The following is a 57,671-nucleotide window of genomic DNA, read 5'->3' on the forward strand; positions in this document are numbered from 1 at the left end:
TCCTTACCCCATTTCCAAGGATCGCTATCGCCCCATTCACAAATACTAAATACAATAGGTCTTCCCGTTGCATACAAGGCATCCCGCATGGTCATATAAGCACCTTCAGCCTTTAACTTTTCAGTATTACACCAGTCATACTTAAGAAAATCCACTCCCCAATCCGCATAGGTTTGAGCATCAATATATTCATAACCTCTACTACCAGGATAGCCTGCGCATGTTTTAAAACCTGCACAATTATAAATTCCGAATTTCAACCCTTTTGAATGAATATAATCTCCTAAAGCTTTCATTCCACTAGGAAACTTAACAGGGTCTCCGTATAACCTGCCATTTTCATCACGTTCCATGGCCATCCATCCATCATCCAGTACGAGGTATTCATATCCTGCATCTCGTAAACCGTTATCTACCATAGCATCTGCAATTCCTTTAATCAATTCTTCATTGATATCACAACCAAAAGTATTCCAGCTATTCCATCCCATTGGAGGGGTTAAAGCTAAATTTTCTGATTTTTGACTCTCCGCAATAGAAATACTTAGAACCAAAAGACTTAAAACCAATAATTTCTTCATTGTTTTTTATTTTAATTTATATATATATATAACCCATCTCGCATAACGCCTCATGTATAGTAGCATGTATTACTATTACATTGTGACAACCACAAATCATACAGTTTTCAATACCATTTACGATTACACTTGGCAAGTATGCTCTGAAAAATAACCACAAATAGTTATTCCTATTCCATAATTAATTCGATTATTATTTTAAATCAGGCATTTCATCCCGTGTGATGACATAGTCTGAACTTACGGCATTCATCCACCAATCAGCATTGGCGTGTTCATGATCAGGAGATATAAAAGTATTTGAATGGACATCACTTGTTCTGTCATAGTCATACCAAGGCATAAAATATGACCATTTAGCACCACTTGACCACTGACTTGTAATGGCCGATACATTACCCATTTCACTCAATGTTACCATCTTAGTTGGATATTGATTTTGTATTAAATCAAATTGCTCAACAAAATAACCTGTCGTATTATTTCCATAAATATCTCGTCCGATGATATCTACATAATCATCACCGGGGTAAAAGTCATTATCTTTTGTTTGTGTAGTCCAAACCCAAATCAGGTTGTTTAATCCTTGTATTTCAAAGTATTCAAACATATAAACCCACAAATCTTTATATACTTCAGCATTGGCATCGCCCCACCAAAACCATGCAGACCCACCACTATACTCGTATATATTGCCGGCAGCCTCATGCAGAGGGCGCCAAATAACAGGTATATTTTTATCTTTTAATAGCTTGAGATAACTTGCCATTTTTGCAAGGTCGGCATTGGCGATATCATTTTCCCAGGTACCTTCTGTTGTAATATTTGAAGCTTTAAAGGTGGTTTCATTAGGTTTATAAGTATATACTGATGAACCTTCAAATGTTGGCACCACCCAATGCCATGATGCACCTATTAAACCATTGTTTCTCCACCATTCTTCAACAAAATCTGTTTTAGAATAATCTATCCAGTTAGCAGGTGAATATGGCAAGTGACCATAATCAAAATTAGTAATTGCCGGATATTTACTGGTATGATATTTTACCCATTCAGCCTCATTCAGATTCCATGCTCCACTAGCCTGTGTTGATGAAATACAATTTACTCCATAATTTTCTTTAAGAAAATTATACACATTAACAGCTTCTACAGATGGATTTTCTACCACTAAATTGGAAGTAATTTCAGTTTCCACTATATCCTCTGTTGTAAATACAATTTGTACTTCTTCTTCAAGGGGAACATTAATAGTATTAACCAAAGAGCCTGCTGGAACAATTATTGTATAGGTGGTGCTTTCTGTTAATTCAGTCGTAAAAAGTAATTTTGTAAACGAAGTTTCTACTTCAACATCATTATCATTTATGGTTATTCCATGGTTGGGTATGAGTGATATCACCTCATCAAAAACAATTTCTATAGAAGTTGTAACAGCTACATCTGTAGCATTATTATCTGGAATACTTGATTTAAAATTTGGAGCTAACCTTTCAACCTCTTCACTTTTTGTGCAAGCTATTAGATACACTAATAGCAAACAGCTAAATATCATTCTACTCATAACTAATCATTTATTCTTTCCCTTATTCACCTGATTTATTAATGAATATACCTATAACAATAAGGCATCCTTAGAGCGTATTTTCAACAGAGTTGTTTTGGCAAACAACTCTGTTGATTCATTTCAATTATTAAGTATTACTTAGGGTCAAAACGAAGATTATCTACACTAATCCCGCCAGGAATAGGCCCTCCATACATACCATTTGTTCCGCTTGAAAGATCAAGCGTACCTGATAAATTAAGTTGTGCAGGATCAACCGAAACAGTTATCCAATTACCGCTTGTTGTTGCCGGGAATAGTCCGGTTCCATACCAGTTCCAAGAATCGCCTAATACAAACTGCATGGCAGCATTTTCGGCACCACTTACACCCTCTTCAATGCGAATATCTAATTTAATCATGTAATTTTCAACATTGTTAATTACCGGTGCTGGAGCACCGCTAGATTGATGGTTACAATTCATAAGCCACCCATCCCCAATAGTGGCATCAACATGAAGGAAGGTATTTCCTCCCTCTTCAACAACAGTAGTGTTCCCACTCCAGGAATTATCCCAAGAGCCATTATGATCGCCATGTTGCTCGTAATCCATAACCATTATTGTTTCTGATGTAATCGGATCTGTACCTCCTATAAATATTTCAGGTAACAAACCTTCTTCACCTTCGTAGGTTATCATTTTTATCTGACCAAACCCTGTTGTAACATCAAATGGCACATAAACCTCAACCTGAGTATCTGTCTTTATACCATACTCTGTTGCTGAAATTTCACCTGGAAATACTAGCTCTTTAATTAAACCTAGGTTAGTTCCTATAATCGTAAGGACTTCGCCTGGGGTAGCCTTGTTTTCACCATAAGATTGAAAGTTTGGCAAGTTTTGTTGTATCTCTATCTCACTACTTGAAACAACTTCCTCTCCATTTATTGCAATTAAAGTGATTACTCCTGTTATTGCTCCAACCGGAATAGTAACATTTAACTGGGATTGCAATTGCTGTGTTATTACTCCTTCAATACCTCCTGTAAACATTACTTTATCCACCACATCCAGATTATCTCCAGTAATGACAATATCAGTATTAGGTTTTGCTGATGCAAGAGTAAATCCCGTAAGAAATGGAGATACTATGGTAATATTTCCTCCTGAAACAGATTTAGCTGATGTGGTAACAAATATAACCTCTCCCGTAATAGCCGCACGTGGCACTTCAACGGTTATCTGTGTCGCAGAACCACCATCGATAATTGTTCCTTCAACACCTTCTGCGAAAATAACATTATCAATCAGGTCTAGGTCGTCCCCTGTAACAGTTATTGTTTCTCCATTTTTAATTACCGAGGGCGAAACACTAAGAGTCGGTACTATCATCGTAAGATCTTCCATTGAACTAATTGTGACACCAGATGCAAGCCCAAGTTCCAGTTTCCCATCTTGTGCATTTATTGGAACAACAACACTTATGGAAGTACCGTTTGCTTCTGAAAACTCATTCACAACAACACCACCACCAAATGTAATACTTGTAACAAGGTCTAAATTAGTCCCCGAAAAAGTCAACCCGGTTCCTGGCTTAACAGGATTTGGTGTTAAACCACTAAACGTTGGTGTAACAACTTGTAGCTCTGAATCAGCATAAATAATTATAGGCTCTATGGCTCCGTTAGAAATTGCTATTTTGCCCGTTTTTGCTTCCTCTGGCACAGTCAGCGTAATTTCTTTACGTGATTTAGTGATAAACATAGTACTATCCACAGCCACACGATCTGTAAAAATTACCTCTCCTACCAGGTTTAGGTAATCTCCGTTTAACCTCAGCACATCACCTGGCTTGATTGAAACTGGTGAAAATGATTCAATTGAGATCGGCTCATAGTATCCAATCGGTGTTTTTGTTGTAATTACACTTTCACCCGCAAACAATTGTACATATCCTACCTCTGCATCCTGTGGCACTGTTAATTTAATTTCAGTTGAGGTTTGTGTTACAAATTCAGAACTTGTAATTTCAATGTCTCCAGGTATCATAATGGCATCCACCTGATCCAGGTTTTTACCAATAAAGCGCAATTCTGCTCCCCTGGCTATAGGCATAGGTCCATAACTACTCAATATTACTTCATCAATACCGTTATTATCATCTTTTTCACATGACGACAATACTGTACACAGTGCTGTAACAGCAAACAAAAATGATAGTAATGTTGTTTTTATATATTCTCTTAATTGCATATCTAATTGTTTTAAATATTACTACATTGCTACGATACGAATGTTATCAATACATATATGTACCCTACAATCTTCTCCATCAACGCCACCATGGTATACGAAAAAGGTTAATCCGCCAAGCATATCGTTTGTTAAATTAGCTCCAGCATCTTTACCATCTTGATAATAATGAAACTCAGACATTGGAATTGAAACTGTTACCCAACCATCGGTTTGATAACTCCCTGTCAACACCCAAGGATTCCATAATCCACGCATAGTAACATTGTCAGCAATAAAGGCGTTTGTTCCACTAACTTCATAAGGTGTAAAAATCATTTGAAGTGCAGAAGCTTTCCACTCTTCTACAACATAGCACTCAAACTTTAATACTGCGCTGTTAAGATCCCCTTCATAAAAAGGCTCATCAGATCTACCATTGGAGGCGTTCCATAAATTAAAACTGAAGTTATCTTCGTTCCATGTACTTCCAATTTCACCAGCCATATCACCTTCAAAACGTACATAATTTCCATTTATGCCAGCTGGTTCGGTATTGGCAATATTCCCTGCACGCCAACCTCCTGCAGCATCTAATCCGTCCCAATCCAAAATATAATTGCGATCATCTCGAAAATAAAAAGTAGAAAGACCTGAACCATAAATTGTTTTAACAGTAACAGGGCCAACACTCGTTCCCAAAGGAACCGTTACGGTAACCTCATCATAGTTCTCACTAACATTTAGAACCTCTCCTTCCAGGTTTCCGGGAAAAAAAACCTGAAGAGGAACATTTTCATCGTTAATAAAATAATTCCCTTTAATAACGGCCTGCTCTCCATCTGCAATAAATTCACATACCATTGATCTAGGAGCCGGAGGAGGTACAACAACATTAAAATCATATATTACCGTATCCTTACCTGCCACCATATATATTTTATTGGATACTTCTTCCGGAATTTCATTAGGAATGGTAACAAACATTGAATTTGATGTAATAAAACTCGTATTCAAATAAGCCTGTTTGTCATTGAACCAAATCTCGCGTATGCTCGTCAAATTCTCCCCTATTAAGGTAATGGTAGAGTTTAAGGAAGCACTTACAATCAAAGAATCTGATTTATCAGGGTTTGCAACCCTGATATAGTCGATACTAGGCACCTCTTCAGTTATTTCATATTCATGAGGATACTCCTCGCAGGCATTAAATAACAACCCGGCTACAGTAACCATTAACATGAGGTATAAACTATTTTTCTTATTTCTATTATATGTCATCATATTGAAGTTCTTTAAGGTAATTAATTATAACCGATTGAACCAAAGTCGAAACTTATTGGATCATCCATTAAACCAGGATTTAACGACAAGTCTACTTCTGGGAAAGGAATGGTAAAATCTTCATCTGTTAAGCCTGTAACCTTATGACTTTGAATGTCAAGCCCAGAATTATCATTATGCAAGTAAAAATTATCCAATCCTAACCAGGTTCCTCTTTCCTGAACTACAATAATACTTTTTGCCATTTCAGGTTTGTAATAATGTAATCTCACCAGGTCATACCATCTATCTCCTTCAAAAGCAAATTCCAAACGTCTTTCGTCATATATATCATCAAAAGAAACACTTGTCACATCTTTATGGTTCCCTTTTTGAGCACGGGCACGTACAGCATTAAATGCCAATAAAGCTGATGCATCGTTTGTTGCCGACTCATTCCCTAAAACAGCTTCTGCATAGATTAAATACACGTCAGATAATCTCAGTAAATGTGTACTTAATGGTGTATGCATCCCATCCAGCGTTTCATAGCCCTGAGCCTTGGCATCTGCTAAGCGACCAACAATATGTTTAGCACAATTTGCTCCTGTACCGCTAACAAAGCTTATAGATCCACCATAAATTCCATCAGATGAGCTATCCCAATTATAGGTAAAGCCCCCCTTATCAGTCCAGAAATAGTCATAGGTGTCACCAACCATCATCATGCTAGCCTTTCTGCGCACATCATAATAGTTTCTGGTTAGTTTATCAGCACTTTCACCAAAAGCAGCTTGCAAATCAATTGTTGGATAGACATAATTTCCCCATGACCCTACTGCATCTGAGAAATTTGATAAAGATAAATCTGACTGAAGTGAATTCTGACTAGTCCATTGTTCACCAACTGTCCAATGCCATGCCAGCAAGCTCTCATCTAAAAAATTACCTTTAAGTTGGAATATCTCTTCATAAACAGGATGTAAATTCCTTCCACTTTTTTCAATAACTATTTTTGCATATTTAGCTGCCTCTGATAAGTCACTCTCATTACGGGTACCGCTCATTCCATACCCTGATTTTGTTAGATATACCTTAGCTAATAATCCATATGCAGAATACTTATCGATTCGACCTGTCATATTATCCTCGGGCAACAATTTAATTGCATCTTTGAGAATTAGAGTGATGTATTTATATACATCCTCAATTTTATTACGTTTTAGTGTTGCCGAAGCATTGTTGGCTATTGTTGTTGCATTATCATGAATAATGGGAACAGCACCAAAACAGCGAACTAAATAAAAATAACTCATTGCCTTCCAAACCATTGCTTCCCCTTTGACTGTGTTTTTTGCCTTACGAGTTACCGAAGCTCCAGATTTCAGATCTACATTTTGAATTACTCCATTACAGTAAGCATTGACTGCCCATAACGAAGCAGAGACATTAGCAATTTGTTCATCAGAACTATTCAGAGTAAAATTAGTATAACCATCTGCACCATCAAAGACCAGATTTCCTGCCATAACTTCTCCAATTCTCATAAATCCTCGTTGAAAATCATACCAGGGAGAATTATAAATTGGATTGACTGACTGAAACAGTTGATCATCATTCTGATAAAAACTGTCAATTGTATATGTATCCTCCGTAGGACGATCAAGGAAATCATCACATGAGACAAATCCTATTGCAACGAGGAAAACCATTACTATATTTTTTATTCCTTCTATTTTCATTATATACAATTATTAAAATGAAACATTTAACCCGAACGTAAACACTTGTGGAGATGGATAGCGACCGTTGTCCAACCCAAACACATTAGCACTTTGAGTACTAGCTCCTACTTCTGGATCGAAACCGCTATATTTTGTAAATGTGGCCAGATTCTCAATACTAGTGTAAGCCCTTACATTACCAAGATGAATTCTTTTTGTAAGACTTTTAGGTAAAGTATATCCAAGTGTGATATTTTTTATACGGATGAACGAACCATCCTCAACATAACGATCTGAAATTCTATCATTATCATTAGGATCCGTCACTACAGCTCTAGGAATATTCGTATTAGAATTTGCAACTCGTACATTATTAACATCTTCCCACCAGTTTTCACCGTAAACACCATCTATGGGCTCTAATCTTGCCCTATCTCTTACTACACCTAGCTGGTTATTCCAAATACTCTTCATGTTCGATAAATTAATGGATGTATAGTTCATTACGTCATTACCGTACATACCATTAATGAACACACTCAGATCAAAATTTTTATAAGAGAAAGTATTATTGAAACCAAAGGTAAAATCAGGCATCGGAGACCCAATACTAGTACGGTCATAAGCATTGATAATTCCGTCCGGCTTTCCATCAGGCCCGCTAATATCCTTGTATTTTATGTCTCCGACATACGTAGTGTTACCAAATATAAAAGACTCACCATCAGTCGGGTATCCTTCTGGACGAGGACTGCTTTGAAGATCTTCCAAATCCTGATAAACACCTTCAGTAACATAACCGTAGAAATTAAATAACGGATCGCCAACTTCTGTTAACGATACAACATCGTTCCACTGACCATACCCTTCAATATGTGCGGATGGAGATCCATCCAGCGAAATCAACTTATTACGGTTAAAGGATATTTGAAAATCTGTATCCCAAACAAAACTCCCCTTAAAATTGTGAGTCGTAACCGATATTTCAAGTCCTTTATTATTGATCTCCCCAAAGTTACCCCAAGGTGATTTCATCGCACTTGATACGTTACCTCTTGTTCCCATATATGATGGTAACTGGGATTCCATTAGCATATCACTTGAGGTTTTATCATAAACCTCAAATACCATATCAACAAAATGAAATAATGATAAATCTAACCCAATATTTAACTGTTCTTGTTTCTCCCATTGGATAAATGGATTGGCAATGTTTGACTGACGATAACCGGCTCCAAGTCCCGTATCCATTTTTGAAATAGAGGCGCCCCATAAATATCCCCCGATATTTTGATTACCTACCTGTCCCCATCCAAAACGAAGTTTAGCATTCGTTAATACCGGTTCTGCCCATTTCATAAATACTTCATTACTGAGCCTCCATGACCCGGCAAACGAATTAAAACCTGCCCAACGGTTTTTAGGTCCGAAATTAGAGGAGCCATCTCTACGATAGGTATAGGTAAACATATAACGATCATCATAGTTATAAGTTAAGCGACCTAAATATGAAGCGTTGGCAGAACTTCCGAATCCATAACCTATTTGGGGAGTACCGCTACCTAATTGAGGATTTTGAATATCATTACTTGGTAAGTTTGTATTATATACCCTTTGATATTCATATCTACTCTCCCACATATCCTGACCAACCATCAAGGTTGCATTATGCTTACCAAACTTCTTTGTATAAGTCAGGTAATTCTTAATTTGCCAAAATATATTCTTATTAACTTGTGAACGCATAGAATTTATAGGACGCTCCCAATTACCATATACAATTCTCGGTCGAAATACCTCCGCTTTTGAATAATCTAAATTCATAGATCCTTCTGTATGCAATACTAGATCTTTCATAATATTTGAATCGAAGAAAATAGTACCCCCTAATGAATTCCTATATAAATAGTTATCATCATCCATTGCCTTACCTATTGCATTAGGCTGAGAAATCTGCCCTTCTCTAAAAATACTTGCATAAGTACCATCCATATTATATATAGGCATATCCGGAGTTGTTTGTAATGCAATTCGAATTATTCCCGACTCAGAATCTGCTAAACCTAAACGTTCATCGGTTTGTGTATAATTTAAATTTACACCCATCTTGAGCCAATCCTTAAGCTGAGCATCCAAATTTGTTCTAAAAGAGAAACGTTCGAACTCGGTTCCAATTATAGTACCTTCCTGATTTAGGTACCCTCCAGATACATAGTAATTCAATTTTTCACCACCACCTGATATATTTATCTGATGTTGTTGAACTGGTGCTAATTGAAAAATTGCTTCTTGCCAATCTGTGCCATGACCTAATAATGTAGGATCCATATATTCCACCCTCTCATCACGACCATTTGTTTCTGCTGCTACAGCATTGCTATATTCTGCAAATTCTTTTAAATTCATAATATCAATGCTTACAGCTTGCCTCTGAACTCCATATGAACCATCATATTCAAATTTGGCATCTCCTTTTTTACCTCTTTTAGTAGTAATAATGATGACTCCATTAGCACCTTGTGATCCATAAATGGCAGTAGCAGAAGCATCCTTTAAAATTTCCATAGACACAATATCTCTTGGATTAATCTTTGATAAAGGAGATATTCCAGTTGTTGGGGAATTCCCCAATGCATCTCCGAGTCCCAACTCACTTCCACTAGTTCTTGTATTAGTTATTGGTACACCGTCAATTACATACAAGGGCTCAGCTCCGGCATTAATTGTACTTTGACCTCGTACACGAATACTTACAGCTCCACCTGGTTGTCCTGAAGTAGAAACAGCACTAACTCCGGCGGCTCGACCTTGCAACGCTTGATCTAGATTAGCCATACCTGCTGACTTCAATTTTTCTGCACTCAAAGAAACAGATGCACCTGACAGGTCACTTTTTTTCATGGTTCCATAACCAACAACTACAACTTCGTCAAGTCCTGCAGTTTCTACTTCCATTTTAACATTTACAATACTTTTATTAGAAACATCTATTCTTTGATTTACAAAACCAACAAATGAAAACACTAAAACAGATTTACCTCCGGGTAATTCAACTGAATAATTACCATCAACATCACTGATAGTTCCCGTGGCTGTTCCTTCAATTACAATTGAAACGCCGGGTAAAGGCTGGTCTAAATCGTCCGTAACAATACCTGTTACCGATCTTTCTTGTCCAAAAACAATGTACTGAATACATAGAAGGACAATAACCCCTATTAAACGCAAATTCAAATTCATAAATTAACTTTAAATATTAATTACCTATTCTTTTATTCCACTAAGATCTTATTGGCATACCTACTATTACCACTTCTAATCTCAATTATGTACAACCCTTTATTTTCTAATTGCACATTCAAAAATGAGTTATATATGTCAATTTCATGTATTTTTTTCCCATTCAGGTTATATATAGATACCAAGCCTCCTTTTTGTAAACCTTCCAGAGATAAGTATCTATCTTTCACCCTGTAATTGACTGCTGATAGCTCAAAATATCGATCAACCTGTGTAGTTAAGGGATCAATAACATATATACCTTTAATTGTATAGTTTGCACCTCGAACCAAAACACCATTACTTTGTAATTCTGCTAACATTGAAGATGTAATTGTAAATTCGTAATAAGACAAACCGGATAACTCTACATATGCTTCTGCATCTATTAAATCTCCCCAACTACTGTTAGATAAGTGCCCTTGTGCGCCTTGTTCTACATTTGAAACTTTTACCCTCAGTAGATTTCCTACCTGTGCATTAACAAAAGTACCTGCACAAATCGCCTGATATCCTTCCCAATTACCAATAACCGTTTCACCTAACCAAACAGCATTATTCAATTCATAATTCCCATCACCAGGGATCAGATCAACTGAAGTAAGTGTGTAGTTTTTTCCCCTAACCAAAACTCCATTAGATTGTAACTCTGTCAACATCACCGAAGTAATAACAAAGCTATAATTTTCAGTTCTTAGGTCTACCATACCAGAGCCAGCTAAATCCACCCAGCTACCATTATTTAATGATAACTGTGCACTACTCATATCAATATCGGTAGCCGTAATTTTTAAAATATCTCCAATGGTAGCATTATTAAAACTTGCCCCATCTAAAGATTGGTAATTATCCCAATTCCCTATAACCAAAGATCCCGTCCATAAATTTTGAGCAGTAATATAAGAAGGCAAAAAGCATAAATACAATACCAACTGTACAGATAATAAATTGATTGATTTTTTCATAAATAAATAGATTTGTTAATAATTTCTTATACAAAACTACCGAACTAGTAAGTCCTCATAGGTATCACAATCAAGCAATATACATAGTCCTTTTGATGGATGATAATTTTGTCATGTATAAATGAAAGATTAATCATGCTTTTATTGAGATATGATTTAACCAACCTTTATTTATCTATACCCAAAAGAATATTTTACTTCCTATTTAACTACACCTAAACACATGCAAATAATTTTTACAAACACTATCCATTCAAATATTGATGAATTAATTTATATTCGCCCAATAATTTTAAATTTATGGTGGAGATTAGAAAAATAGCAGAAAACGATATTAAGGTATTACAAGAAATTGGAAAACAAACTTTTTTTGAAACGTTCACTTCTGAAAATAGTGAAGAAAATATGATTGAATATTTGGAAAACGAATTTTCAACAGAGAAACTCAGAAGTGAACTACGTAATAAAAGTTCATTATTTTACTTTGCAGAATCTGATGGTAAAGTAGTTGGATACTTAAAAATTAATCTTGGTGATGCTCAAACTGAAATAAACGATATTAACTCTCTTGAAATAGAACGAATTTATGTATTAAAAGAATTTTTCAGAAAAGGTGTAGGACAAAAGCTTTTAGATATGGCTATTAAAAAAACAAAAGAACTTAAAAAAGACTATGTTTGGTTAGGTGTTTGGGAGCACAACACTAGAGCTATTAGATTTTATGAAAAAAATGGATTCTTCGCATTTGACAAGCATATATTTAGACTGGGAGAAGACGAACAAACTGATATAATGATGAGATTTAATCCTGTGCATAAGCTTTAGTTACATACTCTATTTTCTTTTATATTCCGAAGGATTAATTCCATATTCCTTTTTAAAGCACCTTCTAAAATATTGTATATCACTAAAACCCACCATATACGACACCTCATTAATGGTTAAATCAGGATCATTTTTAAGAAACTCTGCAGCCTTTTTTACCTTTACTACTTTGATAAATTCTACAGGAGTCATACCAGCATATTTTTTTATCTTACGATATAAACTAATTTGAGTAACTCCTATTTTTTGGGCGAGGAGTTCTACTGAAATTTTATCGTCTATTAAATTATCTTCAATAAGATGAATTGCTTTTTTCAAGAAATCCTCATCTTTTGTACTTGTTGTAACTATTGAAGGTTGAACTAGATTTCTTTTTTCGTATTTTTCATTTAGCTTTCGCTGACCATTTATTATATTCTCTACTTTGGTCATTAGAACATGGGGATCAAACGGTTTTTCAATAAAATCATTTGCACCACTATTCAATGCATCTATAGCAAATTTTCTCTCATCATAAGCAGTGATTATTATCACTGGTATGAAATCTGTTGCAGAATCCTTTTTAATACGTTTACAGAAATCAATCCCATTCATAATAGGCATCATTACATCTGCAATTACAAGATCAGGTTTGTACTTTTTAGCACTAATCAAACCTTCTTTTCCATTAGATGCTTCAATTATTTTATACTTTGAAGACAACAAACTAGTTAAAAACATTCTAATTTCATCATTATCTTCAATAATCAGTACAGTACCAAAAAGTTCCTTTAAGGATACGTTACCAGACATACTATCCTCACTACCCAAACCTTTAAAGTCTTCTTTTAAATAATTCTCAATACTTTTCGACACTGATTTTTCTAATTCTTCCTTTCCATCTTGTTCTACAACAACCTTTTGTGGTAAATTAACAGTAAATTTAGTTCCTTCATTTAGCTTACTGGAAACCTCTATTGTTCCTCCATGCAAATCAACTAATTTCTTTGTTAAAGATAGTCCAACACCCGCTCCTTTGAATTTAGAAGTTTTCTGCGTTGATGAACTATAAAAAAGGTCAAAAATATTAGGCAGTTCTTCATTTGATATACCTACCCCGGAATCCTCAATAATAATCTGAATATTATTTGAACTATGTATAACCAAGATATTTATCTTCCCTTTGATTTCGGTATTTTTAAAAGCATTTGATATCAAATTATAAAATATTTTCTCAATTTTATCATAATCAAAAGCCATTATATAACTTTCTGTAGTACTTTCTATGCTGAATTTAATGTTTTTTTCCTCTGCTATATATCTGAAAACATCATAGATTTCATGAATAGCCTTAATTATATCCCCATTTCTAAGATTAAGCTTTAACACTTCTGATTCTATCATCCTAAATTCAAGCAATTGATTTACCAAACGCTGCATTCGATTAGCATTTTTTAAAATGAGATCATAGATGGGGTTGTTTTTATTTTCAGTTTTAAGTTTTTCTAACGGACCAATAATAAGTGTTAGAGGCGTACGAAATTCGTGACTAACATTTGTAAAAAAACGAAATTTCATTTCATTAATTTCTTTGTCCTTTTGTCTCTTTATTTCCTTTGTAACAAGCTCATTTTTAAGCTTTATTTTTATTATGGAGTATCTGTTAAATATCCATAACAAGAGAATTAATATCAGGGTATAAAGCATGTATGCATACCACTTTTGCCATAAAGGAGGCAAAATAATTATATCAATCGAAGCTTCTTTACTATCATTCTGTTTTGCCAGTTTAACTTTAAACTTGTAATCGCCTGACCTTAAATTTGTATATGTTGCACTTCGTTTGTTTCCAACTTTTTGCCACTCTATATCAAACCCCTCTAATTTATAGATAAATTCATCATTCTCAGGATCAATAAAATTTAAAGCTGTGTATTCAAATGTAATGACATTTTGAGCATGATTAATTTTTAAGGAATTCTTGTCTTTTTTTAGAGACTTTTCCATTAAGTTTTTATCGAATATTGACTTGTTCAACACCTTAATATCAGTCATGACGATATCGCAATCTTGAACAAAGTCTTTAATTGCAGACGGAGCAAATTGAATAATTCCAATATTACTTCCAAGGTAGATATTTCCTTCTCCATCTTTATTCCAGACATTCTCATCAAATTCTATTATCGTTTTTGAATCATTTTGCCTATAACTTTTAATACTATAATCAAGCAAATTCATTGCGCAAAGTCCTTTTTTAGTAGCAATCCATACTTCTTGATTATGACCTTCAACAATAGAACAGACATAATTACTTGGCAATCCATCATTATTATCAATTGTTTCAAAGGTAAAATCCTCATTGAATCTATTTAATCCATACCTTGTACATATCCACAAATTACCGTTTTGATCTTCATTTATAGAGTTTATTATGTTATTACTAATACTTGCATTACTATGTTCGCTATACAAAAACTTCCTACATCTTTCAGTTCTAATATCAATTAAATTTAATCCCCAGTATGTTCCAATCCAAATTCTATTGTTTTTATCTATATATAAACAAGTTATATGGTTACTTGAAAGATTACTATTTTCTATATTAAAGTTCGTTATTTTTTCTTTGATTTTATCATATACATAAAGTCCATTTCCATTTGATCCAACCAATAGTTTATCTTCGTATTCAATAATTGCACTAATCGGGAATGTACTATTTTGATTTCCAGCACTGATTATATCAGAATAATCAACCAGCCCTTCTTCCTGATCATATGTAAACAGTGATTTATTATAAGTACCAAACCATAATTTATTCGTGGCATCCAGATATGTCGATGTTACAACGATATCAACATCTTTAAAAACAGGATTATCAAAGTTTAGCTTGGAATAAGTCTGCATTGCATTATTAAAGTAATATAAACCATCCCCACCTGACCCAGCATACAAATCATTTTGAATTCCAACAGAAATAGATGTGAAAAATTTACTTAAATCATCTCCAAATAAAGTATTGTAAATTTTAAATGAATTTATACTTGATTGATATAATAATTTCACACCAACCTTTCCTGAACTTACCCATATATTGTTATTCCTATCAGCAAAAATATCATCAATGCAACAATAGTCTTTATAGCGCTCAACTTCAAGTAATATTTTCCCTTGTTTATGCCCTCTTAAAATTTGATTTATATCATCAAAATAGAATAATCCGGCACCAGAACCTACCCATAATAGATTTTTATCATCAGCAAAAACAGTTTTAATATCATTAAGCATTTCTTTTGATTGTTTTTCAACGATAGATACTTCATAAACCTTATCATCCTGATATGGTAAAAAGTAATTTGTATTAGTACTACTTATCCAAATCCCACTAGTTATTTCTTTAATACAATTTATATAGGACGAATGGTTAATCTCTGAATACTTATGAACATTAGCAGTTGTAATAGAGTCTTCAAACGCTATTTTATAAACTCCTTCACGACCTGTTAGCCAGATATTTTTGTACTTATCTTTACATAAATCTTTTACCTCGAAGTTAATATCCCGATTAAACAATTCGTCTTCAAAAGACCCTTTATTAAGATTATAAATAAACAAACCTTTATTTGTTCCAACCCAAAGATTATTCCAGTCATCAATGAGCAGTTTATTAACAACGACTTCTAATTCCTGTCCTTTATATATTAAAGGCATAAAATTAATCTTACCACCATCAGCCTCTATTTTATTCAAACCATTGACTGTTCCTATATATAAATTCAAATCTGCATCCTGAATAATATCATAGATTATACTACTTGACAAACAGTTATTATCATGAGGCCTGTACTGATAATTTTTAAAATGTATACCATCGTACTTCGACAAACCATTTTCCGTTCCAATCCAGATATAACCATGCTTATCCTGGTAAATTTTATTGACTAGACTACTTAATAAGCCATCTTCGATTGTTATTTCTTTAGCATGATAATCTATTGCATTTGAATATATATCTGTTGTAACTATTACTAATACAATTAGTAACATTTTTTGAATAATCCGATATTTTATTTTCGTCATAAAAACATAACTTTTTAATCACTTATCAAGTGTATTAATTAAAACAAAGGTAGAAAATCTTAATATGATTTTTTGCACATTTCAAGCTTAAAAGAATTCACTATAGCACATGTCACAATACATTATTCCATAAAAATATCCTAATTAAAATCACTTTTATTTTATATTCAAAATTTCACATAGCAAATCTTTAAGTTTTATTTCATTTTCTTATGAAAACACATACTGTTTTTAAGAGATAATTTTTCAAAGGATATTATACATTTTTATTGTTCAAATTTAATCACACAAACTCTCCTCAACCACCCTTTTAAAAACTTATGATTTTGCCCCATCTGTGCAATTGTATTATAATGATGAATACGAGCAGATTTAATAGCATTAAATAATGTTTCCTGCGGACAAGCATTAATAGCCTTAACCGTATTCCTACCGATAATCCCATCCAATTTAAGGTCATAATCAAAGAAGCGATTCAATACTTTCTGAACTCCACAACTACCCCAGTAACCACTATTTACGCACCAATCAAAGATTATTTCCTGCAACGAGCTAGAAACAATGTAGCCTATTTTATATTTATCGTAGAAATTATGTTTGTAAAAACCCTTAACCAACTCTGTTAATCCTGGAATATCCAGCTTTGTATTCCGTTTTATTTCTCCAAATGCTTGTTTGTATTCATCAATAAGCTGCCAACCATCCCAATTGGGATGTAAATTTCGGGCAACACCCATATAGGTTTCTCCGCCTTTATCTCCGGTTACTTTAGCGTAGTATCCTTCATGCTTTACTACACCATTAAAGAGTTCTTCAAATGTCTTCATTCTTACGTTTGGCTTTAAGTTTTACATTGTTTACACCAGAAATTGCACCACCAAAAAGGAAGTCGATAATGGTGCTAAGTTTGGTTGATATGCCACCGTTGATACTGCTTATAAATGCTATTTGCCAATCCTGTAATTCTATTGTTTGAAACACAAAATAGTTGAGCATAACGAAGGTTAGACCGCACCATGCAACCAGAAAGAAGATTGCAAATATTTTTTGTAGCCAACTATCATGAGCGTACATAGTTCTAGCAGAATCACGGTCAACTACAGCCATTTTAAAAAGCTCCATTTTTCCCTGGAGCTTTTCCTCTTGAGTGGTGAATATTTCATCAATGAGTTTAGTGCCTACTTTGAGTGTTTCGGCAACTCCGGCATTGGTTAGTTTTCCAAATATCTTTCTCATCGCTCTACAAATTTTAAGATGGTATCAAGCTTCTCATTAAGCTGCTTGATTGTTTGGTGAAACAATTCCTTGCTCACATAAATCTCCTTAGAGCTATCCCTTAAATCGGAAACACGTTTATGCAGTATGGTAAACTTGGTTTCAGCTCCCTCTAGTTCTTTTGTGAGGTGCAGAATATCCTTTTCTAGTAAGTCCGTTTTAGCTTCAACGCTTTCCTTTGTAGCATTTCTCGATATAGCATTTCGGATTACAAAAGAGACTACACCTACAATTAGTGAACTGAACCCGGCAATGACCACCCAATAAAATTTAATTGTCATTTCATTCATACCTAAAATATTTTAATGGTTTCCTGACTGCCTTGTGGAAAGCGATTCTTTTCCATTGTAGCACTCTTGTTTTCGATGTGCATGATTGCATCTACAAGGTGTTCGTATTTTGTTCCACCTTTAGATGTGCCATCACGGTTTGCCTGATTGATTATTACAAATGAGGTTCTTGGGAACTGCTTTTTTAACTCCACCAATGCCTCGTGCGAGACTTCCGTGGTTTGGGTACTGTCGATAAATACCACATCGTAATCCTTGAATAATTTGGGATTGTAGTCCTCAATAATTCCGATTGGGCTATTGATGCCAAGTCGTACAACTTTCTCCTGCATCGTACCTTTCACCCCCTCTTCATTGGCTACATATAACACTTTGAAACGATGCTGCTTTACCAATTCATCAGCAAGCATTAAGGCAACTGTACTTTTGCCATGAAAGCGTGAACCATAAATCATTATATAGAATGGCACATACAGTTTGCCTAAGAGCTTACCGAACTTACCTCTAATTGAGATGGTCTTAAAATTCATCTTGGCAAGGTCATTTGCCAAAACAACCTGGTCCGATGCAATGGCTGTGGTTCTTGTAAAGCTTCGGGTTATTGCCCTGTTATTTGTGCCACTACCTTTAGGCGTAATCGTGGTAGTGGCATTTACTTTCCCAATCCGGCAATGCCCTGTAAACCTTTAAGCTGAACATTGGTAACAAGCAGTTTATCACTCTCCAGATAATCGTGTAAGTGTTTTTGCACGTTCTTTACCTGTTCAAACTCCTTTTCAGACTTCTTAACCTTACCATTTTTTAACGAATTGGTAACGGTCGTCAATAGTCTTTGGGCTTTTGCTTTTGTGATGTTTCCATACAGGTTGATAAAACGTTTTATCAGAGCAACCGCAGGAGTTACTCCGTAATCATCAACAATGTTTTTCAGCTTTGAATACAGTGAATTCGGAACGACAAATTTACATGCGCCATCCATAGCCTTATAAGTCTTAATGAGGTCATTCCCTATGCTTTTTATTTCAGTTGCATACTTGCTTGATTTGCGAATGGTTTTCTCAGTAGCTGCCTTTTGAATAACCTTGTACAAAAGAGATACCTGACGTTCGCTTACCCTCTTGTTATGAAAATTGAGATAACGCTTGATTATCTTTATCTCTAATGGCATAAGGTCAACCTCAATGGGCTTTCGTTGTGCTTGTTTGGCTGTGGTGCTTTTAGGAGCTGCTGTTTTCCTTTTCGTTGTTTTGGGTTTTGATGCAGGTTTCTTTGGAGTAGCTTTCTTTTTCTTACCCTCTCGATACTCCTTCAACGCTTCTTTATATTGTCCTGATTCTTTATCCAGGATATTTAAAGGATGCCTATCTTCAAGTTCAGGAAAGCGTTTTGTATTCTGTTTAAGGTAAGGCTCAACAATCTTAAAATGATTATCGAGCATTTCTTTAATGTCCTTGTCCTCATTATAGAAATCCGCAAATGAATCGAATTCTTTATGCGCTTCACGAGCTGCTCCTGGTAATTTCTTGAAGTCTATATTTTTGGTAGCCTCTTTGTAATTTTTAACTGTAAGTTTCATATCAAGATGTTTTTGTTTATTGCTGAATAGAATTAGATACCTGCCACTGCTTTTAGCTGTTTTTGCTTAATCAAGATTGCCTTTGCACGAAGTTTCACAAGCTTCAATTGCTTTCCTGTATCAAGCTTTATCTTTTTGCCTTTGCTTGCTGATTGCTTTTGTTTGGCCAGTCGTTTCGGGAACTCCTTTTTATCCTGTTCAAACATCTGCATTGCTTCATTAGTAAGACTGTCAGTTGTGTTATTTCGCTTCGTTCCTTTGTCTAAATACTCATCGTAATAATGACGTGGAATTTTAACCGATAGACTGAAACGTTCACCAAATAGGTTAATCAGCTTCGGCATTTTACTTTCCTCTACCGAAGCTTTCATATTGCCCGACACCATCTCAAAACCATCCCGATTATTGACCAGAAGCTTTACTACTTCCTTATCGGTATAAATGGGAATATGTGTTTTGGTTTTGGGCATGATGACCTTGAAAGTATCATCATAATGCCTGACTATTGTGATTCTGTTTTCGGTGGCAATGGTTGAGCCATTTCGTAGGCTCATGATGTGCTTTTGAAGCTTGGCTATTGGAGCGACTACATAGTTATCAGCCTTATTATCGTTGTTATCAGGCGACCATGCTTCTGACATTAAAATCCCTTTTTGAACGCCTCTTCCTTTAGTTGTAAAGCTTACCAATTTGCCTGAAAAGTCCGCAGAGCCTTGTAGTATGTTTCCTGTGACGATATAGCGGTTTTGACGGTCGGCTGTAAAGGCTTTAATGGCTTCATCCCATCTGTCAATTAGTATTTCCTTTTGACCAGAAGTGAGCTGCATACTGCGGCTCATAATTCGTTCAATTTCTTTGGCTGTATCTCCCGATGCAGCAAGAACGATGTATTTACGGCTATCTGAAATCGCAAAGCGTAACTTTACTGATGATGGTGCATAAGGATTCTTGCGCTTGGGGTTAATATCAAAACCTAAAAAGATGCAGTTGGAATTATCGCTGCTGTCGGTTTCAAAACTTACCGCAGGATAGAAATAACCATGCCCAACCTTAAAGTACTTGAAAAAGTTATTCAGGTAGCGTTGGCGATTTTCGCTTTGTGTTTTTATTCGAGTGGTATCAAGCCCTTTTGCTTTAATGATTGCCTCTTCACGCTCAACGATATATTGCATTCGTTGCTGCTTTTCAAAAACAGGAATCTTCTCGTAGCCTTTCTCTTCGGTAATACCATTTAATAAGTCTTTATACTTGTTTTCTAAGTCCTTTAAATCGGTACTTAGCTTGTTATGTACATACTTCTCGTGAGCTGAAACTATTTCTTCAGAAATACTGTCGGGGTGTTTTCCGTTCAGGTATTTCTTAATAAGCTTTTCAAGTTCAGACTTGCCATAAGGCTTTTTGAGTACGTTACATTCACACTTTTCAAGCAGGGTATCATTTCCAAAAACAGAACGTCCACCTTTCCCGGCTATGACCACATTCTTATCAACTGATTCTGCTTTTAGGTTGAGTATCTCCACTTCTAAGTCGTATTCATCGGCTTGCTTGAGGTATTCGATATAATCGTTGTAACGCTCAATAATCTCGCTGTAGAATTTTTCCTGTTCCTTTACTGAAAGAACTGCAACACGACCAGTAACCTTTGAAGCATCTCCCTCAGTAGCCGTTGCATCACTGTCTTTTCCCTCAAACTTTAATGGGTTATCTAAAGCCTTGTTAAGTTCTTCATTTTCCAACATATACCCACGAACCACTTTGTCACCGTACTTATTCAAGAAGTCATCCGATTCCAATTGACTTTTGCTGCTCTTTTGGTTAGAGGTAGTATTTGCATCCAATGATTTCAGCTTCTTTTTAAGCATCATCATAAACCGCTTTTGTGCAGGAATAGCCGAAATAATGTAATCGTAAATGGGTTTCATTATCTGACCTGTGCGGTTGATACGTCCACGCTTTTGAATTTCTGTGTTGATATTCAATTCAGGTTGGAGTATAACCATCACACGTTGTTTAACTTTTTCAGCTGATACTTTATCGGTAACAATAGCATGTGCCGAAGCTCCTGTTGAACCACTTTGATTGATTAGTAAACAGTCAATCTCATTATCATTGAACTGACGGAATAAGTCGGCTGTATTTTCCTTTTTTCGACTCATCACCAAAGCCGTTGTATTCTTGGCTTTGATTGATTTATACTGAACACAAAGTTTGCGCCCTGTTACTTCGCCAACCGTATAACCGGCTTCTTTAATTTTTTGAATTATCAGGTCTAGGGGACTGATTGTGATTCCTGTCGAAGCTTGTTCAATACGTCTGATAATATCATGGTAAGCCAACTGCGCTTCTTCCGACAAATCAGAAATATTGAATGTTTTGCCTTTTCCTTCTCCGTCAATATCTTTTTCGGTGTAGCGAAGAACTGAATCCAATCCTTTTTCCAATACGGTAGAAAAGTCTCCGTTTATCACATCATCAGGTTTTGCCATACCCTCTAAAAAGCTACCCATTGTGGAGGCAAATGCAATAATTGGTTTCTTACCATCTTTAAGCCTTTTGATAGCATGGTTCGCTACATCGGAAGCGTTAATACTAAACAGCAGTTGGTTAATGACGTTAAAGACCTTTGAGAAATATGGTACATTATCAACCCCTGCTTTACTTGTTCCTAAGCGTGTTTCAACTTCCTTTCCCTCGGCTGCTGCAATGCCATCAAGTTCTTTAACCTGTTTATTGATGTACTTCTCCTGAAAGCCTATAATATCACGAATGATAGCCGTTACTTTATCTGCAATATCAGCCTGTTCTTTGGCTTTTTCTTTCAACTCGATGTAGTTTACTTCTACACCCTCAAAAGAACGTTCACGTCTTATCATTTGTCCCTCGGAAACCAACTGTGCTGCCAATACTTCCTGTAATGCTACACCACCTTTCATAATGGCTTCAACCAAATCCTCTTTACTCATATTGGCATCGCTCATTGATGTTTTTTGAGCATAAATCGGCATATTATCAGGACGCTTAGCAAATGTGGCTGATAGGAAACAAACGCCTTTAGTTTGGCGTAATACATCTTGCATAAATTCGCCTGTGTTGGAACTGCCTGAGGCATTATGAGCTTCATCCATGATAATGATATTACCATTTGCCACAGAAGTTAAAAACTGCTGTTTGGCTGGCTTCTTTGGCTGATTGAATTGAGAATAAGTAGCACAAATAAAATTGTAGTTATTGGGTGCTTTCTTACTCTTAATAATTCGTTCCTGAGTTGGCTTTTCGGGAGCTGTGTAAATAATCTCTCCACTTTTGTCCTTAATGTTGGTTTTACTCTCCTTTGTATTCACGATAAAGGGAACCAGAGCGGAGCTTCCTATGTCTGATAAATCACGGTACAAGTCCGTAAACAGGTTGGGCTTTTCGGATAAGAATATTGGTTGCAAACCACTTTTTACACCGTAGCGAATTAAAGCTGCTGCGGTTCTACCTTTGCCAATACCTGTTTGGTCGCCAACGATAATACCTTGTTTGCGTTTTTCGATATTGTAAATGGCTAATGATACTGCATCAATCTGTTCACACGAAAGGGATTTTACCAAGTCGTCATTTTCGTAATCGAGTTTCTCTGCCACGAAGTCAAACAAAGGCATCCCAATACTCTTCTTGATTTTACGAATTGCAATGTGCATTTCATGTCCCATCGAATCGGGTACAGTTGTATCCAGGATAAAACCTTTTTCGGCTGTAGGGATATATGCCATACCCAAGCCTTTATGACCGAACATGCCCTGAAGATATTCATGTTCGTTTTGAGCCAGTTTCTTGGTGCGGGCAAAGCTTTTGTTGTTACTTGTTTTAAAACCTAACTCAATAAGCCTTGCCGATATATGTTGTGGTGGAACACTACCAAACTTTACGGTAATGCTGTTTTTTGTTAATGCTATTGCCTGTTTCATATTGAGAGTTGTTTTTGTTTGATTTGAATTGCTTTAGCTCGTAGTTTTAAAAAAGTAAGCTTATGCGTATCATTGCTTGTATTCTGAGGTTCTAGCCAAACTCTATCCCAAAGTTCTTCATGGTTATTGACTACAGTACTGTGTAATTTATTTTTAAGCGGAGCTGCGCCTCCAGGTATTTTCTTTGCTCCATCAATCAGAATTAATCGGGTATTGATTGATGTTCCTTGTCTGGAGTAAAGCTTTTTGCCGTTAATCGGAATGATGTCTTCTACATTGTAAAAATGATAGAGGAAGTTCAGAAATATGCGGTTATTCCCGGCGGTTACCCTGCCTTGCTCATCCCAAGTCGTATGACCACCAATAATAATGGCTGCTTTGCCATTGTCTTTCATGCAGCGCAAGGCATTTAATGCCATTGCATGTTCCAATCGCTTAATCTTGAATTTTCCGAATAGAATAGGTTCAGAAAGTGAGCCGAAAGGTGGATTGGTTATTACTCCGTCAAATTTTTTATCGTAAGTTGCTGGAGGCTTCAATGCATCCCAAGAGCTGATCTTGGCAAAAGGTTGTTCTTTAAGATTTGAGAGCCTTACATCGTCCAATTCATTTACATGGGTAAAGTGATAAGGCAATGCTATTGTCAATAATCCGTTCCCTGCCGATGGTTCTAGGTATTTTGGAAAGTCATTTTTATCATTGGTAAGATGAGCATTACCCACTACTTTACCCTTGGTACTTCCTTTAACTATGTTCTTAAAGGCTTTGTAGCCTGATAGACTTTCTGATTTAAGAATGTAACTCGATGCCAGGAACGAGATTGGCGCAGGAGTAGAATATTGTTGCATGAGAACACTCATGCTTGTACGCATGGACAGATTTACCTGTGATTGATATAGGGCTACAATATCAAGATACTTTTCGTAAGTGCTTAACAAACTATCGTGTGCTACCTCTCTTGCGTTAAGGATTATTGCCAGTTCGGTAAACTCTTTAACAAGGTTCTTGTTGGTAATACCGAAGTTTTTAGCAATGCTTTCAATAGTGATTTTAGAGTGCTTACGAGCGTTACGCAAGTCTTCACGAATTCTTGATATGTAACCCTTTTTATCCATTTAGATATTTAATCAAGTGTGATTGTTTTATCTGTTTCGTCTTTAAATGTCAGTTTCAGGTTGTTTCCGGCAACGTTAACTGAAAGGCTATCAACATCAGCATCCACAAAGTTTTTCATAAAGTTGATTTGGAAGTTCAGAATCTCAGTCAGTTTTGTTTCCCAATCTTCTCCAGAAAAGATTCCTGAATCAGCATAAATCTGGAAGAACTTCTTAAGGAACTCTGGAATATTAACAAGATTTGCATCCCAATCGGCTCCAATGGTTGCATTCTCTTCAACCCCTGCAAGTTTATCTTCATCGACTTGTGGATAGTTTCGCTTCTGCGTATTTGCTTCAATAGCCTCTGCTTGTTCAGGAGAAATAGTTACTGGTTTATTCTGTATATTACTGTTCCAATCCCCACCGACAGTAGCACCTTCTTCTATTCCTGATAGTTTCTCTTCATCGGATTCAGGATAACTGCGTTTTTGAGCATTGGTTTCAATGGCTGCTGCTTGTTCTGTCGATATTGTGGTTGGCTTGTTTTGGACATTGCTGTCCCAATCTGCACCAATAGTTGCGTTCTCTTCAATACCTGAAAGTTTATCTGCATCCACCTGTGGGTAGCTGTTCTTTTGGCTATTGGTTTCAATAGCTGCTGCCTGTTCCGGAGAAATGGTAACAGGTTTGTTTTGTAGATTGCTTTCCCAATCTGCGCCAACAGTAGCGTTTTCCTCAACCTCTGCCAACTTATCGGCATCAGCTTGTGGGTAACTTACCTTTTGGGTATTAGCTTCAATAGCTTCTGCTTGTTCAAGAGAAATGGTTACAGGCTTGTTTCGCACATTTAGGTCCCAGTCTGCGCCAACAGTGGCATAGGCTTCAATGGCTGAAAGTTTGTCTTCATCAGCCTGTGGGTAGCTACGTTTTTGGGTATTGGTTTCAATTGCTTCGGTTTGTTCCGGAGAAATGGTTACAGGTTTATTCTGTACATTTTCCTCCCAATCTGCTCCTACAGTTGCATAAGCTTCAATTCCCGATAACTTATCTTCATCGGATTGTGGATAGCTTCGCTTTTCGCTATTGGCTTCAATGGCTCCTGCTTGTTCAGGTGAAATGGTTACTGGTTTATTCTGAACATTCTCAGCCCAATCAGCCCCAACAGTAGCGTTTTCCTCAATACCCGAAAGCTTATCTTCATCAGTTTGTGGATAACTGCGTTTACTGTTATTAGTTTCAATATCGACAGTTTGTTGTGGGGAAATGGTAACAGGCTTATTCTGAACATTCTCCTCCCAGTCTGCTCCAACAGTTGCATTTTCCTCAATGCCAGAAAGTTTATCTTCATCGGTTTGAGGATAAGTACGCTTCTGAGTGTTGGTTTCAATCGCTTCTGCTTGCTCCTGACTAATTGTAACAGGTTTGTTCTGCACATTTAGTTCCCAGTCTGCGCCAGCAGTAGCGTTTGCTTCAATCCCAGCTAACTTCTCTGCATCCTCCTGTGGGTAACTGCTCTTTTTGTTGTTGTATTCAATTGCAGTAGCCTGTTCTGAAGAAATAGTATTCGGTTTGTTTTCCAATTCTTCAAAATCAGAGGTCAGGTTCATATCGTTTTCTAACTGCGACAACTTTGTTGGAATGGCGATATTGATATTTCCATCAGGGTCGGTAACAAAACCGCCATGTACCTCGATACCTCCGTTGGGCATATACACAGGACTTTTTTCTGAAATTAACAAGTCTTCAACATTCCCTGCGATTATAAGTCCGCCAGAAATCTGCTGAACAATGGTCTTTGGTCTAAAGTCCGGAGCTGATTTTGAACGTGCAATATTGATAAAAGAACCTACGGAAGCTTTGTCAAGAATCGTGTCCTCAACATCACGGTTCATCTTGAAATAGGTATCCGAAAACACAATCTTGTTATATCCACGGTCAAATGCACAAGACTGATTAACTTTTGCCTCAAAACAACAATCGTCAATGTTAGTGGTACTGTTCAAGAATGCCAATGCACCACTGCCGGCATCGGAGTACTCAAAACGAATGTCAGAAAAATTCACGGCACTATTGTAAACCTCAATTGCCTTGTCACTTTGGAATATAACAGGCTTAACGTATGTTCCTACTTCACCATCGGCCTTGTTGCTCAATGAGCAGATGTTTATCAAATAGGAAAAATCACGAAGTACCAGAAATGTTCCTAAATCGTTGATAAAAGTACCATCCTCGAACATGATGCTGATACTTGCGCTCTCGTTGGTGTGGTATTTCAATGCCTTGGGCAATGAATCGAATAAGAGTTGCAGTTTGGAAAATGGTGTACCCGATGGGATGATAATTGCTTTATGGTCGAGGTCATATTCAAAACCTGAAATCTGTTGATCTTTACTCATATCGAACACGCCCTGAAACACCTTATATTGTTCATGTTCCATACCTAAATAAGCGTACTGGCCATCGGAAGCCCATTCGCCTTTTTTTAGTAACGGTGGGGTCGTTCCCCTAAACATCTTTATAGTTCCCATATATTATTTTTTTAGTATCAAGTATTAAGATTTGAGTATCAAGATGATTTACCATGATGGTTATAGTCTTGTGTCTTGATACTTTTGTCTTGTGTCTTTTTATATCATTGAATAAGCCTTATCAAACAGTTGATTGGTGACGTAATTGCCCCCATTTTCAACCCTTGCTATTGAAAGTACTAGAAGACGAAGTGTATTTTTAGTTGGCAGTAGTTTTGCCTGTTTGCTCACTTTTAAATCCTTGCAAACTGTATTGATGTAAGCTGCTGTATTATTCTCGAATTTGGGTGCGTATTCCTCGATTAGTGCCGGAACCGTATTCTTACCTTTTTCAATATCATGTTTAAGGTCTTTAATCATTGCTCGGACACCGTACTCAGGAGCTTTAAACATTTCAAACCGTCTATCTTTGTTTTGCTCTTTGGACAGTTTGCCGTTCCATTTAATGTTTGTGTAAATCAGGTTACCCGGATTGTTGTTTCGGATTCCTCTGGGTGCATTGGATAGATAAGTATTGCCACCGTTCCAATTTAGAAAATCAGTAGGCAATGAATTGTTGTTGGTAGTTAAAATGTTTGAACCACGATGGGGCAATAGCCCTTGCCGTCTTTTCTTATTGCGTCTGCGAATAAATAAAACGGTGGTAACTATTGCCCCTGTGGTTACTAACCCTCCCGAAATAAATAATATATTTTTTTGTTTCTTGTCCATAGCTATAATTGTGTTTAGAGAGGGATTCCCCAACCATCGAACTTGGTTTTAATTTTTGCGATTTCTTTTTCGCTTAATTCAGCTCTTAGCCACCCGATTAAATTGTAGTCCTGACCTAAAAATGCTGCTCTGGCACCCCATAGGTATTGTTTCATACCAAAGGCTTTTATCACCAATAGCATGTCATCCTTAGATTGTATTTTGTCAATGGTACTGTAAATGGTCTTTTCATCCGTACCAATATCAAGCATTGCACCATAAAGCGTATTGGCAAACAAGGCAGCATCAGACGGTGATATGGTCAGGTTTTGCCTGTTTATCAACGTATCTTTGATTGATGGAGCAACCCTTGACGAAGTGCCGTCCGGATTGCGTTTGAACAACAGTTTTTTAACTGCATAAATGCCTATTCCAACTCCCAATATGGGAAGTCCATATTTAAGTCCTGTCGTAACTAATGTTGCTTTGTTTATTGGTACTGGAAGCTTTTGCACGGTGCTTAATTTTTAGATGTATCTCAATGCTGACTTTACAATCTTTGGGTTCTTCACCACCTTAGTCAAGAGTTTGATGATATCTTCTTGTTCGACTTTGTTAACTGCATTTTGTATCAAGTTTCCCATTTGCTTAGCTGTCTCCGGAGCTTCCGCTTCAATCGTGATTCCTACTTTGAATTTTCGCATAATCGTATGTTTTATTTATTGTCTAAATCTGTGTTTTCCTGTTCTTGAATACCCTGTACAGTCTGATTTAGGAACATGAGGGTTTTATTGATGAGTTCCGCTTTGTCAAGGCACAGCCCAACTATGTTGGCTATCTTGGCCACATCTTGCAGTTCCCATGTCATAAGAGCATCGGATAGGTTCTTAATAATTTCTGCTTTCTTTTTATCTTCAGGTGAACTTGCAGAACCCATGTCGGTAATCTCTACATTGGTATCAGGAATTGTGGCTGATTCTTCAGGACTGTCATCGACCATCCCCAAAGCTCCTTTTAGTTCTTCAGCTGTAAGCCCTAATAATTCTGCTGTTTTGGGACTGTTGGTCAATATGCGTGAGCCAAGCCCCACCAAAGCACCTGTGGCTACACGTTTCATCACTTCATTGGGGGCATAACCAGAAAGACGGTTTTCAAGGTCTGTATTTTCACCTTTCAGCTCCTTATTTTCACTTTGATAGCGGTCTTTTTCAGCTCGTAGCTCAGCATTCTCATTGCGTAAACGCTCATACCTCTCTTCCAAATTTGTATAACGTGTCTCAAACTTAAAGTCGTCCAGTTGCTTTTGGTAGTTAATCCGCTCAACTTCTTTATTGTTACCCGATAAGGCATTAAACAGACCAAACAAGCTTTCAACTTTACCTTTTGCCTGTTCGTTTTCACCAGTAATCAACCCCAATAAACCATTGATTTCGCCCAATCCATCCGTACTATTCTGGATTTGGTGCTGCTTCATTTCCTCTTTGATGATAGTGTGTATTTCTGCTCTTTCAATTGGTTCTTTGGGTGGATTCAACAATCCACTAACATTAATGGTGTAACCATTTATGTGTTTGGCATTGTGGCTTTTTCCTCCAAACACATCTACACGTAAAGTACCATGTGCATGTTTTGCTTTTTCAATAGCCTTTTCAATGTCGTTGTTGAACATCTCTGTTCCGGCCGTCCTTGATGTAAGTGCCGTTTCATCAACACCTGTCAATAAATATATTTCGTAAGCGTAAGGGTATTTCTGTTCAGCCTCGGAACGCTTGATAAACTCATATATGCTTTGTATCTGTTCTCTGTAATCCAACATAACTGTATTAATTTCGGTGGGGAATAATTTTCACAAACTCCAGTCGGTACGGTTTAAAGTTCTCCGCTTGGGTTTTGATGTCTATGTAATCGGTAAATACCTGGTAGCGGTATTCATCCATAAGGTCGTATTCTTCGGGTGTAGAGGTAAACACATTATCACTGCTTATCATATCCAATTCATCAATGGAATTCGACAACCCTTTGGTGTTAAGAATCCACATGTCATTTTTTAAATCAAGTGACATATCAGGACTTGTTACCCTTATTACAGTTGGTTTTAGTTGGTAGCTGTCGATGGTACGCAGACCTGCAATACGGTCTTTAGCGATGGTATGTAATAACTCACTCGTGTTCATTAGTAGCTTCCTCCTGATTTGTATTTGATAATTGAAGTTCCTTTTTCGATGGAGCTTCGTACTCTATGTAAATCCTAATGGTCAGAATATTGTCGCCACTATTTTTGTTGCTCTTAAATACCGTGTAGATATTACTGTTTACTTCCAACGGCTCGTGAAAAGGAATAACTTCTTTGTGTAAATGCTTAACCTTTCTGTTAGCCATAACCATGTAATCACGTAGCAAAAAACTATTACCGTTTATCAATAGGCTTATATTACCACATTCGTAAGATTCCGGCTGTTCGTATGTCTTGATGGTTCTCTTGAACAGTGCATCCTTGTGCTGATAGGTAAAAACCAAAGTTTGTTGGGCAATAAAATCGGAAAACTCAAGGTTGGTCATTCCTAATCCTCTGGCAAACAAATTGGCTTCGTTATAGATATAGTCGATAAACTGTTCGTTGAACATCTGAGCAATGTGGTCGCTCAGTTCCTGCTGTTCATCTTTATCCAGGCAAGAATATGTGATGCCATTGGTTAGCACCCTGATAATTTCTGGTAAGATTTCACTTTCAAAGAATGCCCGACTATCGTATTCGTTTGCTCGTGTGCGTAAATAGGAGTAAAATAAACCCGTAATGTGTTCATCGTTTAACAAGTCGGTAATTAATGCTTGTGGAAAAGCGAGGCTTCCAACTACATCAATCAACTCCGTTTGTTTTTTAACGATAGCAATAACAGCCAGACCTGTAATTAACTTACAAGATGCAGGGAGCAAATCCTGTTCGTTAATATGGCTGTTGTCCTCAGATTTGTGTGTTATGACAAAATATCGTTTCATGTGCCTAATTTTTATTTTTAATGGCCACATGGAACTCGTTAATCCAGTCGGCTTCTATCTTGAAAATATTTTCTATTGCTCGTTTCATAACGGGAGTGTTGGGGTTAATTGTCTACTTCGGCAAGCAGATATACTCGGACATGGTAGCTGTCATCTACAGCAAGGTTTTCGCTATCGTCTTTATAGATAATTCTGACTGGGCTGTTCTTGGCTTTCTCATCCACAGGAAAAGTAACGTCCTTAATGCTCATGTCATCATTGTGATGCAACAAAGCAACTTCCGTATCATCTGGTATTATTTCGGTATCGTCAATCCAAACACGAAGCGTTGCTCCTGATAAGGCTTGTTGGTTCGACAAGCGTAGGAAAATACCTTTAATTCGGTCATGCTCTGTTTTGGTGTTGCCATTGAACTCAAAGGTTTGCCCTTTTTTGACCTCGAATTTTACAACCTGTAATTTCTTAATGTTGTTGTCTTGAACTTCCATTGTAAAAGTGATTAAGAAGAAAAGGAGACGGCAGTAACACCGCCTCCTCTAACGATTATGACATACTTAAAAAGACCTATGCCTTTTCAGTGATTGTTCCCAATAGGGTAATCTTAACGGCAGGGTTGAAAACCTTGTCGCTATTGTTGATGGCTTTTGGCATGTTCAACTTTGGCGTAATGTCCATTGACGGCTTTAACCACTTTGGGTTAGCAAGCTTATACTGAAACTTACGCTTGGTTGTATCGGTATCATCGAATACCGCACATGAGATTTCAGGAAGAATTACTTTAGTTCCCAAAGTCATCTCGAATGTACCGTTCAGGATTTGTGCAGGAAGTGCAAACTGACCAAATGCGAAATCAGCCGGGTCGTTATCATCTTCCGATGCTCCATGAGCATACTCAAGAACTATATCGGTAAGCAGTAAATACTTGCCCGAATCCAACTGGGCACGGTTCAGGTTGGTGCGACCAGCCTTTTTATCATCTGATGCTTCCATCAAATCAATATCGGACTTGTCCTTAACCGGTTTAATGGTATAGATTGCTGTATCAACAGTTTGCATACGTGCATCTTTCAATGCCTTTTGCACCTCTGCTGGCAATTGCTGTCTACGCAATTCAAACTGACCTTTTGATGTCAGTTGCGTTGTAAGACCTGTTTTGACCGCTGTACTTCTTTGACCTGCATTATATGACCTACGCACTGCACGTTTTCGGTAACTACGTCTGCGACCTCTACGGCTTCTGCGTCTTCTTCTTCGTCTCGAACGTCCGAGTTCTCCAATGCCTTCTGTTGCATCGTCCTGGTCATCTTCTTTATCCAGGGAATCTTCTTCTTTGTCAAGAACTGCTTCTTCTAAACCCTCTATATCTTCCATCGAAGGGTACAAATCATTTTGCTCATTAATATCTGCCATGATAATTTGTTTTTGTGGCTCAATAGCCTGTTGTAAAATTGAATTGATTGTTATTTGCTGTTGAGGCGTAATACATTACACCTATACTACGATGCCATCATATCCCCTGCGAACACGTCATAATCCATGCTGTCTGGGTCAACGTCCTTAATTTTTCCTATTTCAGGTTCGTCATCGTCCAAATAGTCCGTTTTGCCGATTGGCTCGTCACTCATTGTATAATCCGAAACTGCACTACCCATAGGGTCATCGCTCATGGAATAGTCGGAAGCTGCACCTGAAACGGAAGCTTCTATTTCACGTTCAATGTCGATATCGGCTGCTGGTAACGCTTGCGTAATAGGGTTCAATGCTTGAAGTCCATCTACTTCTTCGTAGTCCACATCAATTACATCATCTTCGCCCATCAAACCTGTTAATCCTTGAAGAATCGTTTTGCCTGTGGCTTTTTTAATGGTGGCTTCAACTCCGGCTCCAGCTACACCGTATAAGCCCATCTTGATGAACTCGTTCTTTGTGAATTGTTGAGCTACCAGGCCACCCATTGTTACCGCTGCCGGAACGATATAACCTTTCATGTCGTTGCCTAGCAAACCGCTTACTGTTCCACTCTTTTGGAGCTTCTTAACAGCGTACTTTCCAACCGCAAACCCTGCTACGGCAGCAATGGGCTTGCCTATGTTGTTGGTGGCTTTCATAAAGTCAATTTTTGTACCTCTGGAGCTTGTTCTTCGCCTCCTGGTACTTGACGTTGTTTTCTTAACTGCCATGTTTTCTAAATTTTAATTATTGATTCACATTTATTTATTGAAGCTCGATACTTCCCAATGTCTTTTTTGAGGGGGATTTCTTTGATTGAGGTTTACTCTTTGGCTCATCATCGTCCTTTTTGCGGAAAGCGAAGTATGCTCCTGTACCAAGTAATGCCAATGCTCCAATACCTATTCCTATTTTAGCCCCTTTGCTCATGCCATTTTTTATAGGAGCAGGACTTTGCGGAACCATTGGGGCAAGTGATGTAACTTCTGGGCTATAGTTCCCTGACTTCATTATTGGTAGTGGAGTGTAGCTGTTGGTTTGCGGAGCGATGTAATTGCTTGGTGTTTGAGCATGGGCATTTGAGTTAGTTTGCACATACTGTGATACTGTATTCTTAACTTTCTTAGCCTTTGAAAACTTGCTTTTGATTTTAGTAAAGATGTTTTTTACAGGTTTTAGCCAGCTTTTAATTTTTGCCAATACACCTGTGGCTGCACCAACCGATGCTGCCGTAGCAACTGCACCCATTTGTCCGAGTTCCCCAATTGCTTCCAAACCTTGCAAATCGGCTAATAATCCGTCAACTCCTTTTAGTGAGAAGTCACGGCTTTTCTGTTTAGCTCCTTTTAAAATGGCTTTTCTCAGGTTCTTTTCCCGACCTTGTAGCCCTTTAAAGAGCTTGCGAACACGCCTGTGACGTTTCTTTAATTCTTTTAGTCTCTTGGCATCTATACCATACTTAGATGCCAATTGCTCGGGCAGGTAAGCATATTGAAGCTTTTTAGCTATACCAAACATGTTTAAACGCAAAGCAGCCAATAATCCGTTTCGGATAGCGATAGAAAGCGGATTAAAACGTACAATTGCTTTAGCCACTTTCTTAGCTGCTTTACCAACAGCTTTTGCGCCCTTCTTTATTCCTTTGCCAATTTTTCTGCCAATTCGCTTTAATGACTTGAAGAATCCACCTAAACCTCTATTCCCATCAAGCCCATCTATTTCTTCATCAACATCATCCAGTTCTACCAGTCCGTCAATGGCATCTATATCGTACTTTATCAGTCCTTTTTGTGCAAGCTTGGCTTCAATATTTTCCAGTTTTGCAAGTACGTTATCACGCTGTGGGGTATTCCAAAACTTGATAGCCTGGTCCAACATAGATATAAATTGGTCAGGGTTTTGAATATGTGCCATCTTAGCCTTGTTGCCCTGGTTCCGTAACAAAAACTTCCGGGTACGGATTAAATAACGATAGGTCGCATCATCTGCATCGCCCAAACCGTTAACGGCATCGTCAAAATCAACACCAGATACAATGGCAATGAGTTCTTCATGGTCGGCTTGTGCCTGATGACCTCCTGCCAAATCAATACCTGACAATACAGAAATTGGTAAGCCCAATGAACTTGAACCCGTCAATCCATCAATGCCATTCAATCCAGCTACTTGAACCGGAGACATATCAAAATTTGATTTCTCAAAGCTGTAGGGTTTCTGGTAGTCAAACTTTGACAGTACCGGGTCAATAACTATCTCGTCTTCTGAATCACCTAAAGCAGGGACAATAACATAGATATGCTGAAAGTTCTTTTTACCATCATACTTGGTAATACGGAGTTTAAATGGAACGCCAAGATTCTTCAAGAGCGAACCAACAAATATGCTGTAGTCATCGCAGTCAATTCCTGCGGAGCTTTTTCCTTTTTGCTTAAACTTGATTTGCCCGTCCAACCATGAGCGTGCAGGCGTACGAAGTTGTTCTGTACCATTGTCGTCTTTATGATATTGAAGATACTTATAGGAAAAGTCAAAGATATTTTTGCAAGTAGCCTTTAAGTTATCGCCTTGCAACATCGAGGCTAGTTCTTCTACTTCACGGAAATGTTCTGCTATAGTTTCAATACAGCTTTCAACGGTATCCAGTACATTGCCATTTTTTACAAATACATCTGTGCCGGTTGCTCTTCTTATCAGGTGATTGAACTTGCGACCATCCTCTGTTTTACGTGGGCCGGACACAATGCCTAATTCGCCCAATGCTAATCCGTTCATATTATCGTTCGTTAAATTTTGCGTGGTAGTGATGGTTTCACCATTGATACCTAGCGAAAGGGTAAAGCTTAAATCGGCTTTAAGCTGTGCGGTATTTTGGAGTAATGCCGTTGAAAGATCTTTGCCAATCAGGTTCAGGTATGGCACTTGAAATTTAATTTCAGGTTCTTGGGTTGAACCTGCTCCAATGGTAAGACCTTTAATGTCGGGAGTGGAATAAGCAATTGCCGAACCTTTGTAGTTTGCAACTACCTGGTTAACGGCTAATGTGATGGGAGCATTTGTTGGATTGTAACAACGAAGCTTGACTGCAAACTGGACTTCTTGCAGATTCAGCTTGTGGATGCGGAAACCTAAAAGTGCAAAGTTCATCTTTGCAGCGGACAGAAGTTTCTTGCCTTTTTTAATCAGGTAAAAACCACCGCCAACGGCTGCTGCAACTGCTAATGTACCTAATACTTTTTTCGTGCTTGCCTCCATAGTGGGAGCAAACATATATATAGATGTAAGCGGGGATTTGGCTGTATTTAGTTAGAATAAAGAGGAAGTGGTTAGAAGAGGTTAGAAGTGGTTATTTTTTGAATATTCCAGACACTTCAAAATACATCATTCAATTGTAACAACACATTTAGCTATGCTTTATTATTTGCAAAGCAGAGAGTAATGCTTCATTAGTTAGTGGTTCATGTTCTATAAATAATCGAAAAGTAGTGCGAATTTTATTCTGAATTTTATTAGCTTCCTTCATGTTTGGTATACTTTTAATAAGAGCAATAAAAACATTAGTTGCAACTCTTTTATAAACAATGCTATCTATTGATGGATTTAAGGCCACTTTTCGCAGGAAATCTAAAACAAAATCTATGTTTTCACTTACATAGTTAATCTTTAATCCTAAATTTTTGAGAGCATAATTGTATATGTGCTTCTTGTCTGCTTTATGCTGATTGATGAAAGCGTTATATAAAACTTTTTCATTAATCGAAATCCCAACATATTTCAAGCTAAGCATTTGCTCAAGGATATCATCAAACTCATTTGAAAAACAATCAGATAGATATTTCTCCGTAGATATAACATTTTCAGGTTGTACATTCTGAAACAATGCCAAATCATCAGTTATAAGAATAACATTTTCTCTTTGGGCAAAACAAAAATAGTCTGCAACTAACTCTACGCAGGGATTCATATCTTTACTATCCTGAAGCTTGTTATGGAAATTTAACTTTTCAGCAGGGATTTCACTGATACAATTATCCAAAAACCAATCTTTGATTTTGTTAAGGTGCTTAATTCGGTTAACACTAAAACTTTCGTCGAAAAAATGAGGAATTACTTTGTCCAAACGTATTTCCACTGAAGCTTTAGAGTTTTTATTTGAATCAGCCTCATGAATCAAATTATCTATGAGGTTATAAATATTAGAAGAGATAAGAAACTTATCTGGATAACTAAGGCCGAGACTTAAGTTTAGGTTAAACAAAAGCATTCCTGAAGAAAAATCAATGGCTATTTTTTTTTTTGATTTTACATTAGGATTAGGTAAATATTTTGTAGGTTTAACAAGGAAACCTTTATCCGATGTTAAATTTAAGTAAGCATCTATATATGAGTGATTAAAATTGGCTGTAACTAATACAGAAAATGGCATAGTGTAAGAGTAATAATCAGAAAGGTTTTCTTTTTTCTTGTTACGAACTTCTTCTTCCTGACTAGCAAAGTTTTCAATAAATACCTTATTCAAAGATTCAACATTAGAATCCTCAAGCTTTAACGATAAAAGAGGAATTTCAGAGTTAAGACTCTCTGAGTCCATCATTATTTCATCAAACAAAGCCAAATACTTGTTGCCAATACGCATAATTTTTGCCGTAGACAACATGCTTCCCATTTTCTTTTTAAACGTAATTGTGTCATTTACTTGTTTTCCAATTGATGCTTTTACAATAGGAAGTTCCTTTTTTCTTCCTGAAACATGGATTGTTTCCTTATGAGCATCAACTCCATAGGTAACATAATGTCCTTCTTCAACAGTATCATATTGCTGGAGAAATTCTGAAAGCTCTGTTGTTGAAACAGCAGAGAAATAGCTCATTCTTATATCAGAATTATCTTTGTTTTGAGCTTCTCTATATAATAAATTGATTGCTTGCTCTTTAAATCCATATTTTAATAGCAAATATGCAACCTTTATTATCCATTCCTGATTATTAAAGTTATAGATTATAATATTTGAAACCTCTTCTTCTATTCTTTCCTTATTCTTATTATTGTCCAGTGCATTTAACAACGAAATGTAGAAATACTCTTCTTCTGGATAGTGTATAAGTGCATCATCTGCAACTTCAATAACTTGATCCCATTGTTGTAATACTTGTACAGCCTGAAGTTCATAACGATAAAACAGAATTGTAGCAGGGTAATTATTTACTCTCCACTGCTTTAATAGTCTTAAAAACTTTAACTTATCTGAGTTTTCGGAGTGGTGAAGACACTGAATATATACTCCTAATGTAATCGAATATTCTGAGTCATCAATATATGATTCTATATAACAAATACCTTCATCAAAATAGCGGTTAAGAAAGTAAAGAACAGCTATTTGGTGATTTAGCATTGATGATTTAGGCAGCTTGCTTTTTACTGTATCAATAAGGTGCAAAGGCACTTTATCAGACTTATACTCAGCATGAACCATAAGTTCAAATAAAAGCTTGTAATCTGGGTTACTAACTTCTAATTTATTAATTGAGCTTAAAAGTTGCTCTTCTCCTATTAGTTTACTTGCTAAAATTTGACTGAGGAAGTCAATATAATTATATAGGTTATTTTCGTCAACTTTCTTTTCGTAATCTAAGAAGTAAGTAGCTCCGTCCTTAAATATTGTTTGATTCTCAGAGGACAAGTCAATAAATGTTTTCAAATAAACAAGCTGAGTGTGAAGCGTTTCCTTAAATTCAGCAATTACTTTTCTTGCACCATTAATATCACCGTACTTTTGTAAGGTATTAGCAAGAAGCATCGTGTAAATTGAGTTTTTACTAGGTAGTTTTTGATATGAGTTATTAAGATTTTGAACCGATTGCTTGTTGTTGTTAAGTTCGCTATTCAGCCAGTGTTCGTAAAAGGATAAAACATTTGGGCAAACAATTTTAACTTCACTGTTCGCTAAATTTTTATTTAGCATTTTTACAACTTGGAAAAAGTAAAGAATATCTTCGTTCTTATCCAGAAATCCAACAAAACGAATTTGTGGTTGAGAAAATATTGCAGCATCCTTTATGTACTCTAATATTAATAACCAATGAAATAGCGAATCATAAGTTATGTTTTCTGGTACAGGTATTCTTAAGCTATCTATATTTAACGTCTTAATTTCATCCCTTACATTTTCACTATTCTTTTTACTAAGCCTATCAAAGAGAATTCTTTTAAACTCAATCTTTTCTCTTACGAGTTCTGGCACTTCTTTTTGCACGTAGTTAATAACATTGTCCGATTCTAATGTCTTTATAACCCAAAGCCTTGGATTATATTCATCCGTTTTTTCCAGAGTGTTCAGTAACTCTTTAAATCTATTATTATTGTGTAAGAAATAAGATGAACATGTTTTTGCCAAATACAATGTGTTATCAGGAGCTTCACAGTAGGCTTTTACTAGATATTCATGGCTTTTATTTGGCTTGCCAAGAGCTTCAAAGCAAACAGACTTTAGGTAAAAAATATTAGCTCTGGTTGAAGTTGAAATGTTACCAGGATTATCCGATATATATTTTTCGAACTTATCTATAACTGAAAGAGCTGATTGTGGCTTAAACTTCTGAATTAAAGGCTGGCATATTTCATTTATTCTATCGTTAGTTAATTGTACTTCACCTGTTGAAAGGCTTTGTATTAAAGTAGTTAGACTATCTATCTTGGACTCAACTCTATGAATAGAACTAATAACTTCCTGAAATCTATTTTCATCAACAATCTCTTTTAAAAAATTCTTTGCATGTTTTGTTCCTCTTAATCTTTTCCTAAACTTATTAAAAAAGTCCTCCGCTTCATTACCCTTGGAATCATTGACGAAAAGAGGAGAATTATATGCACTTTCAAGATATTGTTTTAGTTCTTGTTCTTTCTTATAGCTAAGTTCATGGTTTGTCCAATCATTTTTTGCTTGCTCAAATGCCTGATTAATTTCTTTATCGACAGAAATGGTTTGACTCAACCTATCGGTTACAATACCTGCAGCAACACTAATTCCAAACGATGTTATTGATGAAGTAATAGGATCCATGTAATTAAGTATTAATAATTCTACTAAAATTACTACCTATTTAATTAATTGAAGTCCAGATTGAATATACTTTTAAATTAGTTATTAACAGTACTAATATATGAAGAAAGAGTAATCCAAGTTCTTAAAGTATTATTTATCAGTTTTTGCTATTCAGATTATTCTGTAACAAGTAATTCACTAAACCTATATTTGTATCATAAATAAGCTGCTTCTGTTCTTGTTTGGGTAACTTTTCAAATACAATTTTAATCTTACGGATTCGGTCAAATAGCTTCTCTGCTTTTTCTTTTCCCTCAGAACTTTGCTCTTTCGTTATTTGCAAAGGTGTTTTTAAGTCGTCGCAGTAATCAACATACAACCCTCTATTTTTATAGTAATCAGCTTCATCCCACCATTCTGCATTTTTATCAAATTTACTAATGGGTTCAATTATTTTTCCAATACCTGATACAAAACCACTTATCTTATCAAGCCATTCAGAACCTGTTTCGACATTGGGCTTATATGTTTCTTTATCAGTTAAAAGTATAAAGGATTCCATGAATGCTATCAGTTCCACAGCCTGTGATAGCTCATGTTTCTTTTTATGTTGAGAGAAAACCCCTTTTAATTCTTTTGCTTGCAGAACATTAACGCCAATGCTATGTAAAAAAATAACAAAGGCTTTAATTAGTTCTTCAGAACTTAAAATATACAAAGAAAGTGCTGTGCCATAATTAGCATCGGTATATGCAAAATCAGCAGTCTTCTTTAAACGTTCATAATTCTTGATTATATGCGGGTATATCTCAATCGCTTCAGAACGGGAAATAGATGTGAATTTTTTCATAATTTATATGTAGGTTTTACATTTAAAGTCGTTCAAACTCATCAAAAGTAACACAAAAATGTTCCAAAATTAAAAGCAGTTGCTGTTTATTGTAGTAGTGCCGTTTGGTATGGCCTGCTTGTTCAATCTGCTTTTTTAATTCCGGACAAACTTCAATTTCATTCCTTAGTTGTTGCATGGCTGACTTTACTGAAATGCTGTCGGGGTATAATTTCTTAACTAACTCTTGTTTTAATATTGTTCTACGGATGGTCATAGCATTGGATTTAGGTTAAGAAATAAGCTCGATAGCCCTAAAAACATAGGATAAAGCAAATCCAAAGACCATATTTTAAAAGTATGAGACTGCCTTGCTAAGCTTTTTTGAATATTTAAATAGCCTGAGCGTATTTTAAGACTATGTTCTGACTGCATTGCTGAATATTGCCCCAGAATGAAGCCTCGTTGTTGAATACATTGAAATATTTTGGGCATAACTTGTTCAATTATACCCTTGACAATTAGCTCTGCTAAAATAAAAAATATAGTGCATCACACTTTCGTTAAAACAACTTTTCCAATGTTCATAAACCTATATTTCGGGTACATTCGTTACATTCTGAACATTCTTAGCAATACTACATTGATTTACTGTTTGTTAAACTGTTGTTATAGAAAGTAACCGAGAAAGTAACCACTTCCATAGAAAGTAACCAAACAAGAAATATCCTTTCCAGAATGTAACGGAATGTAACAGAAAGTAACCACCTATCAGTACTTTTATTGATATAAGTAATTAATATTTAATATTATATATCAAAGAATGTAACGAACGTAACGAATGTAACCGATTTTATATGGAGATTACTAATTCTGAAAAAAATTCCTGTTTAGCTTTGATTTCACTCTTATCAATCTCCAGAAAAGAAGTTCTGAATGCATTTTTACGAGAGGTCAGGGCATAAAAAAACCTGATACCAAATTGATACCAGGTTGTATTTTATAAGTATATATTATCTAATTAGAATTCTCGCTTCTTAATTTCTGAATCTGCTCAATATCAATATCAGTTATTTCCACTATTTGCTCATTAGAATAACCTTTATTTATCATTTTAATAGCAGTTTGCTTTACCCCTTTGTTATATCCCCATTGCCTTAATTCATCGGCAGCTTGAGAAAAAGCGTCTTTAGCTTGTGGTGAAACTGTTTCCATAATCTCATCTATTTTATCAGGCTCAACACCTGAAACTTTATACAAATATAAGGCAATTTTCTGGAAGATGGTTTTGTCAATCTGCTCTATGTGCATGAACATCTCTCGTGCTAAATCAGGATTACTCTCGATAAATCCAATCAGGTTATCGCTTCGTTTCATAAACCAAACGGCAACCTTGACACTTGGGCGTTTAAAGTGCTGAATAATGGCATGGTCTTCAATATCCTTTGTATCAAACAGGGCATAATCAAATAAAGGAACGAAACGCTTCAATTCTTCAGGTACATTTTTAACAAAGCCTGAATCGTTCCATTTACGGTTTCCATGATAGAACACCATCGTAATTACCGGAGTAAGTTCTTGTTTGTTTGTTGCCTGGTTCTCCCACACATTAAGAATGTACCTTAAAAGCTGTAAGTGAATATTCTTATCCTGATAGCTCTTGTGTTCGTATAGCAAAGATATTTTAATGTTGGAGTAGCCGTATTTAATGTTACACGAAATATCCTTGAAATAGGGAGCCAGTTCCTGGTCCACATATTCAGTTGGGTCATACTCCAAGGTTTCGGTTTTTAATCCTTGCAGAACTTCTTTGGGCAAAGAACCTTTCAAAAGGTCTTCCAGATTCTCTTTTACAGAAAAGAGGCTTTTGAAGAAATTATCGTGAATGTTATTGTTGTTGCTTTTTTGAATCTTACTCATACTGAGGAATTATTAAATTAATCCTTGTTGGGATTGTTGTTGTCATATTTCGTATCAAGAGTCAGGTTTACCTTATCCAGGTAAAACACAAAAGCTGAAGTGTAGGTCTTCTTTATGTTGCCATTGCCATCATATTCCGGACAACCTGATTTTGCATCAAACTTTTTAAAATACACCTTCTTACAATCACAGATAAAAGAAGGGCTATTCTTTAAGTAATATTCTACCGTTGCATCGGGCAATGGTTTATCCCCTTCACGAAGAGCCTGTGTTTTATAGAGTCCGAATACGCGGCTTACAGATAAATAGAACAGGTTCTTGGGTTCTTTAAGTGTAATGTCGCTTCGTTTCCATTCTCCATTTTCTTTGTAATGGCGTACAATCTTATCCGTATAAACCACACGGTAATCACCATCTTCAAAAAGCATATTGGAACTGATAAGATATTGAACAGTCTTCCAGAAGATACCCAAATCATCATTTCGGGCAGTTTCTTTGTTTTGCTCAATCATCATCTTTACAAACAGCTCCATTATTTCTTCATATAAAAACGGCAGCTCTACTATCTTTGAAATCGTTGCGTAAGCAGAAGCAACCGTCAACCAGTTATTGTATATCCTGGTTTCAATGGCAACCTTACCCAATAACTCCCTGAACTTATCGCTAACTGCATCAACCGTTTTGTTATAGTTTCTGGCAAAAGTTTCCCTATGCTTGAGCAACTGGTGGGTTATTTGTGTCAACCCTTGTTTGTTAATCTGTTCCAGTTCTTCAAACAAACGCTTTTCTTCAAAGGAGAATACTGTTTTTGAAAATCCTAACGCAATGAATCGACTAAACAAAGCTATATCTGCAGTAGCAATCTGTTGACCACAGACAATGATTCCCTGGTTAACCTTTGAGGTTTCCTTTTTCTTGTCTTTGTCCATGTTCATACGTGTTCGCCCGGTTTTATCCCAAAAGCCTTTAAGCAGCTCACGCTTTTCCATCTCTAAGTCATTACGGTATTCATCGAGTACACATACTGCATTAGAACTGGTAGCCACATGGTCGGCAATAGATGGTTTACTGGAATTATGAAGATTAGGAACTTTACCTTTTCGCCCAAACATATATAAGATGCTTTCGGCGCAAGTATTCTTTCCAGAACCTTTCTGCCCATACATGTTCAGGATTGGAAATTTATCAAAGCGCTTTGCTATAATGTCCATAAACAGACAGGCAAAATAGAACGACAGTGTTATAATGCCATTTAGCCCAAATACGCCATAATACTTTGTGGCATATTCATAAAGTGTAATATTACCTTCGTTATGAATAAAGTGCCGCTCAAACTCAAATAGAGAATCGTCATCGGAATAGATTTCAGAACAGGCAGGAATATAGTAGTAATTATCCTGGTGTTGTACGATTCCATATCGGTCAGCTTTTATAAATTCATCACCATTAAATATGCCATTTCCCCAACAGAAGAAACCTTCCCGCTGCCAGCCCATCTGAATAACTTCTTTACAGCTCTTTGTTTTTTCATAAAGCCAGGCTTTGAGTTTATTCAGTTCACTTTCGCCTCCAGTCCAAAGAAAGTTACCTAAAGATTCAATCTGAAGCTTAAAGTTCGTGATACTTACCAAATCTCTTTGAGGCAGTTCTACAATCCTAACCAGGTTATGACGGTTCTTGATTTCGTATAGGCGTTTTGCATTAATGGGGCTTACTATGTGAAACAGGGGAGCCATCACAAAATTGGAATGCTTTACAAAGTCATCACCCTTTTTGTTCCTGAACACATAACAGTTGTCTTCTACATAAAAACCCCATCTATTAAAATCATTAAGGCTAACATGCTTAGGAACGGTATAGCGTTGTTGATTGCCCTGTTCATCTTTGGTAAATTCCTTCAATGCATCCTGCCAGGCTTTTTTAGGTTTAATGTGTTCTGTAAGAAACTCCAGATAAACCTCCTGTTTGGTTTTGTCGTAATAAGAAATCAGTTTGGCAATACGCTTAATGGCTTCCGATTTGAAAACCGGGTCTGCAGATGATTTCTCTGCATATTGAGAAGCTTTATAAATGATGTAATCTACTTGCTTTTCATTATACTGAAGAAATGTTTCTTTCGTATCAAAGAGTGAATCCGGGTCTTGTTTTTCTGGCAAAACAATAACTGAGACATGAAACTGGTTTCTGATTAAAGTTTCTGCGTTTCGGTCTGTGGCCAGTTTCCCTGCAGAATCACCATCAAAGATTAAAGTGACTTTGTTGGTATAATGTTTTATAAGTACTGCCTGAGCCTGGGTAAGTGAAGTTCCGCATGTTGCCACCGTATTGTTTACTCCAATATAGTGCATCCTTAACGTATCAGTATATCCTTCTACTACATAAGCCCGTTCTTCTTGCTTAATGGCAAACCTTGCTTCATTTAAAGCATATAGTTCATTCCCTTTAATGTAAATACTGCTCTCAGGAGAATTGAGGTATTTCACTTTGGAATCACCATTCAAATCACGTCCGGCAAAGGCAATGGTTTGTCCTCTGGAATTGGAAATAGGAAAAATAAGCCGATTTCGAAAGAAGTCATAAACACCTTTATCGTTACTCTTTAAAACTCCGATTTCTTCAAGTATTTCAGTCTTTAAACCTTCTTTTCTTGAATGAGCCAAAAGTGCATTCCCATTTGGAGCAAATCCAATATTAAAGCTACTGTTTTCTGGTATGTAGATATTCCGTTCCTGAATATACTTTTGGACATCTTTATGGTTTAATTGTTCCGTAAAGAACTGTTCAACAATACCGCATGCAATATGAAGACTTTCCTGGTACTTGAATTTGGCTTCATCAAAATTGGCACTCTTTTGCCATTCAAAACCTATTCCTAATTTCTTTGCTCCAATTTCAACGGCCTGTTTAAATTCAACTCCTTCATGTTCTTTGATAAACTCGATGGCATTACCGCCTTTACCACAACCAAAACACTTAAATATCCCTTTTGCAGGGTTAACGCTTAACGATGCTGTCTTTTCATTGTGAAAAGGACAGCAAGCCATATAATTAGTTCCAGCACGTTTTAGTTCTATAAAATTTGATACAACATTTAAAACTTCTCCATTTATTTGTTCTATTACTCTATTTGCATCCATTAAATACTAAGTTAAATGGTAGAGCTGCCCTTGTTCAGCCCTACCTTAAACCATTGCTAATTGTCAAGGGTGGTTATTAATTCTCTTATGTCTTCAGGAGAGAAGCAAAGAGGTTTCCTGTCTTCCATTGCAGCTGTTAACTCGATACGAGATATTTCATTATCATTCCAATTAGGCAGCATGTATATTGTACTACTACTTTGAATGAAACTTATTCGTAATCTTATGTTTTCAGAATAATTGAGTTTTTCAAGTTCCTTTGCTTCCGGGGTAATAACTGTGCAGCCCAGTTCAAACAGGTTATATCTGAGCCTATCTAAATCTTGTTCGTCATTATCAATATTGATACCTGAAAGGTAAACTATCATTAATACGAATTTTTAGATATTAAAGACTACCCTTGTTTGTCCCTTTATCCTGAAGATTGGAAATGCGATTTTTATACATCTCACAAAGCTCATCTACTGATTCTACACTAGTGCGCACCTTCCGGCTTTCCAACAGCTTTTTAATTTCTGCAATTGTATAATAGATTTTTCCTCCTAAAGAAGAATAAGCAATTTTGCCACTACTGCGCAACCTTTGTAAAGTACGTGAGCTAATACGTAGGTATGTGCATACATCTTCTCCATCAATCCAAGCTTCTTCTGGATTGACCGATGGCTGATTTAACTCTACAAACCTGGAAAGGGAATCTATTTTTTCAATAAGAGCTTTATAAGCTTCGGATTCAATTGTTACAACGTTCATGTACTGAGTTTTTAAATTCAGCACAAAAGTGTTAATAAGGAAAGTTTTATGAGCGCAACTTGTGTCTCAAGTAGTGCTACTTTTATTTCAAATTGGTCATTTTTTCATTAAACCTTTTTACTAGAGAACTTAGAAAATATGCTCTCAATCCTTTGTCTTTTAAAGGTGTGCGTGTAGTCATCTTGCTTATTTCAGGATGATAGTTATCCAAATTTATTTTAAAAAGCTTACTAAATTGCACAACCATCTTCTTTATTGAGATATTTCCATCATTGATACAATTGGCTAAATGCAGGGCACAAATAACCTCAATCAAGGCACGTTTGCTTGCAGTCCACGACATCGTATCTTCGGGTGTCCCTGCAATGTCACTTGTTATTTTCCTGACATCTGAGTTAAGTTTCAAGCTTTCCAACTCAACACTAATATAGTCAATCATAATTTGAAAGAACTCCAATAGGTCTTCGTTTTTGTCAGAATAGCACCGCCTCCTAAACCAATCCATTGTCAGTTTTAGATGATTCAAGTTACGGTGGATTTGTTTCGAATCTTCTTCTTCATAACACCGAACTGAAATGAATTGTCTCCACTCTTTAATCAAAATTTCAAATTCGATAATACTAACCTTGCCTGATGCAAATGCATTTTCGACCTTCTTAATAAATCGCTCTGTCTTTTGTTCCATTTTTTAATGATTATTAATTAATACAAAAGCCATCGTTATGGCTAAACACAGCGACTTAATACGGAAGGGTTTTAGGCTATTTTTTACAACACACTATGGAACAAAAACATCGTATTGTAATTTCAATAAAAAGGTGTAGATTAGAACCTGAAATATTGTAGGTTTTGACAGGCTTTTGGCGTAGTTAAGTTTTGTAGCTAAATCGTAGCTTGTTTTAAGAGGATATATATAAACTATTGATATACAACAGTGTTAGAGTGGCGGTTCATTTACCCCTCTCTCCGCCTTCGCCCGCCAAAGCAGTTTATTGCGACGGCGGGCTTTTTTATTGTTTACAATTGTCTTTTCACGAAAGAGGGAAATCTGCGGCCTGCAACTGAGATACTTCGCTAACATGGAATTTTTACCTGTCGTTTTTCAAATTAATGTGAGCTAACACGGGATTTTAGCGGACCTTTTACCGCACAATTGGAAAAAATCTTAGAATAGCGGGAATTGTCCATGGATTCTACGCAATGTTGGAAGGTCTCACATTAACAAAATGGTTTGAGCATTATTGACGTGTGAGCGCGAATGCTTACGTTGATTTCAATACTTTAATAATATCACTATTGCAATTTGTACAATGCCACTCTGGGTCATCGTCACAAATTACACAACCTCCAAGAACCGTTTTATTAGTATCCAATTTTTCTTGTAATCTTTCATCCCAGATAGGCATCCCATAGAGAATATTTGCAATTGTCGAGCTGCCACACTTTGGACATTTTCTTGGTTTCCTGTTACAATAGTATTTATCCATTGTTTATCTAGACTTATTCCACATCCTTTAAATATGTAACCTCAAATGACTTACACATTCTTTCCGCTTGAATATTAACTGCCTGCGAATTCTTTTAATCTCTTTTAAAGCGTGTATGCTTCCCGTTTCCAAATACTTTAAATAGCGTTTAGGATAATGATGCTATTCACCTGTTTTAACATCCCAATCAAAAACATCACTTTCAGTAGTTATTGTATATTTGCCTGCCATAGTAATTTATTTTTAATAATACTCCTTGATATAAGCATAAGCTCTATCGAATAATAACTGGTCTTTATGAAGTTTGTATTTCAATAGTGCTTTACGTAATGATTTCTGTACTTCTCTTTCTCCGGAGGTGGTTGTTTGCCAGCCCGGAAAATTCACTACACGAACAATAGAATCAATGTCATTGACAATACGCTCAACCACTGCCGGGGTTTGATCGTTTTTAAGCTCCAAAAACAAATCGGTTAATGCAGCTTTAGGTGATTTTTCTTGAATTTCTTGTTCCAGTTCTTTTTCAGCCTGAACAGTTTCTTTTGCTATTTTACAAAGTTCTTTAACAAACTCAATAGAAGTAACAAGTCCCTTCTCTGCCTTATCCCTTAATTCTTCAAGGCGTTCGCTTAGTTTTTTAAATTTAGGATTATCACCATGCTTCTTAAATCGCTTAATGAGTATTTTTTCAAGCTTCTTAGCATTCTTTGGATCTGGATTATTAAATATTTCCTCAATTACATCGGCATCTAAAACGAATTCCTCCAGGTGATGAACATCTCCAACATGTACATTTTCATGAATTAATTTTGTGGTTTGAGCCCCCAATGAAAACCAAAGTAGTTTGCCAATACCATCTGTTGCCGGACGCACAGACTCGAATACCTGAGATAACCATTTGTAATCAACCTGGTATATATCAAGAACCCTATCCGGAGATAATGATTCCCACAATTTTGCCAGAAATTTAAAATCCTTGGCAAAGGCATCTTTTTTATCATCCGTATTGATGGCGTTTTGAGCAGCTTCCAATCCTTCAAATCCTTCAATCGTTCTGTCAACACCATTAAAATGACTTAATGCATCTTTCATAGCATTCGGCAATTTTTCCCTTAATTCTGAAAGGTTGGAGATAATCTGTTTCATTGTTTTCTCATCAAACTCCAATGCTTTAGCTGTATCGTCAAAGATTCCAAAATAATCTACTATTCGACCAAAAGACTTGTTGGGGTATAAACGATTGGTTCGACATATCGCTTGTAATAAAGTATGGTCTTTTAAAGATTTATCAAGATACATGGTCTGTAAAATGGGAGCATCAAACCCGGTCAAAAGTTTAGCTGTAACGATGATAAATTTTAAATCACATTGCGCATCGTTAAATTCATCTACAATTTTTTCTTGTTGACTTTTATCAACCGCCCATTTTTGTTTGAACTCTAATGTATCATTGGCAGAAGTTGAAATAACTACTTTGCTGGCTTCTGTTGGGAAATATTTATCTAACTCCTCTTTATATTGCACGCATGCAAAACGATCAGGAGTAACAATAATCCCCTTAAAACCATGTGGTTCTACCTTTTCTTTATAGTGTGTGGCAATATCTTCAACTATCTTAGCAACTCGTTCTGGCGATTTTAAAAAGGCAGCCATTTTTGCCGACTTTATGTTTAAACTATCGGCTTCTTCATCACTTAATGCCGCTTCTTCTTTAAAATCCTCAAAAGCTTTATCTATGGTTTCCTTATCTACATGAATATCCACCAAACGAGGTTCAAAATGTAAAGGCAGTGTAGCTTCATCGCGTATGGAATCCTGAAAGGTATAGCGTGACATATACCCACCTTCGTCTTCTTCTGAACCAAAGGCCCAAAATGTATTTTTATCAGCTTTATTTACAGGCGTGCCGGTTAAACCAAATAAGAACGCATTAGGTAACGAAGCCCGCATTTGACGACCTAAATCACCTTCTTGTGTACGGTGTGCTTCATCAACTAATACAATAATATTTTCTCGAGTATTCATGTTCGGTTTGGCATCCTTGAATTTATGAATCATAGAGATGATAATCTTACGAGTATCCCTCTCCAACATAAGTTGCAAATCATTAATGCTATCGGTGGTTTCCACATTTGGAATATCAGCAGCATTAAAAGTACCTGATATTTGAGTGTCGAGGTCTGTTCTATCTACTAAAACGATTACGGTTGGACTTTTAAGTTCAGGATTACGCCTTAATTTTTGGGCAGCAAATACCATTAACAGGGATTTTCCTGAGCCTTGAAAATGCCATATGAGTCCTTTTTTAATCCTTCCTTCAACTACTCGTTGTACAATTTTATTTGCTCCCTCGTATTGCTGAAAACGAGGAATTACTTTCATGCGTTGCTTCTTTTTATTGGTAGTAAACAGCGAAAAATTGAGCAGAATATCTAATAAACGCTTAGGACTTAATAAATCATCCATTTCTTTACCTATTTCACCTAAACCGAGCTTTTTCGCCAGTGCATCATCATCATTTTCCAATCGCCAGGGTGCCCAAAATTCAAGAGGACAACGAATGGCACCATAAAACAACTCTTTACCTTCAGTTGCAAACGACAAGATATTTGGTACGAACAACTGGGGAATGGCATTTTCATAAATATCATGTACTTCATGTGCACCATCTAACCAGCTAATAGATGGTCGAATGGGTGTTTTCGCTTCACCGACTACTATCGAAATACCGTTGATAAATAATACCACATCAGGTATTTTAGTTTCGCGATGATGCACCCGGAATTGATTGGTAACGATATATGAATTGTTTTTAATATCATCAAAGTCAATAAGCCTAATGGGTACATGTCTATTATTCTCTCCAAAGGGCATGGTTTTATCGCCACACATCCATTTAAAGAATTCCTCGTTGGCTTTTACCAAACCAACCTGGTTTACAGCAATCAGAACGGCTCGTAGCTTATAAATAACTTCATCAGCTAATTCTGGGTTGGCTGAAATTTCTGGATTCAAACGAACTAAGGCATCTTTTAATTCTGCCTCTAATAACACTTCATTTACACTACGATTTAAATCTTGAGGTGCTATATACTGCCAACCTACACCATAATTATTTTGAGGCTCGGCAACCTGCCCAGGTGCATTAAGGTTTATACCACTTAACTTATTTATGATATAATATTCTACGCTATTTAGTTCGTTGAAAGCCATAGTTTTTATTAAGTATTTGGGTGATTTTTTCTTCTACAATTGGCAATCTTTCTTCCAACATTAACGGATGAATGTGTGCCATTAAAACTTCTTGCATCAAGCCTTTATTGGTGATGTTTTGTAATTGGTCTTTTATGAAATTAGCAATGCGTAGGTCTTCGTTTACAATTTCTTCTACTATGGCTATCCGATTGTCTATAACATAAATAATATCTTCTATGTCATGACTGATACGGTAATCTGAACCTCTATCATTGAATGCCTCAAATTTGGTAGCCAAGTAACAAGGTGCAGAGAGTATTTTTATTTCTTGGTCTTTGGCTTTTGAGGTCCACAAATTTTCAAAACCTATTTTGTACCAAGGGTTGGCCGGGCCTAGTGGACCATCTTCAGTAGCCATGATATCAACCGGGATGTCTTTGTACTTATAACTGCAAATGGCATGGCCAAAAGGGTCGGGATGAAAACCGAGCGTTCCCAATTGTGTTTGCACCTTTTCCCAGTGACTAAGGCTGAGAATATTTAAAGCCATATCAATATCTTGTGTAGGCCGAATTTCATCAGCAGCGGGATCATCGGTATATAAACTCACCACGGCACCACCTACAAACACCATGTCTTGCTTAATGTGTTTGAGTGCTTCGGCTACTTCGGCCACTACAGCAATATTGATGGTCCTATTCTCCAAGTTCCAAGCGTTTTTTTAATTCTTTAATGGCCAACTCTTTTTCTCTTGCTCTACCTACACGTAAGGCATCTACCAAAGCCAGTAGTTCATATAGTTTTGCATCTTTTAAAGCAGCTTCGGGTACCGAAGGGTATAATGGCAAAATGCTATGCCCACGAACAACACCTTTGCCGTAAGGCCATACATAGGCTTCTGAGCTTTGAATTTCTTCTTTTAACGGACTAGCTGAATGTGAAGTAGGAACACCACGAACCACTGCACCCGGTTTAATGGGAAAGACATAGCGTATGCCATACTGTAAAAAATCCAACAAGGCCATTCTCATCACCGTTTTGCCGTTAGGCGCTAAAAAGCCAGCGTATTTAGAGCGGTTTAGGGATTTACTTATTTCTGATTGACTAATGCCCAAAGCCTCTGCCAGTGGTTTTTGGAGCCAAGGTTGATTACCGTAACTTACTATTTTAAGTAGAATTACAATATCGTGCGGACTCATTATTTGTTGTTTGCTATTCATTTATTCCATATTCGAATATGCAATATTATGTGTTTTTTAGTTGATATACAATTTTTTAAAGCGTTATATTCTGTATTGGAATATGGAATATTGTATTTATTTCACGACAGATTACGCAGATTTGCTCATATTTTCATATTCCAACTCAACGATCTTCCAAGATGTATTTTGTTTTAATCCAAGTACACATATCTCCCAATCACTTCTATCACTGTTTTCAATATGTGATAGATAAGCTTGATGTGTACTAAGGTTTCCTGCTTTACTTGTTTTATAAATTCTAACCTGACAACCTTCTTCTGATATTCCTCTAATTTCTTTTGAATTAATTTCATATTCAGATAAGCAAATGGTTTCGGGGTAAAGGCTGTAATGATGCGCTAAAATTTCTTTGATGTTATTCCGTAACGGATTAAGAAATAGATATAGTTTGTTATTCATTAATTTAAAATCCAGTACCTGGTCAATGAGTATGCTAGGTTTACTATATTCTAGAACCAGAAGTTCATTTTTAAAACCTCTCAAAGAATCGGCTATATCAATGCTCTTTTGATATAGGGCAATCTGGTGTTCATTACTTTGAAAAATGGTATTCAGTACATTAACAGCAAGCATTAGGTTACTTTTAATATTACCCATGCCACCCATGTAGGTATTGCTATCGGAATGTACCTGGTGGTTTCTAAGTTTGCGTGCCCTATCAATATCGTTTTTAAGAAACAAGTAGTGCTCTCCAACAAAAACTTTATTAATAATATTGACCAATTTATGATCGAATACCTTGCCCTTTTTGTTGGGTTCTGTTTTTAACGACATACCTAACTCCTTTGCTCTGAGCTTAACCGCCATTTCAATAATTAACAAAGCCTTTTTAAAGCCCTCATCGTACATCTGCCAGTGATAGAATGAATGCGCAAGCAAATACTCCACCGTTTTCCAGGCATCTTTTATGTCATCGGGTACTTGATCATGAAAGCGACCTTTTACAAGCATCTTAGAGCAATAATCTTCTTTGTCTTTGATGTTGTATAGCTCCCAGCGGGTATCTGACTGGTAATAAGTATTCATAGCTCTTCAAAATTCTAGTTGAAATATCTTGCCCAAAGGGTAAATTATTGATGGATGATTAAATGAAATTATTTCCTCAATATATGGATCTTCAATTCATAATATTGAAGCATCATTAAGCAAATTCAGCAATAATCTGGTTATAAATATTTTGTATCACCTCATTCTCAATGCTAAGTGTCATATGCATGAGTAAAGCATATACGATACTTGAAATGGTTTTTATTGTATTTTTTAGCTTGAGTACTTTTTCATTTATTTCATCACTCTCTGAAGCATCGGTAACTAACTCTTCTCCTTCAAGTTGTTCTGTATAATAGGTACGCCACTCTTGCAAGTTCTCCCTGTAATTTTTCAGAAAGCCATCAACACCATATGTCGCCATTGCATTTAAAATAGCTGTGGCTTCTTCAAATGAAAATTCATCAGTAACTTCACCATGCTGCATTGAATAAACTTGTAAACCATCAATCGTTATAGAATTATTCCGGTCCAGACACTTGACTAACACTCGACCTCCAAACAACTGACCTTCTGTAGTGTAATAATTATATTCCTTATAGTCTCTATAAACAATACAGCTTTTTCTTATTTTGTTTTCCCATTCCTCAATCGCTTCTTTTGCTATATTCAATGCTCCTTCTATATCAGCATCATATTCAATCTCTTTTTTGTGTTTTATGTAAACACAAATATTGTCTTTAAAATGAATACCTTCGATAGCTCCTGATACTGTCCTCATTTTATATTCTCTTTAGTGTTAATATTAATATACTTAATGTTTGATGTCTCACTTCCCAGAAATACTCTGGCGATTAAATACTTTTCTTTTGCTTCTTTGGTTTGCAGGAAATCCCACTGTGCATTTCTCATGAAGAAGGGAATAGAATCTGCATTATGCATACCACGAACGGTTGTTTTAGCATCGACATACCAAAGGGTTTCGTCATTCTTTAGAACTTCAAAATCAAAACGTGCTTCGTTCAGCTCCTTACTTGACTAAATAACTTTGTATCCCTGATAGCTTGGAAACTGCTTTTGAAGATCCTTATAAATCAATTCCTCGCCCAGGTCACCAGTAGCTTCACTCGCATGTGTATGGTCATCGACCTCTTCCTGCAAGGCAAGTAAAATTTTATCAATTAAGTGAACTTTATCGGCAAGAGATGAAAGTTGTGCCATTGAAATATCAGAATTGGCTAAACGAGCCAAGGCTTGCATTTTACCACTTTGTGCAATATTTAAGGCCAAATCGCGTTCTTGTTCACTAAAGGTTTCCAGGAACAGTGTTGCTCTTTTAGCACTAAACCAAACAAAAAGCTCTTTCCGTTCTTTTTCAGGTAAAAGCGAAGTATTATACCAACTAAACAGCTTACGAAGCGGTGTTACAAATGGTGCAGGATCACCATCGTGTTTTTTATATAATTGTTTTAAACCATCGTCAATGCGTTTACACAGGTAACTCATATCGCGAAGCTTGCTTGCACCCAAATAAGGCTCCAACATTTTAAAGTCGTCGTGCAATAGAATCTCTTCTATACACTCGCTATTGACTTCATTATTAATAGCCATTAAATCAGGCATAAAACCCTGTTGATAATCAATATCGCTTTTCGCCATCAATCTGCCCTTTTGGTTCGGGAATAACTCGTACTTATTTAGCAGATTATCATCAATATCTGTAAGTAAAGATAGTATTTGCTGAAGCCATCGTGTTGTATCCTGTTTATCGAAAAGCACAAAAGACGCTAATTCTTTGGTTTGAACCACTTCGCTCAAGAAGCTTTGGAACTCGTATTTTGTATTCGCAAATAAATTAAAATCGATAATATCGAGCCATGGTTTAAAGGATGCTCTGCAGGGAGTTTTATGGTAGGCAAACAAACTTGCCACCTCATAAAAATCATCGATATATTCTTTATCAATTGCAGGTATTTTCGTTTCTGACAAAGTGATAAGTTCACCTCTTCCATTTTTTACCACCTGTGCTTTTTGTAGGTGACGAACAAATAGCTTGATCGGGTAATTTTTAAACCAAATTTTACTGGCCTCTACACCTTCATATTTTGTGCGGATGCGTGAAATATGATACAAATCTTCAACCTTCAGTTCAATTAATCGATCCAGTAGTTTTTTATACAATTCGGCTGCATCAAGTAATATTTTCTGATTTTTGGTATCCCGAGGACTAAGTTCTATGGCATCACGCTCTGCACCTGGGTTGAACTCCAAACTGTTTACAATAATAGGCAAACCTACTTGTTCGGTACCTGTAAGTGGCAAACCACAAAAGAGTTTTGCAATTTTGCGTGGATAAGACACGAGCTTATTGGCTGATATTTGAACTGCCGTACTTGCATCTCCATGTGTAAGAAGCAACATATTAACATCTACACTTTCTTTATCAACTATTTTTTTAAATTTTATTTGATCACCACTGACATTTCCACGCTCCATTTTATAGGTGGAAAAATGATCAAACTTATCTGATTGATTTACTATTTCAACAGACAATATCTTGGGCATAAAACACAAGGTATAGGGTAGTATTTCAATAATATGCTTAATACCTGTAATGGCAATAGCTTCCCCATCTATTTCGCTAAAGGGACGATTTAGGTGATAAACAAATTGTGTTTTAAAAGTTCCTTTTTTATATTCTACTGGCACATAGTTTCTCTCAAACTCTTCTCTGGTCTTTTTTATTGACTCTATCAGGAAATCTTTTCTTTGCGCTTGGCTACGGTCGAGATTGACCTTGAAACCATAGTACATACTATTATCTTTGGCTTGCACAACACCCTCTACGGTGATTAAACTGGACAAAACGTGAGTGGAAATTAAACCCGAACCGAATTTTCCAATATTGTCCCTGCACTCCAACTCACCTCCATCTTTGCCAGAATCAGGCGCAATAACATTTAATACATCACTAGTACGAAACGGATTACCAGAATGGGAAAATATGAGTTGATTATTATTAAGCGTTAAACGCACATGCACATGCTCATTGTAATCGCTTGCATTCTGAAGCAATTCCCAAAACCACCTGCGTGCCATTTCGTTTTGCTTACTAGCAATAGGCAATAATTTATCCATTAACCGCTTGGCAGGCATAGAATCGCTCTGCTTTTGGGTTTCGGTTTGTATTTCGGTTAAAAATTCGGCACTCATCGTTTGGTATTATTTAGGTTAATTCACGCACTTCTAAAATATCTGATTGATTAAACTCTTTTGTAAGGCTTTTGAACTGGCTATTTTGGAATCGGATGAATATATCGCTTTATCAATAGCTTTCAATTTATCCTCAGATTCAACGAGAAAACTCTCTTTTGGTATATAAATTGGCATATCCGTTAACATACCTTTTGTAATTTTTGGTCTTGTTCCTCCTGTAATAAAATCACTTATATCTGAAAAATTAAAATACTCCTTTACTAAGTATCGACTAGTTTGATTAATGCTTAATACATGAGCATGATTGTTAACCCAACATTTGTTATCAACTTCATATGATATCGGTAGTTTCCTACTATCCAAGTTTTCACCATCCTCTGAAATAAGTAAAATCGGTTCATCAAAAATAAAATCATCAATATAATCAACTATTCCACTAGCACCATAATAAGGGTAACTTCCTTTCTTTCTGTCGCTTTGTTTAATAGGAATTCTTCTATTATCAATGTTTTCCGAAATATCTCCTACCTTCACTTTGTCACATTTGTCTCTATTGAAAACTTCTTTAAGCTGAGATAACTTAAAGCTATTCAATCTCTCCAACACCTCCTTTTCCTTCTCAATCACATCATCCATGGCCCAAAGGAGTTTGGCCAGTTGTTTTTGTTGGTCTTTGGGTGGGAGAAGGAATTCTTGATGCTTAAGGTCACTCCAGTTAATAGTTGGAGAAAGTCCACCAACAGAAATATCCACCATGCGATGCATAAACTGGTCAGAATGTAAAAAGAATGGAAAAAGTTCTGGCTCTATAACATCTGGATTAGCTCTAAATACAAAGGCATGGGCGGAACAAATTCCATCAAAGTCAACAATGGCTGCTTTACGCTGATAGGCTCTTCTTTTTCCAAAAATTATGTCTCCAGGATAACATCTTAGTTTACCTCCCTTTACATCAGATGGTACACCATGTCGTTTGATATGAATATCTTCGGCATCCAAATGCTCAAGACCGACATAAATATCCACATCGGCTTCTTCTGGTTTAACGGTTTTTGATATTTTCTCAGCTATTTCCTCAAAACGAAATGTTTGCCAAGATGCTTTATCGATGTTTTTCAAATCTAAATTTTGCATAACTACTTCCATATTAATTCAAGATTTGAAATAAATGATTCATACTCATTTTTAACTTCTCTGATTCTGTTTCCCAGTCCGTAATGGCTTCTTCCAATGTTATTCTGTGCGTATTACCATTTACATTACTTACATATTGTGCGATATTCAAACTTCCCTTATTTCCAAGGATTTCATCTACAGGAACTACTTTACAGAAATCAGTTTCATCCTCAAAACACTTATATATGTTAAAGATTTTGTTAATGTGTTTCTCTTCTAAAAAGGCAATATTCTTTTCTTGCTTTACTTCTTTTAAAGCATTAACAATTAAAACTTTTCCCTTTCTATCTGCAGGTTTATTATTGTTTGTAATTAGCAAGCAAGCTTCCATTGGGGAGTTGTAAAACA

43 protein-coding genes (2 of these 43 cut by a window edge) are annotated in these 57,671 nt (G+C 36.3%); 1 reads left to right on the forward strand and 42 read right to left on the reverse strand.

Going from position 1 to position 57,671, the window contains the following annotated elements; genetic code table 11:
* From ACRD64_RS13735 to ACRD64_RS13765, 7 genes are all read right to left on the reverse strand, one after another.
* Positions 1–581, reverse strand: the 5' end (the start) of a protein-coding gene (locus ACRD64_RS13735; protein ID WP_430933970.1) for an alpha-galactosidase. It extends 628 nt beyond the left edge of the window; the window shows 581 of its 1,209 coding nt (coding positions 1–581); it begins with the start codon at positions 579–581; the stop codon falls past the left edge of the window.
* A 193-nt stretch (positions 582–774) separates the two neighbouring features.
* Positions 775–2,145, reverse strand: a complete 1,371-nt coding sequence (locus ACRD64_RS13740; RefSeq protein ID WP_430933971.1) for a glycosyl hydrolase — start codon at positions 2,143–2,145, stop codon at positions 775–777.
* A gap of 137 nt (positions 2,146–2,282) precedes the next feature.
* Positions 2,283–4,382 (reverse strand): glycan-binding surface protein, encoded by a 2,100-nt coding sequence (locus ACRD64_RS13745; RefSeq protein WP_430933972.1) that lies wholly within the window; start codon positions 4,380–4,382, stop codon positions 2,283–2,285.
* Positions 4,383–4,403: 21 nt separating this feature from the next.
* Entirely contained in the window at positions 4,404–5,645 is a 1,242-nt protein-coding gene (locus ACRD64_RS13750; RefSeq protein ID WP_430933973.1) for a glycan-binding surface protein, read from the reverse strand.
* A 20-nt stretch (positions 5,646–5,665) separates the two neighbouring features.
* Positions 5,666–7,366, reverse strand: a complete 1,701-nt coding sequence (locus tag ACRD64_RS13755) for a RagB/SusD family nutrient uptake outer membrane protein (protein ID WP_430933974.1) — start codon at positions 7,364–7,366, stop codon at positions 5,666–5,668.
* A gap of 12 nt (positions 7,367–7,378) precedes the next feature.
* A complete protein-coding gene (locus ACRD64_RS13760; RefSeq protein WP_430933975.1) occupies positions 7,379–10,588 on the reverse strand; it encodes a SusC/RagA family TonB-linked outer membrane protein in 3,210 nt (1,069 codons plus the stop codon).
* Positions 10,589–10,620: 32 nt separating this feature from the next.
* On the reverse strand, positions 10,621–11,592 hold the full coding sequence (locus tag ACRD64_RS13765) for a T9SS type A sorting domain-containing protein (protein WP_430933976.1): 972 nt from the start codon (positions 11,590–11,592) through the stop codon (positions 10,621–10,623).
* A gap of 300 nt (positions 11,593–11,892) precedes the next feature.
* On the opposite strand from ACRD64_RS13765, the gene ACRD64_RS13770 reads away from it, so the two are divergent.
* Positions 11,893–12,417: a GNAT family N-acetyltransferase gene (locus ACRD64_RS13770; protein WP_430933977.1), complete on the forward strand. Its 525-nt coding sequence runs from the start codon at positions 11,893–11,895 to the stop codon at positions 12,415–12,417.
* Between the two features lie 9 nt (positions 12,418–12,426).
* Here ACRD64_RS13770 and ACRD64_RS13775 read toward each other — a convergent pair whose 3' ends face one another.
* The 35 genes from ACRD64_RS13775 to ACRD64_RS13945 all read right to left on the reverse strand — a co-directional run.
* On the reverse strand, positions 12,427–16,473 hold the full coding sequence (locus tag ACRD64_RS13775) for a hybrid sensor histidine kinase/response regulator transcription factor (RefSeq protein WP_430933978.1): 4,047 nt from the start codon (positions 16,471–16,473) through the stop codon (positions 12,427–12,429).
* A gap of 266 nt (positions 16,474–16,739) precedes the next feature.
* Complete coding sequence (locus ACRD64_RS13780; protein WP_430933980.1) at positions 16,740–17,300, reverse strand: glycoside hydrolase family 108 protein; 561 nt, start codon at positions 17,298–17,300, stop codon at positions 16,740–16,742.
* Positions 17,287–17,709 carry a hypothetical protein gene (locus ACRD64_RS13785; protein WP_430933982.1) on the reverse strand — a complete coding sequence of 141 codons (423 nt, stop codon included), beginning with the start codon at positions 17,707–17,709 and terminating at the stop codon, positions 17,287–17,289. Before ACRD64_RS13785 ends, ACRD64_RS13780 begins: the two co-directional genes overlap by 14 nt.
* A complete protein-coding gene (locus tag ACRD64_RS13790; protein WP_430933983.1) occupies positions 17,706–18,038 on the reverse strand; it encodes a hypothetical protein in 333 nt (110 codons plus the stop codon). The genes ACRD64_RS13785 and ACRD64_RS13790 overlap by 4 nt, the downstream gene beginning before the upstream one ends.
* A 2-nt stretch (positions 18,039–18,040) precedes the next feature.
* The gene (locus ACRD64_RS13795) at positions 18,041–18,568 is read right to left on the reverse strand and encodes a hypothetical protein (protein ID WP_430933984.1); all 528 of its coding nucleotides are present in this window, start codon (positions 18,566–18,568) and stop codon (positions 18,041–18,043) included.
* A 122-nt stretch (positions 18,569–18,690) separates the two neighbouring features.
* A complete protein-coding gene (locus tag ACRD64_RS13800; RefSeq protein WP_430933985.1) occupies positions 18,691–19,614 on the reverse strand; it encodes a hypothetical protein in 924 nt (307 codons plus the stop codon).
* A gap of 32 nt (positions 19,615–19,646) precedes the next feature.
* On the reverse strand, positions 19,647–23,564 hold the full coding sequence (locus ACRD64_RS13805; RefSeq protein WP_430933987.1) for a strawberry notch-like NTP hydrolase domain-containing protein: 3,918 nt from the start codon (positions 23,562–23,564) through the stop codon (positions 19,647–19,649).
* Positions 23,561–24,679 carry a hypothetical protein gene (locus tag ACRD64_RS13810; protein WP_430933989.1) on the reverse strand — a complete coding sequence of 373 codons (1,119 nt, stop codon included), beginning with the start codon at positions 24,677–24,679 and terminating at the stop codon, positions 23,561–23,563. Before ACRD64_RS13810 ends, ACRD64_RS13805 begins: the two co-directional genes overlap by 4 nt.
* A gap of 8 nt (positions 24,680–24,687) precedes the next feature.
* The gene (locus ACRD64_RS13815) at positions 24,688–27,189 is read right to left on the reverse strand and encodes a hypothetical protein (RefSeq protein ID WP_430933990.1); all 2,502 of its coding nucleotides are present in this window, start codon (positions 27,187–27,189) and stop codon (positions 24,688–24,690) included.
* 99 nt (positions 27,190–27,288) lie between these two features.
* Complete coding sequence (locus tag ACRD64_RS13820; RefSeq protein ID WP_430933991.1) at positions 27,289–27,900, reverse strand: hypothetical protein; 612 nt, start codon at positions 27,898–27,900, stop codon at positions 27,289–27,291.
* A gap of 14 nt (positions 27,901–27,914) precedes the next feature.
* Entirely contained in the window at positions 27,915–28,394 is a 480-nt protein-coding gene (locus ACRD64_RS13825) for a hypothetical protein (protein ID WP_430933992.1), read from the reverse strand.
* Between the two features lie 12 nt (positions 28,395–28,406).
* The gene (locus ACRD64_RS13830; protein ID WP_430933993.1) at positions 28,407–28,583 is read right to left on the reverse strand and encodes a hypothetical protein; all 177 of its coding nucleotides are present in this window, start codon (positions 28,581–28,583) and stop codon (positions 28,407–28,409) included.
* 11 nt (positions 28,584–28,594) lie between these two features.
* Positions 28,595–29,695, reverse strand: a complete 1,101-nt coding sequence (locus tag ACRD64_RS13835; RefSeq protein ID WP_430933994.1) for a hypothetical protein — start codon at positions 29,693–29,695, stop codon at positions 28,595–28,597.
* Between the two features lie 7 nt (positions 29,696–29,702).
* Entirely contained in the window at positions 29,703–30,053 is a 351-nt protein-coding gene (locus ACRD64_RS13840; protein ID WP_430933995.1) for a hypothetical protein, read from the reverse strand.
* Positions 30,040–30,876 (reverse strand): hypothetical protein, encoded by an 837-nt coding sequence (locus tag ACRD64_RS13845; protein ID WP_430933997.1) that lies wholly within the window; start codon positions 30,874–30,876, stop codon positions 30,040–30,042. Before ACRD64_RS13845 ends, ACRD64_RS13840 begins: the two co-directional genes overlap by 14 nt.
* A 104-nt stretch (positions 30,877–30,980) precedes the next feature.
* Positions 30,981–31,364 carry a hypothetical protein gene (locus ACRD64_RS13850; protein WP_430933998.1) on the reverse strand — a complete coding sequence of 128 codons (384 nt, stop codon included), beginning with the start codon at positions 31,362–31,364 and terminating at the stop codon, positions 30,981–30,983.
* A gap of 76 nt (positions 31,365–31,440) precedes the next feature.
* Complete coding sequence (locus ACRD64_RS13855) at positions 31,441–32,286, reverse strand: hypothetical protein (protein WP_430933999.1); 846 nt, start codon at positions 32,284–32,286, stop codon at positions 31,441–31,443.
* Between the two features lie 86 nt (positions 32,287–32,372).
* The gene (locus tag ACRD64_RS13860; RefSeq protein ID WP_430934000.1) at positions 32,373–33,056 is read right to left on the reverse strand and encodes a hypothetical protein; all 684 of its coding nucleotides are present in this window, start codon (positions 33,054–33,056) and stop codon (positions 32,373–32,375) included.
* 34 nt (positions 33,057–33,090) lie between these two features.
* Positions 33,091–35,592, reverse strand: a complete 2,502-nt coding sequence (locus ACRD64_RS13865) for a hypothetical protein (protein WP_430934001.1) — start codon at positions 35,590–35,592, stop codon at positions 33,091–33,093.
* Between the two features lie 133 nt (positions 35,593–35,725).
* Positions 35,726–39,382 (reverse strand): PIN domain-containing protein, encoded by a 3,657-nt coding sequence (locus ACRD64_RS13870; protein WP_430934002.1) that lies wholly within the window; start codon positions 39,380–39,382, stop codon positions 35,726–35,728.
* Positions 39,383–39,521: 139 nt separating this feature from the next.
* Positions 39,522–40,214 carry an AbiV family abortive infection protein gene (locus ACRD64_RS13875; protein WP_430934003.1) on the reverse strand — a complete coding sequence of 231 codons (693 nt, stop codon included), beginning with the start codon at positions 40,212–40,214 and terminating at the stop codon, positions 39,522–39,524.
* Between the two features lie 22 nt (positions 40,215–40,236).
* Entirely contained in the window at positions 40,237–40,470 is a 234-nt protein-coding gene (locus tag ACRD64_RS13880) for a DUF4248 domain-containing protein (protein WP_430934004.1), read from the reverse strand.
* A gap of 740 nt (positions 40,471–41,210) precedes the next feature.
* Positions 41,211–42,113 (reverse strand): Rpn family recombination-promoting nuclease/putative transposase, encoded by a 903-nt coding sequence (locus ACRD64_RS13885; protein ID WP_430934005.1) that lies wholly within the window; start codon positions 42,111–42,113, stop codon positions 41,211–41,213.
* A gap of 17 nt (positions 42,114–42,130) precedes the next feature.
* A complete protein-coding gene (dnaG, locus tag ACRD64_RS13890) occupies positions 42,131–45,250 on the reverse strand; it encodes a DNA primase (protein ID WP_430934006.1) in 3,120 nt (1,039 codons plus the stop codon).
* 56 nt (positions 45,251–45,306) lie between these two features.
* On the reverse strand, positions 45,307–45,618 hold the full coding sequence (locus ACRD64_RS13895; RefSeq protein WP_430934007.1) for a DUF4406 domain-containing protein: 312 nt from the start codon (positions 45,616–45,618) through the stop codon (positions 45,307–45,309).
* Positions 45,619–45,637: 19 nt separating this feature from the next.
* Positions 45,638–46,000 (reverse strand): helix-turn-helix domain-containing protein, encoded by a 363-nt coding sequence (locus ACRD64_RS13900; RefSeq protein ID WP_430934008.1) that lies wholly within the window; start codon positions 45,998–46,000, stop codon positions 45,638–45,640.
* A gap of 82 nt (positions 46,001–46,082) precedes the next feature.
* Positions 46,083–46,685 (reverse strand): RteC domain-containing protein, encoded by a 603-nt coding sequence (locus ACRD64_RS13905; RefSeq protein WP_430934009.1) that lies wholly within the window; start codon positions 46,683–46,685, stop codon positions 46,083–46,085.
* Between the two features lie 1,045 nt (positions 46,686–47,730).
* Complete coding sequence (locus ACRD64_RS13910) at positions 47,731–50,700, reverse strand: type I restriction endonuclease subunit R (protein WP_430934010.1); 2,970 nt, start codon at positions 50,698–50,700, stop codon at positions 47,731–47,733.
* Entirely contained in the window at positions 50,678–51,388 is a 711-nt protein-coding gene (locus tag ACRD64_RS13915; RefSeq protein WP_430934011.1) for a hypothetical protein, read from the reverse strand. Before ACRD64_RS13915 ends, ACRD64_RS13910 begins: the two co-directional genes overlap by 23 nt.
* Positions 51,378–51,902: a hypothetical protein gene (locus ACRD64_RS13920; protein WP_430934012.1), complete on the reverse strand. Its 525-nt coding sequence runs from the start codon at positions 51,900–51,902 to the stop codon at positions 51,378–51,380. Before ACRD64_RS13920 ends, ACRD64_RS13915 begins: the two co-directional genes overlap by 11 nt.
* 111 nt (positions 51,903–52,013) lie before the next feature.
* On the reverse strand, positions 52,014–52,970 hold the full coding sequence (locus tag ACRD64_RS13925; RefSeq protein ID WP_430934013.1) for a hypothetical protein: 957 nt from the start codon (positions 52,968–52,970) through the stop codon (positions 52,014–52,016).
* Between the two features lie 115 nt (positions 52,971–53,085).
* A complete protein-coding gene (locus tag ACRD64_RS13930) occupies positions 53,086–53,712 on the reverse strand; it encodes a hypothetical protein (RefSeq protein WP_430934014.1) in 627 nt (208 codons plus the stop codon).
* Positions 53,713–53,969: 257 nt separating this feature from the next.
* Positions 53,970–56,144: a sacsin N-terminal ATP-binding-like domain-containing protein gene (locus ACRD64_RS13935; protein ID WP_430934015.1), complete on the reverse strand. Its 2,175-nt coding sequence runs from the start codon at positions 56,142–56,144 to the stop codon at positions 53,970–53,972.
* Between the two features lie 33 nt (positions 56,145–56,177).
* Complete coding sequence (locus ACRD64_RS13940; protein ID WP_430934016.1) at positions 56,178–57,293, reverse strand: restriction endonuclease subunit S; 1,116 nt, start codon at positions 57,291–57,293, stop codon at positions 56,178–56,180.
* A 1-nt stretch (position 57,294) separates the two neighbouring features.
* Positions 57,295–57,671, reverse strand: partial view of a type I restriction-modification system subunit M gene (locus ACRD64_RS13945; RefSeq protein ID WP_430934017.1) — the 3' portion only. 1,084 nt of this gene lie beyond the right edge of the window; the window shows 377 of its 1,461 coding nt (coding positions 1,085–1,461); its start codon lies beyond the right edge, outside the window; its stop codon occupies positions 57,295–57,297.

This window comes from Saccharicrinis sp. 156 (assembly GCF_050589685.1).
GTDB lineage: Bacteria > Bacteroidota > Bacteroidia > Bacteroidales > Marinilabiliaceae > Saccharicrinis.

Coding starts and splice junctions, on each gene's coding strand:
- ACRD64_RS13775 (WP_430933978.1), bottom strand. CDS start 16,473: ATGACGAAAATAAAATATCGGATTATTCAAAAAATGTTACTAATTGTA.
- ACRD64_RS13925 (WP_430934013.1), bottom strand. CDS start 52,970: ATGAATACTTATTACCAGTCAGATACCCGCTGGGAGCTATACAACATC.
- ACRD64_RS13840 (WP_430933995.1), bottom strand. CDS start 30,053: ATGAACACGAGTGAGTTATTACATACCATCGCTAAAGACCGTATTGCA.
- ACRD64_RS13770 (WP_430933977.1), top strand. CDS start 11,893: ATGGTGGAGATTAGAAAAATAGCAGAAAACGATATTAAGGTATTACAA.
- ACRD64_RS13800 (WP_430933985.1), bottom strand. CDS start 19,614: ATGAAACTTACAGTTAAAAATTACAAAGAGGCTACCAAAAATATAGAC.
- dnaG (WP_430934006.1), bottom strand. CDS start 45,250: ATGGATGCAAATAGAGTAATAGAACAAATAAATGGAGAAGTTTTAAAT.
- ACRD64_RS13895 (WP_430934007.1), bottom strand. CDS start 45,618: ATGATAGTTTACCTTTCAGGTATCAATATTGATAATGACGAACAAGAT.
- ACRD64_RS13870 (WP_430934002.1), bottom strand. CDS start 39,382: ATGGATCCTATTACTTCATCAATAACATCGTTTGGAATTAGTGTTGCT.
- ACRD64_RS13850 (WP_430933998.1), bottom strand. CDS start 31,364: ATGGAAGTTCAAGACAACAACATTAAGAAATTACAGGTTGTAAAATTC.
- ACRD64_RS13805 (WP_430933987.1), bottom strand. CDS start 23,564: ATGAAACAGGCAATAGCATTAACAAAAAACAGCATTACCGTAAAGTTT.
- ACRD64_RS13755 (WP_430933974.1), bottom strand. CDS start 7,366: ATGAAAATAGAAGGAATAAAAAATATAGTAATGGTTTTCCTCGTTGCA.
- ACRD64_RS13855 (WP_430933999.1), bottom strand. CDS start 32,286: ATGGCAGATATTAATGAGCAAAATGATTTGTACCCTTCGATGGAAGAT.
- ACRD64_RS13860 (WP_430934000.1), bottom strand. CDS start 33,056: ATGGCAGTTAAGAAAACAACGTCAAGTACCAGGAGGCGAAGAACAAGC.
- ACRD64_RS13795 (WP_430933984.1), bottom strand. CDS start 18,568: ATGAATTTTAAGACCATCTCAATTAGAGGTAAGTTCGGTAAGCTCTTA.
- ACRD64_RS13920 (WP_430934012.1), bottom strand. CDS start 51,902: ATGAATAGCAAACAACAAATAATGAGTCCGCACGATATTGTAATTCTA.
- ACRD64_RS13880 (WP_430934004.1), bottom strand. CDS start 40,470: ATGACCATCCGTAGAACAATATTAAAACAAGAGTTAGTTAAGAAATTA.
- ACRD64_RS13750 (WP_430933973.1), bottom strand. CDS start 5,645: ATGATGACATATAATAGAAATAAGAAAAATAGTTTATACCTCATGTTA.
- ACRD64_RS13865 (WP_430934001.1), bottom strand. CDS start 35,592: ATGTTTGCTCCCACTATGGAGGCAAGCACGAAAAAAGTATTAGGTACA.
- ACRD64_RS13835 (WP_430933994.1), bottom strand. CDS start 29,695: ATGTTGGATTACAGAGAACAGATACAAAGCATATATGAGTTTATCAAG.
- ACRD64_RS13790 (WP_430933983.1), bottom strand. CDS start 18,038: ATGAATGAAATGACAATTAAATTTTATTGGGTGGTCATTGCCGGGTTC.
- ACRD64_RS13935 (WP_430934015.1), bottom strand. CDS start 56,144: ATGAGTGCCGAATTTTTAACCGAAATACAAACCGAAACCCAAAAGCAG.
- ACRD64_RS13885 (WP_430934005.1), bottom strand. CDS start 42,113: ATGAGTAAGATTCAAAAAAGCAACAACAATAACATTCACGATAATTTC.
- ACRD64_RS13905 (WP_430934009.1), bottom strand. CDS start 46,685: ATGGAACAAAAGACAGAGCGATTTATTAAGAAGGTCGAAAATGCATTT.
- ACRD64_RS13930 (WP_430934014.1), bottom strand. CDS start 53,712: ATGAGGACAGTATCAGGAGCTATCGAAGGTATTCATTTTAAAGACAAT.
- ACRD64_RS13940 (WP_430934016.1), bottom strand. CDS start 57,293: ATGGAAGTAGTTATGCAAAATTTAGATTTGAAAAACATCGATAAAGCA.
- ACRD64_RS13910 (WP_430934010.1), bottom strand. CDS start 50,700: ATGGCTTTCAACGAACTAAATAGCGTAGAATATTATATCATAAATAAG.
- ACRD64_RS13785 (WP_430933982.1), bottom strand. CDS start 17,709: ATGAGAAAGATATTTGGAAAACTAACCAATGCCGGAGTTGCCGAAACA.
- ACRD64_RS13845 (WP_430933997.1), bottom strand. CDS start 30,876: ATGAAACGATATTTTGTCATAACACACAAATCTGAGGACAACAGCCAT.
- ACRD64_RS13780 (WP_430933980.1), bottom strand. CDS start 17,300: ATGAAGACATTTGAAGAACTCTTTAATGGTGTAGTAAAGCATGAAGGA.
- ACRD64_RS13740 (WP_430933971.1), bottom strand. CDS start 2,145: ATGAGTAGAATGATATTTAGCTGTTTGCTATTAGTGTATCTAATAGCT.
- ACRD64_RS13875 (WP_430934003.1), bottom strand. CDS start 40,214: ATGAAAAAATTCACATCTATTTCCCGTTCTGAAGCGATTGAGATATAC.
- ACRD64_RS13900 (WP_430934008.1), bottom strand. CDS start 46,000: ATGAACGTTGTAACAATTGAATCCGAAGCTTATAAAGCTCTTATTGAA.
- ACRD64_RS13815 (WP_430933990.1), bottom strand. CDS start 27,189: ATGGGAACTATAAAGATGTTTAGGGGAACGACCCCACCGTTACTAAAA.
- ACRD64_RS13830 (WP_430933993.1), bottom strand. CDS start 28,583: ATGCGAAAATTCAAAGTAGGAATCACGATTGAAGCGGAAGCTCCGGAG.
- ACRD64_RS13820 (WP_430933991.1), bottom strand. CDS start 27,900: ATGGACAAGAAACAAAAAAATATATTATTTATTTCGGGAGGGTTAGTA.
- ACRD64_RS13760 (WP_430933975.1), bottom strand. CDS start 10,588: ATGAATTTGAATTTGCGTTTAATAGGGGTTATTGTCCTTCTATGTATT.
- ACRD64_RS13810 (WP_430933989.1), bottom strand. CDS start 24,679: ATGGATAAAAAGGGTTACATATCAAGAATTCGTGAAGACTTGCGTAAC.
- ACRD64_RS13745 (WP_430933972.1), bottom strand. CDS start 4,382: ATGCAATTAAGAGAATATATAAAAACAACATTACTATCATTTTTGTTT.
- ACRD64_RS13765 (WP_430933976.1), bottom strand. CDS start 11,592: ATGAAAAAATCAATCAATTTATTATCTGTACAGTTGGTATTGTATTTA.